General features: G+C 42.6%; 47 protein-coding genes and 1 riboswitch (1 of these 48 running past the window's edge). Of the genes, 18 read left to right on the top strand and 29 right to left on the bottom strand.

Annotated features, from left to right (window positions below; genetic code table 11):
* The 4 genes from BLT94_RS15770 to thpR form a co-directional block, all read left to right on the top strand.
* A partial coding sequence (locus tag BLT94_RS15770) for a 2Fe-2S iron-sulfur cluster-binding protein (protein ID WP_245743149.1) occupies positions 1-614 on the top strand: 614 nt, incomplete at its 5' end.
* A gap of 133 nt (positions 615-747) precedes the next feature.
* On the top strand, positions 748-1,917 hold the full coding sequence (locus tag BLT94_RS15775; protein WP_092236193.1) for a molybdopterin molybdotransferase MoeA: 1,170 nt from the start codon (positions 748-750) through the stop codon (positions 1,915-1,917).
* Between the two features lie 159 nt (positions 1,918-2,076).
* On the top strand, positions 2,077-2,364 hold the full coding sequence (locus tag BLT94_RS15780) for a MoaD/ThiS family protein (protein ID WP_014959681.1): 288 nt from the start codon (positions 2,077-2,079) through the stop codon (positions 2,362-2,364).
* Positions 2,361-2,945, top strand: a complete 585-nt coding sequence (gene thpR / locus BLT94_RS15785) for an RNA 2',3'-cyclic phosphodiesterase (RefSeq protein WP_014959680.1) — start codon at positions 2,361-2,363, stop codon at positions 2,943-2,945. The genes BLT94_RS15780 and thpR overlap by 4 nt, the downstream gene beginning before the upstream one ends.
* Here thpR and BLT94_RS15790 read toward each other — a convergent pair.
* From BLT94_RS15790 to BLT94_RS15890, 21 genes are all read right to left on the bottom strand, one after another.
* Positions 2,942-5,224: a FapA family protein gene (locus BLT94_RS15790; protein ID WP_092236196.1), complete on the bottom strand. Its 2,283-nt coding sequence runs from the start codon at positions 5,222-5,224 to the stop codon at positions 2,942-2,944. The two genes, thpR and BLT94_RS15790, sit on opposite strands and share 4 nt — an antisense overlap.
* 150 nt (positions 5,225-5,374) lie before the next feature.
* A complete protein-coding gene (locus BLT94_RS15795) occupies positions 5,375-6,838 on the bottom strand; it encodes a cobyric acid synthase (RefSeq protein WP_092236200.1) in 1,464 nt (487 codons plus the stop codon).
* Positions 6,835-7,347, bottom strand: a complete 513-nt coding sequence (locus BLT94_RS15800; RefSeq protein WP_014959677.1) for a cob(I)yrinic acid a,c-diamide adenosyltransferase — start codon at positions 7,345-7,347, stop codon at positions 6,835-6,837. Before BLT94_RS15800 ends, BLT94_RS15795 begins: the two co-directional genes overlap by 4 nt.
* A gap of 167 nt (positions 7,348-7,514) precedes the next feature.
* The gene (gene cobJ, locus BLT94_RS15805) at positions 7,515-8,303 is read right to left on the bottom strand and encodes a precorrin-3B C(17)-methyltransferase (RefSeq protein WP_014959676.1); all 789 of its coding nucleotides are present in this window, start codon (positions 8,301-8,303) and stop codon (positions 7,515-7,517) included.
* A complete protein-coding gene (locus tag BLT94_RS15810; protein WP_092236203.1) occupies positions 8,300-9,415 on the bottom strand; it encodes a cobalt-precorrin 5A hydrolase in 1,116 nt (371 codons plus the stop codon). The genes cobJ and BLT94_RS15810 overlap by 4 nt, the downstream gene beginning before the upstream one ends.
* On the bottom strand, positions 9,390-10,175 hold the full coding sequence (cobM, locus tag BLT94_RS15815; RefSeq protein ID WP_092236206.1) for a precorrin-4 C(11)-methyltransferase: 786 nt from the start codon (positions 10,173-10,175) through the stop codon (positions 9,390-9,392). The genes BLT94_RS15810 and cobM overlap by 26 nt, the downstream gene beginning before the upstream one ends.
* A 5-nt stretch (positions 10,176-10,180) precedes the next feature.
* Positions 10,181-11,419, bottom strand: a complete 1,239-nt coding sequence (gene cbiE / locus BLT94_RS15820) for a precorrin-6y C5,15-methyltransferase (decarboxylating) subunit CbiE (protein ID WP_092236209.1) — start codon at positions 11,417-11,419, stop codon at positions 10,181-10,183.
* 1 nt (position 11,420) lies between these two features.
* Positions 11,421-12,488: a nucleoside recognition protein gene (locus BLT94_RS15825; protein ID WP_092236212.1), complete on the bottom strand. Its 1,068-nt coding sequence runs from the start codon at positions 12,486-12,488 to the stop codon at positions 11,421-11,423.
* Positions 12,485-13,192: a precorrin-2 C(20)-methyltransferase gene (cobI, locus tag BLT94_RS15830; protein WP_245743150.1), complete on the bottom strand. Its 708-nt coding sequence runs from the start codon at positions 13,190-13,192 to the stop codon at positions 12,485-12,487. The genes BLT94_RS15825 and cobI overlap by 4 nt, the downstream gene beginning before the upstream one ends.
* Positions 13,189-14,178: an ABC transporter substrate-binding protein gene (locus BLT94_RS15835; RefSeq protein WP_245743151.1), complete on the bottom strand. Its 990-nt coding sequence runs from the start codon at positions 14,176-14,178 to the stop codon at positions 13,189-13,191. The genes cobI and BLT94_RS15835 overlap by 4 nt, the downstream gene beginning before the upstream one ends.
* Complete coding sequence (locus BLT94_RS15840; RefSeq protein WP_092236218.1) at positions 14,111-14,887, bottom strand: ABC transporter ATP-binding protein; 777 nt, start codon at positions 14,885-14,887, stop codon at positions 14,111-14,113. Before BLT94_RS15840 ends, BLT94_RS15835 begins: the two co-directional genes overlap by 68 nt.
* 7 nt (positions 14,888-14,894) lie before the next feature.
* Positions 14,895-15,938 (bottom strand): FecCD family ABC transporter permease, encoded by a 1,044-nt coding sequence (locus BLT94_RS15845; RefSeq protein WP_407641564.1) that lies wholly within the window; start codon positions 15,936-15,938, stop codon positions 14,895-14,897.
* 14 nt (positions 15,939-15,952) lie between these two features.
* The gene (locus BLT94_RS15850; protein ID WP_139169050.1) at positions 15,953-16,228 is read right to left on the bottom strand and encodes a hypothetical protein; all 276 of its coding nucleotides are present in this window, start codon (positions 16,226-16,228) and stop codon (positions 15,953-15,955) included.
* A gap of 135 nt (positions 16,229-16,363) precedes the next feature.
* Positions 16,364-16,556, bottom strand: a riboswitch (cobalamin riboswitch).
* A gap of 152 nt (positions 16,557-16,708) precedes the next feature.
* A complete protein-coding gene (gene ade / locus BLT94_RS15855; protein WP_092236227.1) occupies positions 16,709-18,430 on the bottom strand; it encodes an adenine deaminase in 1,722 nt (573 codons plus the stop codon).
* A 15-nt stretch (positions 18,431-18,445) separates the two neighbouring features.
* Positions 18,446-19,240, bottom strand: coding sequence for an ABC transporter permease (locus BLT94_RS15860; protein ID WP_092236230.1), 795 nt, complete (start codon positions 19,238-19,240; stop codon positions 18,446-18,448).
* A gap of 1 nt (position 19,241) precedes the next feature.
* Complete coding sequence (locus tag BLT94_RS15865) at positions 19,242-19,853, bottom strand: ABC transporter ATP-binding protein (RefSeq protein ID WP_092236233.1); 612 nt, start codon at positions 19,851-19,853, stop codon at positions 19,242-19,244.
* Positions 19,854-19,874: 21 nt separating this feature from the next.
* A complete protein-coding gene (locus tag BLT94_RS15870) occupies positions 19,875-20,714 on the bottom strand; it encodes a hypothetical protein (RefSeq protein WP_092236235.1) in 840 nt (279 codons plus the stop codon).
* A 3-nt stretch (positions 20,715-20,717) separates the two neighbouring features.
* The gene (locus tag BLT94_RS15875) at positions 20,718-21,491 is read right to left on the bottom strand and encodes a hypothetical protein (RefSeq protein ID WP_092236238.1); all 774 of its coding nucleotides are present in this window, start codon (positions 21,489-21,491) and stop codon (positions 20,718-20,720) included.
* Positions 21,479-22,231 carry an ABC transporter ATP-binding protein gene (locus tag BLT94_RS15880; protein WP_092236241.1) on the bottom strand — a complete coding sequence of 251 codons (753 nt, stop codon included), beginning with the start codon at positions 22,229-22,231 and terminating at the stop codon, positions 21,479-21,481. Before BLT94_RS15880 ends, BLT94_RS15875 begins: the two co-directional genes overlap by 13 nt.
* Before the next feature lie 81 nt (positions 22,232-22,312).
* Positions 22,313-24,424 carry an ExeA family protein gene (locus tag BLT94_RS15885; RefSeq protein WP_092236244.1) on the bottom strand — a complete coding sequence of 704 codons (2,112 nt, stop codon included), beginning with the start codon at positions 24,422-24,424 and terminating at the stop codon, positions 22,313-22,315.
* Between the two features lie 71 nt (positions 24,425-24,495).
* A complete protein-coding gene (locus BLT94_RS15890) occupies positions 24,496-25,416 on the bottom strand; it encodes a prepilin-type N-terminal cleavage/methylation domain-containing protein (protein WP_092236247.1) in 921 nt (306 codons plus the stop codon).
* A 350-nt stretch (positions 25,417-25,766) separates the two neighbouring features.
* Here BLT94_RS15890 and glnE point away from each other — a divergent pair, with 350 nt between their 5' ends.
* The 8 genes from glnE (at position 25,767) to BLT94_RS15930 (ending at position 35,584) form a co-directional block, all read left to right on the top strand.
* A complete protein-coding gene (gene glnE / locus BLT94_RS15895; RefSeq protein ID WP_092236250.1) occupies positions 25,767-28,667 on the top strand; it encodes a bifunctional [glutamate--ammonia ligase]-adenylyl-L-tyrosine phosphorylase/[glutamate--ammonia-ligase] adenylyltransferase in 2,901 nt (966 codons plus the stop codon).
* A 194-nt stretch (positions 28,668-28,861) separates the two neighbouring features.
* Positions 28,862-29,278 carry a hypothetical protein gene (locus BLT94_RS15900; protein ID WP_092236253.1) on the top strand — a complete coding sequence of 139 codons (417 nt, stop codon included), beginning with the start codon at positions 28,862-28,864 and terminating at the stop codon, positions 29,276-29,278.
* 159 nt (positions 29,279-29,437) lie between these two features.
* Positions 29,438-30,838, top strand: coding sequence for a putative metal-binding motif-containing protein (locus BLT94_RS15905; protein ID WP_092236256.1), 1,401 nt, complete (start codon positions 29,438-29,440; stop codon positions 30,836-30,838).
* Positions 30,839-31,378: 540 nt separating this feature from the next.
* Positions 31,379-31,864, top strand: a complete 486-nt coding sequence (locus BLT94_RS15910; RefSeq protein ID WP_092236259.1) for a pyridoxamine 5'-phosphate oxidase family protein — start codon at positions 31,379-31,381, stop codon at positions 31,862-31,864.
* 110 nt (positions 31,865-31,974) lie between these two features.
* A complete protein-coding gene (locus BLT94_RS15915; protein WP_092236262.1) occupies positions 31,975-33,435 on the top strand; it encodes an NfeD family protein in 1,461 nt (486 codons plus the stop codon).
* A gap of 16 nt (positions 33,436-33,451) precedes the next feature.
* Complete coding sequence (locus BLT94_RS15920; protein WP_092236265.1) at positions 33,452-33,928, top strand: NfeD family protein; 477 nt, start codon at positions 33,452-33,454, stop codon at positions 33,926-33,928.
* 15 nt (positions 33,929-33,943) lie between these two features.
* A complete protein-coding gene (gene floA / locus BLT94_RS15925; protein ID WP_092236268.1) occupies positions 33,944-34,918 on the top strand; it encodes a flotillin-like protein FloA in 975 nt (324 codons plus the stop codon).
* A 90-nt stretch (positions 34,919-35,008) separates the two neighbouring features.
* Positions 35,009-35,584, top strand: a complete 576-nt coding sequence (locus BLT94_RS15930) for a hypothetical protein (protein ID WP_092236272.1) — start codon at positions 35,009-35,011, stop codon at positions 35,582-35,584.
* 16 nt (positions 35,585-35,600) lie between these two features.
* Here the strand turns inward: BLT94_RS15930 and BLT94_RS15935 are convergent, their stop codons facing one another.
* Together BLT94_RS15935 and BLT94_RS15940 are read right to left on the bottom strand one after the other, a co-directional pair.
* Positions 35,601-38,915, bottom strand: coding sequence for an AAA family ATPase (locus tag BLT94_RS15935; RefSeq protein ID WP_092236275.1), 3,315 nt, complete (start codon positions 38,913-38,915; stop codon positions 35,601-35,603).
* 47 nt (positions 38,916-38,962) lie between these two features.
* Entirely contained in the window at positions 38,963-39,940 is a 978-nt protein-coding gene (locus tag BLT94_RS15940; RefSeq protein WP_092236595.1) for an SPFH domain-containing protein, read from the bottom strand.
* 921 nt (positions 39,941-40,861) lie between these two features.
* On the opposite strand from BLT94_RS15940, the gene BLT94_RS15945 reads away from it, so the two are divergent.
* Entirely contained in the window at positions 40,862-42,046 is a 1,185-nt protein-coding gene (locus BLT94_RS15945; RefSeq protein WP_092236278.1) for an AAA family ATPase, read from the top strand.
* A complete protein-coding gene (locus BLT94_RS15950) occupies positions 42,043-42,678 on the top strand; it encodes a DUF4276 family protein (RefSeq protein ID WP_092236281.1) in 636 nt (211 codons plus the stop codon). Before BLT94_RS15945 ends, BLT94_RS15950 begins: the two co-directional genes overlap by 4 nt.
* Positions 42,679-42,742: 64 nt before the next feature.
* Here the strand turns inward: BLT94_RS15950 and BLT94_RS15955 are convergent, their stop codons facing one another.
* On the bottom strand, positions 42,743-43,747 hold the full coding sequence (locus BLT94_RS15955; RefSeq protein ID WP_092236284.1) for a methyltransferase: 1,005 nt from the start codon (positions 43,745-43,747) through the stop codon (positions 42,743-42,745).
* A 259-nt stretch (positions 43,748-44,006) separates the two neighbouring features.
* On the opposite strand from BLT94_RS15955, the gene BLT94_RS15960 reads away from it, so the two are divergent.
* The 3 genes from BLT94_RS15960 to BLT94_RS15970 are packed head-to-tail and all read left to right on the top strand — an operon-like array spanning position 44,007 to position 48,872.
* Positions 44,007-46,559, top strand: coding sequence for an efflux RND transporter permease subunit (locus BLT94_RS15960; RefSeq protein WP_092236287.1), 2,553 nt, complete (start codon positions 44,007-44,009; stop codon positions 46,557-46,559).
* Positions 46,541-47,404, top strand: coding sequence for an outer membrane lipoprotein-sorting protein (locus tag BLT94_RS15965; RefSeq protein ID WP_092236289.1), 864 nt, complete (start codon positions 46,541-46,543; stop codon positions 47,402-47,404). Before BLT94_RS15960 ends, BLT94_RS15965 begins: the two co-directional genes overlap by 19 nt.
* A 16-nt stretch (positions 47,405-47,420) precedes the next feature.
* Entirely contained in the window at positions 47,421-48,872 is a 1,452-nt protein-coding gene (locus tag BLT94_RS15970; RefSeq protein ID WP_092236292.1) for a DUF1302 family protein, read from the top strand.
* Between the two features lie 14 nt (positions 48,873-48,886).
* Here the strand turns inward: BLT94_RS15970 and BLT94_RS15975 are convergent, their stop codons facing one another.
* From BLT94_RS15975 to htpG, 5 genes are read right to left on the bottom strand one after another with little or no spacing between them, the layout of a single operon-like run.
* Entirely contained in the window at positions 48,887-51,520 is a 2,634-nt protein-coding gene (locus BLT94_RS15975; RefSeq protein WP_092236295.1) for a LuxR C-terminal-related transcriptional regulator, read from the bottom strand.
* Between the two features lie 47 nt (positions 51,521-51,567).
* A complete protein-coding gene (locus tag BLT94_RS15980; RefSeq protein WP_092236297.1) occupies positions 51,568-52,848 on the bottom strand; it encodes a hypothetical protein in 1,281 nt (426 codons plus the stop codon).
* Positions 52,849-52,853: 5 nt separating this feature from the next.
* Complete coding sequence (locus BLT94_RS15985; RefSeq protein ID WP_092236300.1) at positions 52,854-53,837, bottom strand: polyprenyl synthetase family protein; 984 nt, start codon at positions 53,835-53,837, stop codon at positions 52,854-52,856.
* The gene (rimO, locus tag BLT94_RS15990) at positions 53,834-55,162 is read right to left on the bottom strand and encodes a 30S ribosomal protein S12 methylthiotransferase RimO (protein WP_092236303.1); all 1,329 of its coding nucleotides are present in this window, start codon (positions 55,160-55,162) and stop codon (positions 53,834-53,836) included. The genes BLT94_RS15985 and rimO overlap by 4 nt, the downstream gene beginning before the upstream one ends.
* Positions 55,159-57,081: a molecular chaperone HtpG gene (htpG, locus tag BLT94_RS15995; protein ID WP_092236306.1), complete on the bottom strand. Its 1,923-nt coding sequence runs from the start codon at positions 57,079-57,081 to the stop codon at positions 55,159-55,161. Before htpG ends, rimO begins: the two co-directional genes overlap by 4 nt.
* A gap of 226 nt (positions 57,082-57,307) precedes the next feature.
* On the opposite strand from htpG, the gene BLT94_RS16000 reads away from it, so the two are divergent.
* A protein-coding gene (locus BLT94_RS16000; protein WP_092236309.1) for a radical SAM protein crosses the window boundary here: on the top strand, positions 57,308-57,671 show its 5' end (the start). It continues 506 nt past the right edge of the window; the window shows 364 of its 870 coding nt (coding positions 1-364); its start codon is at positions 57,308-57,310; the stop codon falls past the right edge of the window.

A 57,671-nucleotide genomic window follows, 5' to 3' on the forward strand; every position in this document is an offset into this window, starting at 1 on the left:
AGCAAAGTAAAATGAGTGAAATCCAATTTGAAATTGATGGAAAACAAGTAAAGGCAACGGAAGGGATGACCGTTCTGGAGGCAGCTCAAAATGAAGGGATATATATCCCCACTCTCTGTCACCATGAAAAATTGGAACCATTCGGGGGATGCCGCGTCTGCATCGTGGAAGTAGAAGTTCGCGGCTGGACAAAGCTCGTTGTTTCCTGCGTTTATCCTGTGGAAGAAAATATAATTGTCAGGACCAGGTCTGAAAAGGTCGACAGAATCAGAAAAACCATCATAGAACTGCTGATGGCTCATGCTCCGGATTCTCCGGAACTGATGGAAATGGCAAAAGAGTATGGTGCTGTTGCAGACCGGTATGAAAAAGATCCTTCTTTTTGTGTTCACTGCGGTCTTTGTGTCAGATACTGTGCGGAAGTGGCACAAAAACATGCCCTTGGGTTTGTTGACAGGGGAATAAACAAAGAGATCAGCTTTATACCTGAAATAGCGGCTGTAGAGTGTAACGATTGCAAAGAATGCTTTCCTTTATGCCCGACTTCCTATCTCCAGGCTGCTTTTGTGCTGGCACAATCTCTTTCTTTTCCTGAAACTGAACCAAAAAAATAGGATACAAAAAAACAGGATTAATCTGCAAAAATTTTACAGGGAAGTAAAATTAAGGAACATTAATAATTGAGTGCAGGAATAAGTACAAGCTTTTACCAGGTGCTTCACTGTAATAATAAAGGAGGTTTTCAGCATGATTGATATTAAGAAGGTTCAAAAACAGATCTTGGAAGCAACTCCTGTTTTGGGACGCGAAAGTGTACCAATTCTTGATGCGGTCAGAAGAGTTCTTGTTCAGGATATCATTGTTGCAGAAGATCTTCCGGCATCGGATATTTCAGCAATGGACGGTTATGCTGTAAGTCATACTTCCCTCCGCAGTGTTTCAAAACAAAACCCGGCATATTTTAAAATAATCGGAGAATCACCAGCAGGAAAGCCTTGTGGTGCAATTGTAAAAGAAGGTGAAGCAGTTAGAATAATGACCGGAGGATTGGTTCCCGAAGGTGCGGATACCGTCGTAAAGGTGGAGGACACTATTGAAGAAGACGGCTATGTCATTTGCAGCATTGATCCGGGATGTGGTGAGGGCATTCGCTTTAAAGGAGAGTCCCTGCAAACAGGAGAGGTCGTTCTTCATGCAGGAGATGTTATCAGTCCGCTGGAGGTGGGGGCGCTTGCAAGCCTGCGGCGAGCCTATGTATATGTTCATCGCAAACCCCTTGTGGCTATTCTCTCAACAGGTGATGAACTCTCTGACTTCCATGAACCGCCCTCGCCTTCAAAAGCCATGTGTTCAAATCTTTATGCCCTGGCAGCACAAGTTGTTGAAGCCGGTGCAAAGCCCCTGTGTATAGGTATTGTTCAAGACGATTTAGAGGAGCTGCAAAGCCAGTTGTATGAAGCGCTCCATGCAGATGTTATTATCACATCCGGCGGCACCTCCAAAGGCAAGTATGACCTGGTTCATAAGGCTTTCTCTTCTTTGGATATGAAAATGAAATTCACCAATATCTTTGACAAACCGGGAAAACCAACCGTATTCGGGACAATAAGAAAAAAACTGGTTTTTGGATTACCCGGGAACCCTTCGGCTACAATGCTCTCATTTGAACAATTCATAAGACCAGCACTTCTTAAAATGATGGGCTTTCAAAACATATCAAATGCCTCACATAATACAAATGATCCATTTTCTCTTATTGACTCATTCAACTATGGACAAGGAGGTAACAAAGAACATCATCGGGCACCCCAGATTCCTTTGGGAAAGACTTTGTCAGGAAATGATAATAAATATTTGAAAAAAAAAAAACAGGTATGTAACACCATGCCGGGGTGCTTGAAGATAGTCGGTCGCTGAAATGCCGCTTTAAAAAATATCCAATTAAAAATTATTGTGAATCTGCAACATTCCTTATATTATAATCTCAACTTTCGGAATTGATAAAATTGTCCGAAAGTTGAGATTATAGTCTGTCTATACATGGTTAAACTAAAATAGAAAGATCATAAGGATATCATGCCGATTATCACATTTAATGCTTTTTCATTTTTGCAAAAAAAATTAAAACAAAAACAGATCGACTATTCCAATGTTATCATGAAAGTGGAACAGGGAACCACTGCAATGGATTTGATCCGGCAAGTTCAATTAACGCCTGAAGAGGTTGAGGCTGTGTTTGTTAATGGAAGGGTTGCCGCTTTTGATACAATCCTCCGGGAAAACGACCGTGTTGCCCTGATACCACCCGGGACTCCCGGGCCTTACAGGGTGATGCTGGGATTTAAAAATAAAAAGTTACAATGAACTCAGACAACAGACATATCCGCGCTTTTATTGCCATATCACTTCCTGACGAAATAAAAGGTTTTTTACATGATATTCAGAAACAATTGCGCAAATCAGGTATCAAGGCATCCTGGCCAAAACCTGCTGCCATGCATTTAACCCTGAAGTTTATTGGTGCCTTTCCTGTCAGCAAAATTGATACCCTCAAAACAATCATGATACGGGAGGCAGGCAGAATACCGGTTCATACTTTGTTTGCAGCAGGGATAGGTGTGTTTCCCTCGGTAAAAAATACCAGGGTCATCTGGTCCGGGACAAGAGGTCAGACAGATATTTTGGAAAACCTTGCCAACCAATTGGAAAACAGTCTTTTCAAAGAAATGAGAATAAAAAAAAACAACCAAAGATTTGCCCCTCACTTAACCTTGGCAAGAATCAAACAGCCGGTTTTTCCCAAAAAAATGGTCAGGCTGATAGAGGACTTTAAGGATGTTCAATCAGATGAGTTTCGGGTTTCCAAAGTCAAACTTTTCCAGAGCGAATTGACCGCTTGCGGTGCTGTTCATCAACTTGTTTTTTCCGCGCCATTAAAAAATTAATTTTTTTGAATCGCCATTTGATACCCTTTTGTTGAATGGGGTGTTTCAAAAGCCAAAAAACCATTCATCTCTTTTTCTATTTCCAATGATGAAAAAATTCCCTTTAACAGGGTTCCCGGAAATGCTTTATGGTTTATTTTTATCTGCGGATTGTTTTTTTGTTTTTTTGTCCATTCAAAAAATACAGCAAGGTCCATTTGACGTTCAAAAATTTTTCTTTTTATTTCCGGTTCAAGGTTTTTGATTTTTTTTTCAAGGATTGCACTTTGTTTTTCATATTCCTTTTTTGTCTTGTTTAATTCTTTTAGCAAAGAGATAGACGAAATCATTCTTTTTTCAAAATTATTTATCAAGACTGCAATGTTTTTTAAGTTTTCCTTTTTAAAGACATCATTTTTTCTTTTGAATTCAGCCGCAAGTTTTTGTTTTTTATTTTTTGCGCGATCATGAAAAATTTTTAGTTCAACCATTTTTTGAAACGTTTTTTTTGCAGAACGTTCCTGATCGTCTTTTTTCTCTTTTAATTCATCCACATGCCGGCTGATGTTTTTTATTTCAAGATTAATCTGCCCGGCTTTTTTAAGGATATGATGTTCGCTTCCAGCTCCGAGGATGCACGCTTTTGTTCTATTGTTTCCAGCACCGGCAAGCTCAATGCCTTTTTTAGCATACAAAATTGAAGAGATGACCCGGCATTGGCCTGAATTGATTTTACCACTGCAAAAAATATGGGAATCAATAATCTCATTGGCAATATAAACATTGCCAAAAGTTTCTATCCTGCAATTATGGAGATAAGCCGCATGAATATCGCCCTGGGCGCTGATGACGGCATCGGTTATCCCCACATGGGATTTGACATTTCCCGTGGCAACGATACGAGCCCCTCTGATTTCTCTTGCATTAACCTGTCCTGCGGTTATAGGATATGCACCGGTTAAAACACCTGAGATATTTAAATTCGCATAATTTTCAAGAGGTCCATATCTGAGGTCTGCATCTTCAAGAACATTAATGGTTGAATGAATGTATAATTTTCTTTCAACAGACAGGCACACAAAGCCTGTCTTGACTGCAAAAGCCTTTGCATGGGCATTTTTGTTGTCTTTTAAAAACCGGGTTCCGCTGGCACACCTGAAAAAAAGGTCATGAGCTTTGGGTTGCTCTATATTGTTTCCAAACACATTTTTTTTTAAATATGTTCCCTCTTCCAGACGCTGCTCTGCCAATAAAGCACCTTTTTTTGTAGGTTCAGTATCTGTTTTGCCGGTATCAAAATGGTACAAGACATTTTTGTTCGTTAATACATCTGAAGCAAGCCCCTGTTTTGCTGCGACAAACTCATTATTTTTCAAATCAAGATTGCATTGAAGAATGGCATCCGTATAAACTCCATATTTGACTCCCTTTGTCTCAAGAGCATCCTTGATATCTTGCAGACAGACATTCTCAGGTTCCTTGCTGATTTTAACCACAGCTTCCATTTGATCCTGGCCAATATGGACATGTACCCCGGAATCCGTGACAAAGCCACTGTTTTTTTTAATCTGCTCCTGTTCTTTTAAGATCAGGTTTCTTTGTTCTTTGGTTAAATAATTTAATTCAACCATGATATCGCCAAGAATTCGAATTTTCTTTTCTTTTTCAAATTCATCTGCCTGGACTTTTTGGGCGATCTTCACTTCCCGTTTTGAGCAAAAGCCCTTCTCAATAACACATGCGGCAAATTCCTGATCCAATACCTTTGTTTTTAAAAATTGTTTTTCATAGTCTGAAAGATCTATATCTTGATCAATGGGGCGGTCACCATCCTGATCCACTCTTTTTGAGGGATCAGTTGTAAAAGTTTTCCTTGCCCTGGTATCAAGAAAATCCTGTTCTTTGAGTATCTCATTTTTCTGTTTGAGTGTCAGAACCCTTGACTCAACCAGAATATCTCCGATCAGTTTTTTGATTTTAGACTGCCTGAATTCTTTTTTCTGCATTTCAAGGGCACGGTCTACATCGTCCTGGCTGACAAAGCCTTGTTCAACGGCAATTTGACCAAATGTTTCCCCTTGTTTTCTAACGACAAGATATTCTTGAATCAGTTTCAAAAGTCCGACCTGGTATCGGGTTATAAATTTCTGGCTTAAAAGCAGTTTTTCATAGCCGATTGGATTATCGTTATTGCGCTTAAGGGCGTACAGACGACGAACATGATTGAATTGTTCATCATTGATGGTACCGTATTTCAGGGCAAGTTCAGCCAGAGATGGAATTTGATTCGATTGTTCCAAAGTTTTTTATTTTTTGGGGACAGGTTTCAACTCTGTCCTCTTTCCTTTTGTGTTAAATTTCTTTATCAATATAGATAAAGAATTTACAAAAGAATGTAAACCATTTCAAAAGTATTAAATCACATTTAAAACAAAAGGCTTATTTCCTGTCTAAAAGATGTGGCTTAAGTCAATGTGGGCTTCAAAATGTTCCTTTAAAAGGGCATAATCGTATTCTTTTTGTGAAACCATGTCATCATATGGAGTTTTGAAGTCCAATCCTATGGTATTCAACCATTTTGATAAAATTTGCGGAGAATCAAAAAAACCGTGCATATATGTTCCGGCAACCCTGCTGTTTTCAGACAGGCATCCATCCGTGTCTGTGCAGGAAATTAAATTTCTTGAACTGACCTCCAGCAAAGCGGCTCCCGCGGTTAATGTGGTATATCCCATGTGGATTTCATATCCTTTGCCTTTGGCACCCTGCCATTGAAAATCACTTAAGGTGGTTGTTTTGGGTGCCTTTAACACGGTTTGAACCGGCAAAAGACACAGTGCGGTTGTTTTTCCCGGCCTGCCTTCCAGCCCGTCAGGGTCATCTACAAACTCGCCCAGCATTTGATATCCGCCGCAAATTCCCAAAATATGTCCATTTGAGCGGTTATACTCTTCAAGAGGGGTTTTAAAATTTTTGATCAACCATTGAAGATCTTCCCGGGTATTTTTTGATCCCGGAATAATGACCGCCTTAAATTTTGACAATTGGTCGGGCTTGTCAATAAAAATGGTTTGAATATCCTTTATTTTTGACAGGGCGTGAAAATCCGTAAAATTTGCAATATGTGGCAGCCGGATGATACCGATTGCCGGCATATCAGGTTTAAAGTCTTTAAAATCATTGCATTGCTCAATTTCCACAGAATCTTCCGCATCAATCTTAAAATGGGTGTACCAGGGCAAGACCCCCAAAACCTGTTTGCCTGTCTGTTTTTCAATCCACTCAACCCCGTCGTTGAACAGGGCAATATCCCCTCTGAACCGGTTGATTATAAATCCTTTGACCATTTGGCAATATTTTTCCGGCAGGCATGCAAGAGTGCCGACAAGTTGTGCAAACACCCCTCCCCTGTGGATATCAGCCACAAGAATAACATCTGCATCAGCATATTCCGCCATGGCAAAATTCACGATATCATTGGGCATCAGGTTAACTTCAGCACATGATCCGGCGCCTTCCAGGATGACCCGGTCATACTGTTGTGCAAGGCGGTCAAAAGCCTGGCACGCCTTTTCAAAATAAAATCCTTTGTTTCGATGATAATCCATTGCTGTCTGGTCACCATGAACTTTCCCATTGAGAATCACCTGGGATTGCTTCTCACCTGTGGGCTTTAAAAGAATGGGATTCATATTGACGTGAGGAGCAATTTTTGAGGCCTCTGCCTGAACAATCTGAGCCCTTCCCATTTCAAGGCCTTCCGGGGTGATGCCCGAATTATTGGACATATTCTGAGCCTTAAAGGGTGCAACCTTTATTCCTTGATCTGCAAGCGATCTGCAAAGTGCTGCGGCAACAATGCTTTTTCCGACATCAGAGCCGGTTCCAAGAATGGCGATATTTTTTTTCATCATTTTTCTATTCCAACCCTGGCTGCAACGCCTTGTTTATAATAATGCTTGATCTCTTTCATCTCCGTCACAAGATCTGCTCGTTCAATCACTTTTTGGGTGGCTCCCCGGCCTGTTATAACCAATTCAACATTATCTGGTTTCATGTCCATCAATTCAAGAAGCTGTTTTTCCGATATCAGATTGCAACTGACCGCAACATTGCCTTCTTCTGCAATCACCACGTCATGGTTGTTTTGTTTTAAAATATCGCATAATTTGAGATACCCTGCAGCACCGGCCACAATGTCATCATCAGAAGGTTTTCCCTTAACAAATTTTCCAAGGCCGTATTGTTCCACCGTGATATTCTCAAATTTGGACAGGGCTTTGATTTCAGAATAGTCCCCTTTTTTTAAAAACTGAACAATATAGACGGAAAGCCCGGCACCGGCTGCCCTGAGTGCAAGTCCCAGGCCGGCCGTTGTTTTGCCTTTACCATTGCCCGTGTACACTTGAATATATCCTTTCACAACATCTCTCCTATTGTTTATATGAAAGTCTTCAAAAATCCAAACAATGACTTTCATGTTTTGTTGTGGGCAAATCTGAGCGAAAGACCAGGTCTGCCCGTGGCAGTTTTTAAAAACAGCACAGATTCAATATCTATCTCCGTCAATATCTATATTTTCAATATTTTTTAAATATCGTATTTTTTTGCATACCCTCTGGGTGTAAACAAAAAATCCATATAGCGGACAGAAGCACTGGAGCCGATAAACACGACCGTCTGCATTCCGACATCCGCTCTATCCATTTCATCCAGAGTTGTAAAGGTAACATTCTGATTTTCTCTCATGGCTCCGGTGACAATTCCAACCGGTGTTGATCCGTCCCTGTGTTCCAATATCAGTTCCTGGGCCCTTTTTAACTGCCAGTCCCTTTTTTTGCTTTTCGGGTTATACAATACAATGACAAAGTCCGCCATGGCAGCACAAGTCAGGCGTTTTTCAATTTTTTCCCAGGGGGTGAGCAGATCGCTCAAAGAAATAGCAGCAAAATCATGGGTCAACGGTGCCCCTGCCAATGCCGCACCTGCTGCCAGAGCAGGAATTCCCGGAACAATTTCAAGAGCCAGCCCTTTGTCGCCATCAGGATTGTTTTCTTTATCCTGTGATCTGACAAGCTTGATGCCCCGCTGTTGACAGATTTCAAAAACAAGGCCCGCCATGGCGTAAATACCAGGATCTCCCCCTGAAACAAGGGCGCATGATTTACCGGCCAGGGCCTGTTCAATGGCTTTTTCAACCCTGTCCACCTCTTTCATCATACCTGTGGATATAATTTCCTTGTCTTTGACAAGATCATCAATCAACTCAATGTACGTCGTATATCCTGCTACACAATCGACCTGTTTGATAATATCAACTGCTCTTTGGGACATATAGTCAATATTCCCCGGGCCTGTGCCGATCACATAAAGGTTCATTGTTTTATTGCCACTGCAATGGTGACATCCTTGTTTTTCTTCTTTGGAACAATCAGTTGCCCGTTGCCGGCTGAAAGAATCGCTGCTGCTTCGCATACACTCTTAACTCCTAAATGTTTCTCAACCATCTTTGATGGGGTTTGAATTGTCTTGACTGAATTTAATTTGTTTTTATCATAAAAATCTATTTGAATCTTCATCTCTTGTGAAAGGGCCAGCAAACCGATTTCATCTTTTTTAATATCACTTGTTGCAAATCGAAAAATACTGTTAACGGACAGGCCTTGTTGCTTAAGAACTGAGATTAAAAACGCCTTAATATCTTCACAGCATGTCCCCCTGTTGCATCCAATGCCGACGGTTAAAACCCGCGGCCTTAAAACAAGTGTTTCACATGAAACATCTTTGGTTTCATATGAACAAAATACTGTTCCCGATTCACCTTCCGATACATTCCCTATATCATCTATTGCTTGATCATCTATTTTTTTATTCCAGTTGACTGCATCTATCCTGAAAGATTCAGGTAAATTATTTTTAACACACCCGAAAGGATCATACAGTCTCACCTTGGCACCCTTTAAAAATGCCATGTTGACATGCTTGATATTCTGGGGCGTTTCAATATAAAGGCCCTGCTCTTTTGCAATCATATCAATGGACGGCAGCCGGTTGGTGTCAGTGGCAGTCGTAATAACAGGGATTGCATTTATAATATCGGCGATTTGTTTTGCCAGATGATTTGCGCCCCCCATATGACCGGAAACAAGACTTATGGCATAATTTGCATTATCATCGACCACGACAACAGCCGGGTCAATCATTTTTGATTTCAACAACGGAGCAATCATTCTAACTGCAATTCCGGTTGAAAATATAAAGATGTGTCCCCCAAAGGCACTGAATTGAAGATGAATCTCTTTGGATAATTTTTTAAACGCAATGATATTTTTGTCATTGTCATTGTCTTGCACAATGCTGGCAGACACAAAAAGAGTGCTTCCCTGGACTGACTTCTGAATTTTTTGACCCAGAATTTTTCCATTGGGGGTAATGCTCCATATGGCTAAACCGCCAAAAAAAAATTTATTTTTCAGCGTTTCGATAGCCATGGGAAAATGTTGAATCGTATAATTTTGATTTTAAAATATCCCGGCCCAGGACGCAGGCTTCAACGGATTTTCCGACAATAATCAGGGCATGCCGTGTGATCTCATTGTCTTCGCAAGTTTTCACAAGCTTGCTGATCTTTGTGTAGACAATTTTCTCTTCAGGATGGCTCACTTTATAGGCCACTGCACACAAGGCGTCTTTCCCGTAATGTTTTTCCAGAATTTCTTGAACCTTTATAGCATGACCGATGCTCAGATAAATGGCCATTGATGACTGATGGGATGCCAGTTTCTCAAGGTTTTCCGAGTCCGGAACCGGTGTTCTTCCCGATATTCTGGTAAGAATCAAGGTCTGGGTGACCTCGGGAAGTGTATATTCCATGTTCATTTTTGCTGATGCGGCAAATGCGGCTGTTACACCCGGAATCACTTCATAAGGAATATTGAGTTTTTCAAGCTCCCGCATCTGTTCAAAAATAGCACCATAAAGGGACGGGTCACCTGTATGAAGACGAACCACTTTCTTTCCTCTGGCGTGATATTCGCTGATGGTATCAACAATTTTTTTTAAATCCATACCCGCGCTTGATTGGGTTTTTGTATCATTGCCCTTCCAGCACAGCACTGCTTCAGGCACCAATGATCCCGCATAAATGATCAGGTCTGCTGTTTTCAAAGCATTCATGGATTTAACCGTAATGAGATCAGGATCACCAGGTCCTGCACCGGCAAAAACAACCGTATTTTGATCTTTTTTCATATAAATTACCTTATTTCTGGTTTTGAGCCTGAAATAATCCAGACCGGATTTAATGCCTCGAGTCGATCTCCAAAAGGCATTATTTTTGATCTGGACACCTGGATTTGAACCACATCAGGATCAAAGTTCTTTTCTTTTAAAAGCCTTAACGCAATTTCCATATTTTGCAACAAAACCGTATTAACGACGATAATACCAAAAGCGGCAAGTTTGCCGGCAGATACTGTTATAATCTGCTCAAGGCCTTGCCCCCCGCCGCCAATAAAAATTCGATCCGGACGCGTCAACTCTTCCATCCCTTCAGGAAAGGCAGTATTCATTATCTGAACATTGGAACAATTAAATTTTTTGATATTATGAGCAATGTCACAAATACGGCCCGGATGTTTCTCAACAGCATATACACGGCCCAAAGGAATCTGTAAGGAGGCTTCAATACCAACAGAGCCTGAGCCTGCGCCAATATCCCACAGCACATGATCTTTTCTGGTTAATTTTAATTTGGACAAAGTAATGCTTCGAATTTCAGACTTTGTAATGAGTCCGTTGGAATGTTTAAACGCAAAATCAGTCATGCCGATATGTGTTTCATGTGAAACATGATTGGTTTCTTGTTCCTGTTTTTTAAGAATAACAATATTGGGCTGTAAAAATGTATGGTTTTTTACCTGGTCAATATTGTCAATCCATGTGATCTTTTCTTCATCTTTGTCACCAAGCTTTTCGATTACGCAAAACCTGAAATCATGCAAATTGTATTTCATCAGACCTGCTGCAATATATTGGGGATTCATCTGAGGATTGGTAAGAAAAGCAACCTTTTGTTCACAAGCCAAAGATCCAAAAGAAAAAAAAGCCTTTTGTTTGTCGTGAAGACTGATAATTTTTGCATCGTGCCAGGGTTCTTTTATGGCGGCAAATGCAGCCGCAATAGATGAAACATTTGAGTGAACCGTTAAATATTGTTTGTCAAAATGCCTGGTTAATGTGGAGCCAATTCCATAAAACAAAGGATCTCCTGAAGCCAGAACAGCAATTTTATGACGGTTCATTTTATCTTTAATAGCTTCAATAACGCTGTTCATGTCGGCTTTGACCGTGATCTTTTGTTTGTCAGGACAGTCAAACATCTCAAGATGACGTTTGCCGCCAACCAGCACATCACATGCCTTGATTATATCAAGATGTTTTTGGGTAAGATCTTCCCTGCCCTGTCCGATACCGATAATGTCTATTGGATACATATCATGCCACCATATAATAAAGGGTTCCCATCAACACAATACTCAACACCCTGAACACCTGACCCGACAACAACAATTGCAGGCCCATTTTGGGAGAAAAAATCCCCATATACCTGGGAAGCTGATGCCGAAGAGCCCTGATGGGAAATGCCAGGACATTACCAAGCAAAAGGGCAATAACCGTCTGTTTCACACTGATAACCCCGGCATCCATCAATGCCCCGGCAGCCGCAAACCCGGATGTGAATTCAGCGGCAAAACTTAAAATAACCACGGACAAAGACTCCACCGGCATGATGTTCACCGTGACAACACCTGCAAGGGCCTGGTTCAGGTAATCAAAAAAACCATTGATATTGAGTATAAACACAAGGGTATAAATCGGTAAAACCCATACGACAATATTAATGATACGCCCGGGCAGCTTTGTCCTGATGCTTTTCAGTATGGATCTGATCTCTTTTTTGTTTGTTTTATTATTTTGTTTTTCAAGGCTGCCTGAATGCATCTGTTCGCTTTGAAAATTTTTGTGGGGTTTAAGGTATAGCCTGCCGAACACAAGAAAACAAATGGTTCTTAAAAGCGTTGCCATAAAAGTAATTATAAAATAAAGCGCCCCGGCATAACCGGTTAAGGGAAGAACAATAAAAACAGTGGTTGGCAGGTGCAAAAAAAACGCCGGGAACTGGTTGATATAGTTTGACAAAAACAATTGAATTTTGCTGATTTTTTTGTCTTCATAAAAATCCAACAGCATGGCATTGGCAGTGGCACCGGAAATAAACGCGGTTGTAAAAGCTGCGCTGCACTGGTTCCCAAGATTTGAAAACCTGAAAAACGGCCTGGCAAGAACAGCCACATGCCTTGTCCAGCCAAGGCTTTCTATCAGTTGTCCCGCTAAAAGCCCGATAACAATAAAGGATAGAAGTCTGAATAAGGGTATACCCAGCTTTTTCAAACAGATCGAAAGACTGACAGTATCAAAATAGTTCAGGCTGAAAATAAGACAGACCAGCGTAAAACATACTGAAATGCCAAGTCTCTTATATTTTACATCACCTTGTTTCATTTAGAGGCCAGGATCAATGTCCAGTAATCAGGTGTTCGTTTTTCCAGGGCATCAATATTTTCAATGATCTGCTCATTTTCACGACCGCACTTTGAAACCGCCACGCACCTGTTGTCAAGACCGGTTTCCTTCAAGGCTTTATTGATATCTTCAATATTTTTATAGGCTTTTACAATGGCAACATTTTCAACACTTCCGGCATGCCTTATCCTGTCACCGCCAAATGCACCCGATGTCACAAGCAAAGACTCTTCTCCTTCAACCAGTATCCGGTTCAACCGTGCTGATGCTGCATGAAAAGATGTAATGCCGGGTATGGTTTCAATGTTTGCATCCGGCATTACGCATTTCATTTTCTTTAAAATATACCCAAAAGTGGAATATGTGGTGGGATCTCCCAATGTCAGAAAAACAGCTTTTTTTCCTTGTTTCAACACCTGTGCAATCTGACTTGCATTCTTGATCCATGCGCTTTCAACTTCCTTGACATCCTTGCTCATTGGAAAAAACAGTTTTTCAATCGAAGCATCAGATGAAATATAGGGAGATGCAATCTCAACCGCCAGGCTATAGGTGTTTTTTGTTGACGCTGCCGTAAAAATAATATCAGCTTCTTTGATAACCCTTACCGCTTTTACCGTTATAAGTTCGGGATCACCTGGCCCCACACCCACACCGAACAATTTTCCAACATTCTCCATCATTGTTCCTCTTTAAGCTTTTCTTGCGTGAAAATATTTGGATAAAGGCATTTTCCAATTTCTATGATCCCATTATAAAGCCTGGGAACAGGCCGGGAAACGATATTTTCATCTATCAAGAATATTTGATTGTTTTTTATAGCCTTAATAATATTAAACCCTGGTTCTTTTTTTATCTGTTCAATGTTCACAGCATTCATCACCCCTTTTTGGGCAAGGAACACATCAATTTGTGACCCTTTGGCAAGTATCTGTTCTTTTCCATAAACGGCAATATTGGTGTTTCTGGATGCTTTTGCATCAGAAGCTACATTGATTCCGCCGGCGGTTTCAAGAGCAAAAATGGGCATGGCTCCTTGTGTGAATGTTTTCATCCGTGTATGAATGGCCTGGAAATAGACCCTTTTTCTGGGATGAATTCCTTGGGTCAATGTTTGGATATATGCTGTTTTTTCCTTAAACTTTTGCACCATCTGTTCCGCCTGCAGCTTTCTTCCCGTCAACAGGCCCAATGCCAGCCAATAGTCATACATCTCCTTTATACCGGAAGGCTGAAGAGATACCACGGTAATACCTGATTTTTCAAGCCGCCGGATCAATTTTGGATAGCCATTGTCAATCATGGGCCGTATCAGAACAAGATCAGGCATATACGCTAAAAATTTTTCAGGATCATCATGATATGAAAACTTTATTTTTTTATCAACCTGTGGAGGAAACGTGTCATTAATGCAAACCCCCACAATCTGGTTTTCCAGGTTCAAATGATACAAATTTTCCGTATGAGCGCCATAAAGACTGACAATCCTGGTAAACGGGCTTGAAAAAACAATCCTGCGGCCTTTTTTATCTGTCAGGGTTACAGCCCGCACTTGAGCAGATAAGACCAGGACAATAAAAAGCAAAATTCCTGTTATGGTTTTAAATCGACGGATAATACACCTGCTTTGCTTGAACATGAATATTGAATTCAACAATGGATGCCACATCAAAGACCTCTTTAATGGTCTCTTGTGTCAGTACATCCTGGGAATTTCCAAATGCGCTTATCTTACCATTTTTGAGCATCAGCAACGAATCAGACCAAGTTGAGGCCAGGTTCAAATCGTGGAATACACTGATCACAATTTTGTTTTTTTCTTTTACAGACTGTTTGACCAGCTGCAGCATGTGCAGGGTATGGTTGATGTCCATATTGGAAAACGCTTCATCCAACAAAAGAATCGGCGTATCCTGGCACAGGGCACGGGCAAACACACACCTTTGTCTTTCCCCTCCTGACAATTCATTGATTTTCCTGTCATGCAAATGATGGATGCCACAAACCTGCATCATTTCCTCCACCTGTTTCACATCATTGTAAGAAGGATGTGAAAATCTTGGTATATAAGGATGTCGCCCCATCATTACCACGTCTTTTACACTGAATGGAAAATTTATTGTATGGTCCTGGGAAACAAGGGCAATCTTTTTTGAAATCTCTTTTTTTGAAAGAGACAAAACAGGTGCCTGATCAATATCAATATGTCCGGTATCAGGTTTTAAAAAACCTGATATCAAATCCAGAAGAGTGGTCTTTCCACTGCCGTTAGGGCCGAGAATAGAATAAAAACTTCCCGACACAAAAGAACAGCTTATGTTTTTGATGATCCGGTCACGGTCATAGGCAAAGCACAGGTCGTTTAGTGTTAACTTCATACGTTGCCTATTTAAACCTGTTCTTTTTAAAAATCCAGCAAAAAACAGGACCGCCTGTCAGGGCTGTCAAAACGCCAATGGGTATTTCATGGGGAAGGACTGCCCGGGTAATTGTATCGGCCAGTAACAATAAAAAGGCCCCTGCCAGCATGGATAAGGGAATAAGTTTCCGGTTGTCAGGCCCTGTGATAAACCTGACCGTATGCGGAACCAGCAAACCCACAAACCCTATAATACCTGAAACAGAAACACAGATGGCCGCCAGCATTGAACCGGTTATCAACAAGATTAAAGTCGTTTTTTTCAAATCAACACCAAGGCTTGTGGCGGATTTAGCCCCAAGTGCGACCAGGTTCAGATCACGGGCAAAAAATATTGAAACAAACAGACCAATCAACAGAAAAATTACAACAACAACAAAATCAAACCAGGTTTTGGAAGCAAAACTTCCCATAAGCCAGAAAATAATGACCGAGACCTGTTCATTGGCAATAAATTTTAAAAAACTGATACCGGCAGAAAGTATTGCAGCGACAATAATTCCGGATAAAATCAAATTGTTGGAGGATAGCCCGGCCATGGGGTTTTTTGATGAATAAGATAAAAAGATGACCACAAACAAAGTAACACAAGCACCTGTAAAGGCAAAAGCCGGAACGGAAACAAAGGCTGCACTTAAGTTTAATAATATGGCAATACTTGCACCAAATGCTGCTCCAGCTGATACGCCAAGGGTATAGGGATCGGCCAGGGGATTTAGCAATATGCCCTGAAACAAACTCCCGGATACGGCAAGTGCCGCCCCGACAGCGGTACAGGTTAATATTCTTGGAAGCCGCACATCAAACAGAACAGCCAGATAGGTTTCACTGGCATTTCCCATGATTTGATGACCGGTCAATTTTCCATAAAGAATGCTGATAATATCAACCATTGGAATCCTGATATATCCCATGGAAAGCGAAATAAGGATCATTAAAACAAGAAAAAGGGAGAAAAGGACCACCAGATATCCTATTCTCCCCTTTGATATGGCAACCGGTATACTCAAATTTTTGCCATAATCTACAGGCCTGCACCTGAAGCTTTTGCAGCATCTTTTATACAAGACACAAAAAGATTTGCGAACTGATTATTAAATTCGGCACTAAAGTTTTGTTCTACTTGGTTAAGGTCGTTCCGGTACTGTTCAAATTGTTCCATATGAAACAGATGGGCGGATTGAGCTGCTTCCGGCGAGGCTGTGATAAAATTTGCAACAATAGTAGATTTGGCTTGGAGGGTTGAACATAAAATCAGGCCCAGAAAGAGAATCAGTACAATAAATTTAAATTTTTTCATAACATTTCCTCGGTTATTATCAATATTAATAACACGAAACTGGGCATAAACAAAAAAACCCATATCAGAAACTGTCTGATATGGGAACCGTTTTTATCCTCATTTTCTTGATCTGCCCAAGTCCTCGCAAGCAACACGACCAAAGGTTTTCAGGCAGGCTTTCTGACTTCCGGATCAATTGAGTCGTCACCCCTTCCCGTTAACTCCAACTTATTGAACAGTGGCAATAGTGACGTTCATCCCCGATTACAGCGGCGGGTCCGCTCCTGATTTTCACAGGATTTCCTTTTGACTGCACCTAAGCAGCACCTGAAACCTTTGATAAAATAGATGGATTCTACAACGGTGTCAAGAAAAACTTCATATCTTTATCAATTTTTTCAAATACATATAAAAACTCCAGGGTTCTTTTTTTCCGTCAAGGTCAAAATAAAAAAACAACGGCGGGTTTGTATGATGGTTCAAATGACGTTATCATGCCTATTTGATGCAATCATCTGCAAACAAAGACGTGACGGCAAATTTTTCAACATCAACAAGTCCTAAGTCGGTTATTTTCAGCTTTGGAACCGGTGACAGACATAAAAATGATAAAATCATAAACAATGACGGGTGGTCACTTCCCAATATTTTCACCTTTTGTTTTAAGATTTTCAAATCAGCAGCTGTTTTCTCAAAACTATTATTGGACAGCAAACCTGCAACAGGCAAAGGCAAATCAGCGACCACCTGATTATTATCAACAACAACCAGTCCTCCCTGCATTTTTTTTATCCGTTGAAAAGCTGCAAACATATCCACATCATTGGTTCCGGCTATCACAATATTATGGGCGTCATGAGCAACCGTTGACCCGATTGCCCCTCGCTTGAGTCCAAGCCCCCTGACAAAGGCTTTTCCTATCCGGCCCGTAGCATTGTGTCTTTCTATGACAACGATTTTGAGAATATCACGGCTGATATCTGATTCAATATAATTGTTTTTAATCCTGGCAGTGGCAATAAATTTATCCGTTACAATCTGACCTTGCAGGATATCAATGACACGGATCTTGCTGCCTGCCGCAGGAATTTTGAAATCTGCCCGGCTCAGTTCGCCAGGATTCATTGTCCCCCTTAACTTGGGGATTTTATGAAGAGGGCGGCAAATCAATGACTGATTTTTCAAAACAGGCACACCTTTTTTATATACAGCCTCGATTTTCACCTGTTTATAATCAGAGAGCAAAACAAAATCCGCCCAAAAGCGGGGTTTTATTGCCCCTATATTCCTCAGCCCATAGTGATTTGCAGTGTTGATGGTGGCAATCTGATAAGCGGTTATGGGAGCCATTCCCAAAGAGATAGATTTTCTCAGTGAATGATCAATATGCCCTTCTTCCAGCAGGTCATCAGGATGTTTATCATCCGTGGCAAAGGAAAAGTGCCATGAATTTTCTTTTGTTACAATGCCGATCAAATCTTCCAGGTTTCTTTCCGAAGTACCTTCCCGGATTAAAATGTGCATGCCCTTTTGAAGTTTTTCCTTGGCTTCTTTAGCAGATGTTGATTCATGGTCGCTGTCAATTCTGGAAAATATATACGCATTCAAATCTTTTGCGCTGATACCCGGAGCATGCCCGTCTATTTTTTTCCATTTGGCCGCGGCAATGCGTTGATGGACTTCTTCATCACCATTAATGACCGCAGGATAATTCATCATTTCACCGATTCCGGCCACCCCTTGCTTGTGTATCAGGGCGCACAAGTCCTTGTGACCGATATTGGCACCTGAAGTTTCAAGCGGTGTGGCCGGTACGCATGACGGCAGCATGACAAACACATCCAAAGGAACCTGTTTGATACTGTCCAGGACATACCGAATTCCTTCCAGCCCCAGCACATTGGCAATTTCATGAGGATCTATTATTACCGCAGTGGTTCCCCGCTGCAGCACGGCCCGTGAAAATTCAGGAAGTGTCAGCATGGTGCTTTCAAAATGCATATGCCCGTCAATAAAACCGGGTGACATGTAAAGACCCTGGGCATCAATGATTTTTTTTGCATCATACTCGCCAAACCCGATAAAGCGGCCGTCACATACAGCAACATTCCCGGTATGAATCTCACCGGAAATAACATTGATAACCCGTACATTTTTTATCAGTAAATCCGCGGGCACCTCTCCTCTTGCCACAGCCAGATTGTGCAAAAAATTTTTCATCCTCCCCCCTCCCCTTTAAACTTTGGAAACAAAAATATCCTGATTCAACACATCAAGGGCATTAAAACCAACCTTTAAAGAAAACAAAACAGACAATATGACACAAAAATATCCTGTGTAGAAAATGGAAAACATAATGGCAATCTGGTATTTGATGGCCACAATGGGAATGGAGCCGCCAAGGATCTGCCCGGTCATCATGCCCGGCAACGAGACAAGGCCTATGGTTGCCATGGTCGCCATGGTCGGTGTAACGGCGGCTAAAAAACTTTGTCTGAAATAGGGTTTTAATGCCTGAATGCGGCTGCACAATAAAGACAAAGAATAAAGATAAACTTTTTCATCCCTCCTTATTCCAGAGTAAAAATTATTCAACACGATAATGATACTTCTCAGGCAATTGCCAAGCAGCATGCCCCCAATGGGAATCATATATTTTGCTTCAAACAGATTATCAATTCTCACCACTGCCGCATTAAAAAAAAACAGCATAATGGTAAACGGGAACAGCAGGGCAAAAAATACAGGGATAAAAAATTTTCTGAGTTTCAGGTTGCTGGACTTTAAAATTGACTGACAGGCAATTGCTATCATGATCAGCAGATAAGCCGTGTTTAAAACCGGTGAATTGAACTTGAATAAAAATTCAAGATAAACCCCGACAAAACTCAATTGTATACACATCCTGACAATAGAAGTGATCATGGTTTTGTTTATCTCAAGCCCCAGATGCCGATTGATATAAAAAACCGGAACAAGAAAAATCAAAAATGAGGCAAGAGAAAAAATACTAAGATCCAAAGCACCCAATTTACATCCACCTCACTGTTGTAACCCCAGGGTTATTCTTCCAGACATCATCATGGGAAACAATTATAATTGTTTTATTCTGATCAAGAATCCAATCGACCACTTTTTTTTTCATATTATCATCAAGAGCCGAGGTAGGCTCATCCAAAAGCCATACGGGACGATCCAGAAGAAAACAGATTAACAGGCCCATTCTTTGTCGCTCTCCGCCTGATAAATTTTTGACGTTCTGCTCAAGCAGCATATGATTCAATTCTAAAAATTCCATGAAAGACTCTAATTTTTTTTTGTTCAGGTCTTTTTTCCGGTTCCGGGTGAAAATCTCATCTATAATATTGCATACCTGATCATTTCTCAGATCAATGTCCTGGCTCAGATAAAAAATGAGTTCTCGGATCTGTTTAATATGAAATTTATCAATTGTTTGCCCGTTAATAGTCACCACACCCTGGTCAACCTGTTCAAATCCCAAAAGAATTTTAAACAGGGTTGTTTTGCCTGCACCTGATTTTCCCTGAATCAAAACTTTTTCATTTTTCATGACAGACAGGTTTAAACCGGAAAAAATATCATTACCATCCCGGTTCAAGTATACAAACTCAAGCTTGATCATTCTGTGTCACCTTGATATCCGTTACCGGGCAATTCCGGGCAGGTTTTTTTCTTTTTTCCACTGGTAGGACAGGCCGTCCGGGTCTTTGGGGATCTGGTTCAACAATCTCGCCCCGACAAGATCGTCAAGGCTGTCAGGGAAAGATCCTGTCTGTTCCTTGTACGCTGTTGCCGCTTTCATCATCACGGCCAGGTTTTTCATGCGGACCGCTTTTTTGGCATACAGGGTCTTGAGGTTGGGGTTGTCGGTATGGTCCATCATGGCTTTCATGGCCATTGCCGCCTGATGGAAATTGCCGCTTCTCTGCATTGCCGACACCATGAGGCCGAGAAACTGCCTGGGGGCATCCGGCTTGTTGTAAGCCTCCCACATGTATTTTGAGGCTGTTTCAAAATCCCCCTGCCGGTTATAATAACCGAATCCGGCCCAGAACGGCAGCTCCCAGGCATCCGGGAACACCTTCATTCCTTTTTTTAATATGGGTTCTGCAAGTTTTACATCATCATGGTAATGCACAAGACCCATGGCTGAAAACAGGTAGGCTGTAAAGAATTTAGGGTCCAGATCGGTTATCACATCCATGATCCTGTAGGCCCATTGGCTGTCAAAATCAATAAAATTCGGTTTCCACATCATGCTTCCCGAGTGGAGGTTGACCTGGATAAACAGCATGTCCGCAAGAAATCCAGGATGATCCAGGGCAATCAGGTGGCTCAGCCGGGAATCAACGATCAGTTTGACTTCCGGTTTTATGGCAAACGGATAAAGGTGCATCCGGGCATATCCAAGGCCAAAGGCCGCCAGGATAAGAAGAACTCCCACACCCTTCATGATTCGGTTTTTGGACTGTTTTGCCGGCATGGGTCAAATATCCTTTTGTTTCAGGAAAACGGAAGATAAAATCAGAATTCCGGCCAGGTAAAAGGCCCAATAGCCTGTGGAGATCAATATTTTTTCTACGGGAATGGGTTCATGGTGGATCAGGGCCAGGCGGAAATTAAAAAAATCAAAATCCGGCAGGATAATGCACAATGCCTTGACCAGGTAATAATGCAGTTCACTGCCCAATTTACCAAGACCGATGAAGCTGAGCATGGCCTCACGGGTGGAATGACCCACAATATAGGTGCCGATAACCAGCATGGCATTTAAAGGAAAACCCGTCTCCATGCTGTAGAAAAAAATTCCCACAGCCATGAGAAGGCTGAATTCCAGCATGGTCCAATAAGCTGCACCAAAGATGCCGTATGCAATGGTGTTGCCGAAATACCATGTCAGACCAAAAATCCCAATGGCGGTCACCATGGAAAACAAAGCCTGGATCAGGACGGTGCCTGCAAATTTGCCCATCAGATAGGCACCTCTCGGAATGCGGTTCAGCAGCACATAGCGCTCATAACGGTTTTTTTCTTCATACATGGCATATAAGCCGAACAGGATGGTAACGGCCAGGCCTACCAGGGAGAGTCCCACCATGCCGGCGTTAAGGATAAACCTGGCAGGGGTGTCCAGGGACAGAAAACTGATATACACGGAAAAAACGAAAAACAGGGCCAGAAAAAGCAGCATTCCCCATATAATCCTGCTGCGAAGGGATTCTTTGAGCATGGACCGGGCAATATAAATCATTGGGCGCATGACAAAACCTCCTTTTTAAACACTTCATCAAGATTTTGGCTGTGGGTTTGTTCCAGGAGAGCCTCACGCGTATCCATGAGTTTGAGTTCCCCCTGGACAAGGATGCCGATCCTGTCGCAGACCCTTTCCACTTCGGAAAGAATGTGAGAGCAGAAAAAAATGGTTTTCCCGGCCTGCTTCTGGGTGATCAGAAAATCGATCACCTCGGAACGGCCGACTGGATCAAGGCCCGAGGTGGGTTCATCCAGGATGAGCAGGTCGGGGTCGCCCACAAAGGCCTGGGCAAGGCCTACACGCTGGCCCATGCCTTTGGACAGATCGTGGATTTTACGATGGGCAAAGGTGTCCATGCCCACATGGCACAGCAGAGTCCGGGTATCTTTTTTCGCACGCTTGGCAGGTATCCCGGCAAGGCCGCAATGGAACAAAAGGTATTCTTCGACTGTCAGGTGTGGATTGGGCTTAAAGCTTTCCGGCAGGTATCCGGTATTTTTCCGGGGTTCTGCAAATTTCTGGGCTTTGCCGTGGAAGAAAATATCTCCGGTATCGGGCATGACAAATCCCATGAGCATTTTTACGGTTGTTGTTTTTCCGGCACCATTGGGTCCGAGCAGGCCGACGATCTCACCGGGTGCCACTGAAAAACAAAGGTCTTTCAGGGCCGGAACACGGTTTTTTTCTTTTGATCGGTATGTTTTACCAAGGTGGCAAAGTTCCACCGCAGGAGAAGTATGGCTCATCTTGCAAGCATGTCCTTTTTATCGGTTTTTATTTGACTTTTGTATTGGTTTTTATCTGGATTTGTATGGTTTCATATGATTCTATCTGTTTTCAACATGTTCGGGGGGTAACACAACAGCGGTACGGCTGACAGTCTCCAATGCCCATAATTTTCCGACTATTTTCCATTCAGGTGTGTCAGCATGCGGACTGAACTTGCGCAGATACAACACCTTGGTTCCCTTGTCCCCGTAAATTTTTGACCGGTAATCCTGGTAAAATACGGCATAGGCCTCATAAGGGTCCAGGGGATTGATCAGGCAGACGGGATCAGATAGTTTCAGCCGGATAAACCCGCTTCCCTGAAAGATATTCTCTTTGATTTTCCGCATCCGGGTTTTGGAAAAAACCAGGGGCTGGTCATTTTCCACATCATGGATCGAGATCACGTTGCCAAGATAGGTCATGATTTTGTCAAGATCCATTGACTGCCAGGTTGCAGCCCATTCAAGAACGGTTTGCCGCACTGTTTTTGCACCCTGCTCCGGCCCTTTTTGGGGCAGAGTTTCTGGGTTCACGGCAATGATCGGGGTGATGCCGCTTTTGCTGTTTGTACGGATCAACTGCCAGAATGCCGGATTGTCCACCTGTATTTTTTTCAGGTAAGCAATTTCAGGATGAAAAATAAAAGGGGTTTCCCGGTTGGCATATCCGGCCATATACACCCCCTGGGGGTATGGCCAGTCAACATTGATCCGGCTGGATTCAACCAGGCGGTTTTCCCGGTTTTTCATCATCATAAGTGTATGGGTGGCCATATTGATCACACCTATCTGTTCCATTCCCCGGGGAATGGTAACCCATTTTTTGGCAATGCTAAACGGGTCTGCGGCATTGGGCTGAATGGGATAAATTGCGTCTTTTTTTTTGGGGATGGTGTTTTGTGTACTGATTTCTTCGGTTTTGATTTTTTCAGTCTGGAGAATTGTTTCCGATGCTGCGCTGACCTGTTGGTTATTGGTTAGGGTTTGCTCTGCAGGTGTTGTACCCGTATCGGCAATGGTCCGGGGGGGGTGTTTCACGGTGTCCGTGATTGGGGCCTTTGTGATTGGGGCCTTTGTCGCCGGGGCCTTTATTATCGGGGCGGTAGCGGTTTGAGAGGAATCAATGGTGTGAACGGATTCACTGTCAAGGGGATCCCCTTTTAAAGCCGGTGATACAGGTGAAGATGCCGCAAACGGGGCACGGATAAGCGTACAGGCCCTGGAAAAAAACGGCAGGTCGGGATGGACCCTTAAATAGCCGCCCGCACATGCCGCCAACAGGAACACAGCAAACACAGCATAGGTCATGGGCCGGAACAACGGCCTTTTTTTTGACTCATCAGGTTCACCGTCAATGCTCAGGATGGCTTTTTCCAGGTGGGTGCTGCTCACCCGGCTGGTGCCCTGGACATAGGCGGCCATGAGGCATCGTTCACACACAATGTTGATCAGCCGGGGAATCCCTTTGCTGTACTTGTGAATCCGGGCTATTACCCTTGACTGGAATGAAACGGGAATCTCTTCCGGATTAATGGCGGCAATTTCCAGGCGGTGAAAAATATAGGCACGGGTCTCTTCTTTGGTAAAGGGTTTTAATCGGTATCTGATGGTAATGCGCTGGGCCAGCTGGCTGAGCCGGGTGGCCGTGATTTTTTCTTCCAGTTCCAATTGTCCCACCAGGATAATCTGGAGCAGTTTGGCTTTTTCCGTTTCCAGGTTGGAGAGCATCCGAAGCTCTTCCAGGGTTTCATCGGGCAGATTTTGCGCTTCGTCCACGATGATGATGACCTGTTTTTCCTCTTGGGCCCGGGCCAGCAGAAAATCCCTGAACAGGGCGATCAGGGATTCCCTGGAAGTGTTTTTGATATGGGACATGTCAATTTTCAGATCCTGCATCAATATAAACAGCAGGTCGTCCGCCTTGATATTGGAGTGCAGGATCAGCCCCACCACCACCGAGTTCCCGATGTCCTTGAGAATTTTGCGCAGCAGCATGGATTTGCCCATGCCCGGCTGCCCCGTGATCTGGACAAAACCCTCTCCTCCCCGGATGGCATAGACCAGGGTTTCCAATGCATTTTTATGTGTCTCGCTGGGAAAGAAAAAATCAGGGTCAGGGGAAAGCCTGAAAGGGGCTTCCTTTAATCCATAAAGCTTTTTATAGTCCACTTAGTACATCCTCCGCCTCGGGCAAAATTCAATGACAACGGGTCAGGGTTTAACTTATTTATCCGGGTGGTTTATGGGATTATGTCGTCCGTATTACCGGACACACCATCAGGGCCGGCTGAGAAAAATTTGTGTTCCCGGGCATTACCTGTGTATGACGTAGCATCCCCCCAGTCATAATCATTCCCCCATGGATCTTGCTTATAGGCATCCGCCATTCCATACCATCTTATTATAAAATCAAGAACATTTGCATCCGGGCAACCATAAGTCGCTACTACCCCTTTATCTATTTCATCCATAGTTAGTAAGCCGCTGTTCGGGTCATTAGTCGTAGTAGTTGGCGGACAAGCAACAACAGCAACAGTAGCAGCCACGCCGCTTGTATCAACTGTTGCTGCATTATTATCATTATCAACACCGGCATAAAGCTTATCAAAAGCACTGACCCTTGCCTGTAGTTCTTTTAATTCCGTCAGGGCAATTTCCGTTGCTTCGGCAGATACATTGATGGGGATGACAATATCATCAATATTAATAGTGACGAAATCGGTTACACCACTTGTGGTTGTAGAGGTCACATCAATTGCTTGATTCGGCCCGCCACTGATGATCACACCGCCCACGGGCTTGCCGCCATCAATCGTAAAAGACACGATGCTTGTGGGCGTATTCGGATAATATTGAAAATACCGCCCCCATGCATCCAGCCGGAATTTTTGTTCAAGGTCCAAATTGGCTGAATCTGTCGGAACGCTCTGGGCAGGAGATGCTGATGCCAAAGGCAAATTCCCATGCCCCCGGTAATAATCTTTTGCCTTCTGGGCGACAATTTCCATTCGCTGCCGGGTGTCTTTGGTTTTGCTTATTCCCTGCAAAGAACTGATAATGCCGATGGCAAATGCGCTGACCACTCCGAGAAGCGCCATGACAAGAAATATTTCAAGAAGGGAGAATCCGCCCTGGCCGCTTATATTTTTTTTTTTTTTCATGGAACTCCTTATAATAAAATATTATTTGATTGTTAATTACTCAACTTCCGGCGTTGGCAGAAGTTATGGAGTCTGCTGCGCTTTAGTTCTGAGAGCTGAGTTAATTACTGACAGATTTACTTACAGGAATTTGATAAAAAGTCAAGGGGTTGGCCCGGTAATATCATGGTATTTTGCTTCTATAAAATTTCAGCCGGGTCATGGGCTGGGTAGATTCGCTGCTTCTGACCTTATCTGCCGCGTCTGCCAAACTTAAGTTCGAAAATTGAGTTCATTTCTTGATAAAATGCGTTGACAATATTATGGTGATATTCAGTATTTGAATGAAAATCTGAAATAACAGGATAAAAATGGACCATAGCCTTATTGATAACGTATTCCCCGATCTGGATAAAGATCTGTTAAAAATTGAAAAAAACAGGGAGGCCGCTTTCAGGGAAAGCCTTGAAAAATCCGGGCATAAGATTGATATGGATGCGGATGTAACATGCGATCTTATACGCATGTTGCTTTTCAGCGAATATTTTGCATCTGCCATTACCAGAAATCCTGGTATATTCAAAGATCTGATCGAATCAGAAGACCTGTTCAAATCCTATTCAAGAAAGACCTATGCCATAAAGCTTGAGAAAAAAATTTCCATCGGCATGGATGAGTCAATGGCCAAGCAAATCCTTTTACAGACCAAGCTGTATGAAAGCATAAGAATCGCCTGGCGTGATTTGACAGGCAACGCCCTGCTCGAAGAGACGCTTTGCGATCTTTCAAATCTTGCCGATGCCATTGTTGCTACGACCATGAGCGTTATCTATGATTCGCTTTGTGAAAGTTACGGAATGCCGGTGGACAGCCAGGGAAATTTCCAGAGAATCATTGTGCTGGGAATGGGCAAGCTGGGTGCCGGGGAGTTGAATTTTTCTTCGGACATTGATCTTATTTTTGTTTATCCCGAACAAGGATATACAAACGGGGAAAATATCATTTCCAATGAAGAGTTTTTCACAAAATTATGCCGCAGATTTTTAAAATTTTTTTCAGCCGGGTCTCATGAAATTAATTTTTACAGGCTTGATACCCGGTTAAGGCCTTATGGAGACAGCGGTCCCTTGGTGATGAGTGCCGCAGCGTTTGAAGAGTATTACCAAGCTCAGGGCAGAGAATGGGAAAGATATGCCATGATAAAAGCAAGGCCCGTTGCCGGTGATATTGAGGCGGGCTTCAAGCTTTTAAAAATGCTGAATTCCTTTATTTACAGGCGGTACTTTGATTACGGGTCTTTTGATTCTTTCCGGGACATGAAACACAGGATTATGCTGCAGGTAAAAAACAAAAAATTAAAACACAATATCAAGCTGGGTGCCGGAGGAATAAGGGAAATAGAATTTTTCGGGCAGTTATTTCAGCTTATCAGGGGCGGGGTGGAACCAAAACTTCAGGAGCGAAAAATTTTAAAGGTTCTGGATCTGCTGCAAATCCATCATTGCATTGACGAAACAACAAAAAACGACCTGAAAAATGCCTACCTGTTTTTACGAATCGTGGAAAACAGGCTTCAGGCCTATGGGGATCTTCAAACTCATGATATCCCACAAAAGCCTGACCAGCAAAAAATCCTGGCGCTTTCCACGGGGTATGATTCATGGGATGATTTTGCCGGGGTACTCAATGACCACATGCAAAAGGTTCATGCCCATTTCAACCTGTTGCTGGTTACCGAAGAGCAGGACAAACCAGACAAAGAAACACAGAATCTCAAAGAAATATGGAGCAATATCAACGACCCCCAGTTTGCTGCAGATGCCGTAACCATTAGCGGATTTAAAGAACCTAAAAGGATGCTGGGCCTTTTAAGATCCCTTGAAGAACACCCCAACACCAAACGCTTAACGCCCAATGGAAGGAAAAAACTGGCAAGGCTGATGCCTGTACTGCTCAAGAAAATCAGCGAGCAAAATGACCCTGACACCATTTTAAGCAAATTGATTGACCTGATCATCACCATTGAAAGAAGAACCTGCTACCTGTCGCTGCTAATTGAAAACAAAAAAGCGCTTAAATCATTGATAAACCTTGCCAAAAAAAGCCCCTGGATCATCTCTTTTTTCTCAAAGCACCCTGCCCTGATGGACGAACTCATGCATCCTGCCACACTCTATTTTCCTCCCGGCAAAAAGGCCCTGGAAAAAGAAATGCAGATCCGTATGGCAAGTATTCCGCCGGGCGATATTGAATTTTTACTTGAACAATTGTGTATTTTCCGGCAGATCAATATGCTGCGGGTTTCTGCGGCAGACGTAAGCGGAAGTTACCCGTTGATGAAAGTCAGTGACCACTTGACATATATTGCAGAAACCGTTCTTGCCCAGGTTCTTCAAATCTCATGGAATATTGTGACACAAAAATACGGAATTCCCGAAGGCATTTCAGGAGAAAGCCTGGATCATTGCGGATTTGCAATTGTTGCCTATGGAAAAGTGGGCGGGCTTGAAATGGGATACAAATCAGACATTGATATTGTCTTTTTGCATACTGACGTGTCAGGCACTACACATGGAGGAGAAAAAAGCATTGACACCATCCGGTTTTATTCAAACCTGGGCCAGAGAATCATCAATGCATTGACCATGCATACGCCTGCAGGAACCTTGTACGGTGCTGACATGAGGCTGAGACCAGGAGGTGCTTCGGGAATGATTGTCTCCCACATTGACGCTTTTGAAGAGTATATGGAAACCCAGGCCTGGACATGGGAACATCAGGCATTGATCAGGGCCAGACCCGTGGCCGGAGACAAACTGCTCTGTTCAAGGTTCAATGATATCAGGAACGCTGTTCTGACAAAGAAAAGGGATGCTTCCACCCTTAAAAAAGAGGTGGGAGATATGCGAGAACGGATGCGGGATGAACGATTGACATACAAGAAAGATTGTTTTGATTTAAAACAGTCCAGGGGCGGTATTGTGGATATTGAATTCCTGGTTCAACATCAGATTTTAAAACATGCCCATGACTGTCCTGATCTGATCATCTGGACGGATAATATCCGGCTTCTGGAAAGCCTTGACGGTGAAGGCATTATTACCGGCTGTGAGAGTGAACGGCTTCAAAATGCCTATCTTGTCATGCGAAAAGCCATACACCGGCTCAATCTCCAGGAAAAAAGCCTTGAAATCCCCCAGACCTGTTTTTCCGAAGCCAGAGGCCATGTCATTGAGATATATGACCGATATTTAACCGATCACCAGGAGTGAATGCTTTTTCTCATAAAGCGAACCGCTTTTGCCATGAACTTACGTCGTTCACTGCCTTAGGGTATGAGTCCCATAATTGCCTTTATGGTTGATATGATACCCCTTTTTAGATAGAGTTCCATTTTATCTAATCTTTTAGAAATTGTTTACCGGACTGAGACACAGCCGTAATAATAACAAGGAGAATGTTGTACATGTCAGACACTTGGCAAAAAGACCCGGATAGTGGGGGCGTTAAAATTAATGATAAAGTAAAACATCAGACACAAAAACGTATTTTAAAATATGCGGATGCTAATCTGTCTGGTCGATATAAAAAGCTTGATATTCGGTTCCGTGATAAATTTTGTTATGTCGACGCTTATACCGAACCAGATGTTACTGAAAAATGGCCTACAGATTTTCCAGAAACAAGGGAAGAGCATATCGAACGTATGAGAAACACGCCAATTCATCTTTTCAGGCTTCGGTATTATGGTGATGAAGATGAATGGGGATTGGCCTTTTACAGTTATGCCCATAACAACTATGAAACGTCCGTATTTCCAAATAGAGCATTTTTTGGCACACCGGAATTAGCCCTTGAGACATATGCTGGCTTTCATCTTTAATCCGGGGAGGGTTTTTAACTATTTACAGGCTTAGAATTGGTTGGTATGAGGTATATTAAGCTTTTCCAGTTGATATCGTGGTGGGACATCTCAAATGTAATCAAAGGAGGAAAGAGATGAAATCAAGTTTACTTTTATTAAAAATAAAGAGAAAATATCATGAAAATTGTTAAACGAACTTTAGGTGTAATAATTATATTTACATCATTATTTTGTAATTTCAGCTATGCTTTTGCTGAGGAAGGCTATCATTATCACATTAATCCAGCCTATATTCATCTGGCTAAACAAAGAAGTTCTATTTCATCTAAGAATACAATAAAATTAGCTGTCGCTATACAATGTTATTCATATGATGATCTAAAAAATGCATTGTCTGTGCAATTGAAAAATCATACTCAAAATTTTCAGATTCACATGGAATATGATTTTCAATTTTCTGAAGTTGGTGATATTTTAATGCAGGTTCAAAATGAAGTATTTTCAGATGATGATTATCTTGCAAATTCCTATGTGAGTTATTCTTACTCATGGAGTGGCTACAATGGAAATGTTGATATTGATTTACAAATTGATTTTTTAACCACTTATGAAGAGGAACAGGCGATTACGCAAAGAGTTCAAGAAATTCTTTATGGAGAGAACGGTATTATAGATTTAGAAATGAATGCTGAAGAAAAAGAGAAAGAAATTCATGATTGGATTGTGTTGAACGTTGAATATGATACCAGTTTAGTTGAGCATAGTGCATATGCTGCACTATTTCATGGAAAAACCGTTTGCCAGGGCTATAGTCTGCTTATGTATAGAATGCTTGACATAGTTGATATTGAGTCAAGGATTGTTGTAAGTGATTCCATGAACCATGCCTGGAATATGGTTTATTTGTGTGGTAACTGGTATCATCTTGATGTTACATGGGATGATCCGATTCCTGACACCCCAGGACGTGTACTGTATAACTATTATAATTTATCTGATTCGGAAATAAATGATGACCATATACTTACTGTAGGATACCCGACGGCATCACTTGCCTATATTGAAGGCGTTTGTGGTAGTGACCCGCCAAGTTTAAATATTTATTATCGAGACTATGACAATGACGGTTATGGAGATCCAGACAGCCCATATGAAACCTCTTCTCAACCTTCAGGATATGTGAAGGATAACACTGATTGTAATGATTATGACTCAAGCATTCACCCAGGAGCCACCGAAATCAGAGGCGACGGAATTGACCAGGATTGTGACGGCAGCGACTATCTTGAATTTGCAACTTTTTATCTACAATCAAAAATACTTGAAATTCCTTCTGTGACAATAGACGACAGGAACATGCAATGGATTATGAGAGCGACAGAACGTAATGTGTTTCGGTTAATCAAGCAGATACCGGTAACGGAAACCGTTAGTGAATCTGCAATTTTTAATCTACAAACCCATATTCTTGAAATTCCTTCCGTAACCATAGGTGACAGGGATATGAAATGGATTATGAGAGCGACAGAACGTAATATGTTTCAGCTGATTAGGCAAATACCGGTGACGAGTTTCTAATCTCAAATCATATATTACAGCTTTTTTAATCAAAAATAAAAAAACATAGATTAAACGGCAATCTCAAAAACAGTGATTTTAACAAAATTTTTGTTTTTGAGATTGTTTCATCTATCCGTTGACCGTTTATAGGATAGCACCCCCGATTCATGCTCTTATGTATGCTAAGAGATATCAACCGGCATGGAACCGAATCTTAACTTTTTTATAAAAGTTAAGGAGTTTAAAGTCCGTCAAGAACACTGTTTATAAAGCCTTTTGGCCTGTTTAGTAAATTTGGTTTTGCTTTTCTCAAAAAAAAACCGTTAAGTTTAGCCCGCATTTTAATAAAACTTAATGAGATGATAAAAAAACACAAAGAATACAAACCTCCCAGAAAAAGAAAGCGGTACAACCGTTGAACCGATCCGAAAAAAAAAGATATTCGTTTTTCAACCTTTGCAGAACAGCATAGACTGACACACAATCCCCGGCAGTCTTACAAATTTTTCAGGAAAAATCTGGCCCAAACACTTAAAATATGACATAAGTATTCAACATATGGACAAAGAAATTCAAAACAAAACAAGTCGGCTGATCAACGAAACAAGGGTCATGACTCTTGCGGTTTCAGATAAGGATATCCCGTGGTCATCCCCTGTGTATTTTGTGTTTAATGACAACGGGTTTTATTTTTTTTCCAATGAAAATTCCCGGCACATACAATACGCAAAAGATCAAAAAAATATTTCTGCGTCTATTTTCCAGGATGCAGACCGGATGGATGAAATTTTTGGATTCCAGATGTCTGGAAAACTTGAAAAAGTATCAAAAAAGACCAGATATCTTGTAATTGTTAAAAAATATGTGGCCAAGTTTAATTTCCTGGAAAAAATATTCGGCCCTCAAATTGTTAAAAACAAACGCTTTTTTTTAGAAAAATTCAAATCACAGCTCTATTGTTTTCATCCGGATAAAATCTTTTTATCTGACAATTCCAAAGCAACCGGCAAAAGATCCCAAATCAATTTAAACAACATCACCTGACTCTTTTTGCAGGTCTGGCCGTGGCAGTTACTCAAAAGCGCCTTGACCTTAAAGAGAAAATTATCTATCGTGTAATTAAGATAATCCATCATTCAATGAGAAACGTTTAAATGAAGCAAAAAAAATATCTGATATATATCCTGGTTTGTTTTTGTATGTTTTTTTGTACAAACACATTGTATGCTTCCTCAAAAAAGCAAAAAGTATATGTCATTCCTGTTTTCGGCACAGTGGAACCCGGCATGGCCGCCTATGTCAAAAGAGCTTTGGAAGAGATCAAGGACGAAACAGACGCTGTTTTTGTGTTTAAACTGGATACATTCGGCGGCAGGGTGGATGCAGCCCTTGAGATTGTGGACACAATTTCCAATGTGCCCAAGGGAAAAACCATTGCATTTGTGGAAAAAAGAGCTATTTCCGCAGGGGCCCTGATTGCCCTGTCTTCAAATCTTTTGTTCATGAAAAATCACACCATCATCGGGGATTGCGCCCCCATCATCCAGACCCAGGAAGGTCAGAAAATGGCCGGGGAAAAAATTCAGACCGTTCTGCGGGCAAGATTTCGTGCCCTTGCAAAGAAAAACAATTACCCCGTGGTACTGGCAGAGTCCATGGTCACAATTGATATGGAAGTCTACCAGGTGGAGATTGACGGTCAAAAAAAATTCATGGATAAAAAAGCATATGACGACCTGACCGAAAAACAGAAAAAAAAGATCACGTCTAAAAAGACCATTGTTGCCAAGGGAGAACTGCTGACCATGGATGACGTTGAAGCCCTTGACCTTGGGTTTTCCCAAAAAAGTGTAAAAAGTATCGAACAAGCCCTGTCTTTTGCCGGGTATGATTCAATTGATGTTATCACCATTGAGGAATCCTGGTCCGAAAGCCTGGTCAGATTTTTGCAGCCGTTTTTACCCGTATTGATGCTCATAGGAATCGGGGCCATATATACGGAAATAAAAGCTCCTGGATTCGGTATCCCCGGTTTTATCGGCATCACATGCCTTGGGCTGGTATTTTTTAATCAATACCTGGTCGGCCTTGCAGACTATACGGAATTGTTACTCCTGCTCATCGGGGTTCTGCTGCTTGGCGTGGAGGTGTTTGTTCTTCCGGGATTCGGTATTGCGGGAATTTCAGGACTGGCGGTTATTGCGGTTGGCCTTGTTCTTTCGTTTCAGCAATTTGTGGTTCCCGACCCTTCATTTCCCTGGGAAGGCAGGCTGCTGATGAAAAATCTGGCACTGGTTCTGGGTTCGTTTATGTTTGCCTTTTTCATCTCTTTGTTCATGATCCGGTTTGTTTTGCCATTGTTTTCAAAATTAGTCAAAGGCCCCTATCTTGAAGAGACTTTATCGCATTCCCATGTGGATGCAACAACCGACTTGAACATAAAACCCGGAGATACGGGAACAGCCCATAGCTTTCTTCGCCCTTCAGGCAAGGTGTTGATCCACAACAAAAAAATCGATGCCATAACCCGGGGTGAATTCATTGACCAGGGCACTCCGGTTATAATTGACAAAATAGATCAAAATCGTGTTATCGTTAAACCCAAAATTTCCTGAAACATAAAGGCGCGGAATGAAACCCTATATTTTACCTGTTCTTCTTCAAATACTTGGAATTTTAGTCATCATTGCTGAAATTTTCATCCCTTCATTAGGGCTGTTAACCGTTATCGCACTGGGTCTGTTTTGTTATTCCCTGTACATGGTATTTACCACCATATCCACAACAGCCGGGATGGTCATCACTGGCCTGGATGTCACCATGATTCCTGTTTTAATTGTTGTGGGGATGAAAATACTGGCAAAATCACCACTGGCGCTCAAGCAGGAGTTATCAAAACAAAACGGTGTGGTGTCACAAAATCAGGAATTTGAAACCTATCTGCATATGAAAGGAAAATCCGTCACCGACCTTCGTCCGGCAGGAATAGCTGAGATCAATTCTCAACGGGTGGATGTGGTGACTGATGGAGAATATATTGAAGCAGATACACCTATTATTGTCACGGGTGTCACAGGAAACCGTATTATTGTTGAAAAAAACAACTAAGAGGAGATGATTTAAATGGATTTTATGTACATTCTGTTAATTTTTGCAGGCATTATCGGCCTGGTACTGTTTTATTTTATTTTTTCATATCTGACCTTGTGGCTCCAGGCATTAGTATCCGGTGCAAAGGTCGGGTTAATCAATATCATTTTCATGCGGTTCAGGAAAGTTCCGCCAAAGCTGATTGTTGAATCCAAAATTATGGCCGTCAAAGCCGGCATTGAAATACCCACGGACAGTCTTGAGTCCCACTTTCTTGCCGGCGGTAATGTCAGCCGGGTGGTCCAGGCACTGATTGCCGCAGACAAGGCCAATATCGAACTGACCTTTAACCGATCCGTTGCCATTGATCTGGCAGGCAGGGATGTTCTGGAAGCCGTACAGATGTCCGTCAACCCGAAAGTCATTGAGACCCCTCTTGTGGCTGCCATGGCAAAGGACGGCATTCAATTGAAAGCCATTTCAAGAGTCACTGTGCGGGCCAATATTGACCGCCTTGTGGGCGGGGCCGGGGAAGAAACCATTCTGGCAAGGGTGGGCGAAGGCATTGTCACCACCATAGGCTCTGCCATCACCCACAAGGAAGTGCTTGAAAACCCGGATTCAATATCAAAAACCGTGTTGAAAAAAGGGCTGGATGCCGGAACCGCTTATGAAATTTTATCCATTGATATTGCGGATGTGGATGTGGGCAAAAACATCGGGGCTGAGCTGGAAACCGACCGGGCAGAGGCAGACAAGAAAATCGCCCAGGCAAAAGCCGAGGAAAAGCGTGCCATGGCATTTGCCCAGGAACAGGAGATGAAAGCCAGGGTCCAGGAAATGCGGGCCAAGGTTGTGGAAGCGGAAGCTCAGGTGCCCCTGGCAATGGCGGAAGCCTTCAGAAGCGGCAACCTGGGGATTATGGATTATTATAGAATGAAAAATATTTCCGCAGATACCAAAATGAGGGACCAGATCGCAACACCCGAATCAGGCCCTGAAAAATAACCCGAACATACCGGTCTTTTATCCCCTGCCCTAAAATTTGAAATTTGGAGCAGGGGGTTTAAGACCTTCTTTTTAGCAAGGATAAGCGCCATGGATTTTGATTCCATTATCACCGTTATTTTTCTCATTATTTTTTTTATTATGCCGTCTATTTTAAAACAGCTTCAAGCCAGGAAAAAAAAGAAACTTGCATCGAAAATAATAACACCAAAAGGAAAAAAGACAAAACCATCCATAATTGGCCGGATCGGCGATCAGATCCGGGAGTTTGTTGAGGAACTTGAAAAACAGGCTCAGCAGCAGGAAAAAGCAGCCGAGAAACCGGATACCCTGTGGGATGTGCTTGAAGAAGAGCAAACGTCACATCCCGGCCTGGAGGTTACCGGAGAAGATGTGGATAAATATGTGACACCTGGAAAAACAGACTATCCCGGCACAAGAATTCGGTGTCAAAAGGATGTACCGCCTGAAAAAACAGACCGGTCTGCCGAAAGAATCCGCTATCAAAGAGAAGAGTCTTGTAACGGGAACCGGAAAGAAGAGCCGTGTTCCGGGAAACCAATGCGCCATTTTCGCAACAGGTATTGTTTTAAATCCGATCCATTGCAAAATGCCGTTATCTGGTCTGAAGTTTTGTCCAAACCCATCGCATTAAAGGATGAGTAGAAAATTTTAAAAAGCCTTATTCCTCCATGTAATTTTTAAAAATCTGGTCATGGGATATATATTTTTCCCTGTCAGGATCTGTAAGATATTTGCGAATGGCATCGACCCGCTTTAATATTTCATTTTCCGCCCGTTTCCTCATCTCCTGTTTTGTTTGGATAATATTTTCTTTGAGATTCGGTGTTCTTTTAGTGGCATAGTATTTTTCACTTTTCAACTTGATCCGCATCTCAATCAAATCTTCCAGCTGCCGGTTGTGTTCATCATCCAGGAAAAACACTTCAGGCATGAGATCGGCAAAATGGGTTACGGCAATGATATCTTTTTTGCTTTGCCAGTATCCCATTAAAAATTCAGGTTCAAGATCCTTATAGTTTTGTAACGGCATATACATTCTTCGAAGATATAACAAAACCTTTTCCGTCTTTTTCCTGTGGCCGCCGATAATGACGGACCCGCCGACTTCATCTTTTCTGACCCCTTTGGTCCAGGGCGCTCCGGTAATACCGAAATCAATGCACAAAGGAATCCGCAAAAGCGCGGAAAGCGTATTCAAGGCAAGGGCATACCCGGCAGAAGGTCCACCCACATTATAAGATGCGGAAAGCAATTGATGGTGAATGGAATATCGCTGTAAAAAATCACCAAAAACCCATGGAATGCTGTGTTTGGGGGACAGCTCCTGGATGTAGTTTTTCACCATGGTCAAGGCTTCCTGGGCAGACTGTTTGGTCATTTGAACCGCCATGTCAAGTTCTGCCGAATTTGCTGAAGAAGACGAAACCGCACCCGTGACAATAATTTGAGAGCCGTCCACCCTGCCGGTCAGGCTGGTGGCAATGGGCAGCAGCATTCCGGTGAGATCGTTTGCCCCAACCCCAATGATGAATCCAACCTGGGGCTCTTTGCTCAATTCCGTTTCCAAAAATTCATTGAGCTGAATAGACCCTTTTCTTACAGGACTCTGGGATATTTCCCTTCTGGCGGATTCAAGATGAGCTTCCACCAGCGGATAATCTTTTTCCGACCTGATGTGATCCACATTGGCAAGAATCTGGTCATAGTGGGCCACAAAGTTTTTGATATCATGCTTGATTTTTGACTTTATCAAGGGCGGAGCTTTGACCGCATCAAGAATACCAATAATGGTTTTAAAATTAAGCTTGATAAAATTATATTTTTCCTCCCGGGTGGACTCTTTAAGCCGCCGGAGCTTTAACAGCACCTTATATTCCGTGCTGCAAAGGGCAATGGCTTTTTCCGTGAACGAAGTGTAATCAGCCGGCGTGTTACAGATTCCCTGGGCCGTCTCAATGATTTTTTCAATTTCAAACTCACGGGTGTGGGAAGCTGATTCAAATTGTTTTTTTATGATGTCAAAGATATCTTTTTGCCGCATATGACCTGATATTTCAAGGGTTTTAAGTCTTTTTGAACGGATCAGGGCAGGATCAAGAATATCCAGGCGGTTGGTGGTCAAAACCGTAAAAACTTTGTTCAGCGGGATTTCCCCATCAATAATATTTAAAAATTTATTGGTCAATGCATCCGAAGGCTGACCGCCCGTGGCACTTCTTCGGGGTGCCAGGGCATCTCCTTCGTCAAAGAAAATGATCGTCGGCGCGACCATTTTTGCAATATCATACACCTTTTCAAGATTTGATACGGCCCCGTGAACCGGGCTTGAAGGGTCCTGAAGGGCTGAAGGGCTTGTGGCGATATCATGAACCTTGAGATTGGAGGAAAGCCAGGTCCGAACAAGAAAGGTTTTCCCACTGCCCGGCGGTCCGGTCAAAACAACCCCTTTGTCCTCGCTGATACCATAGCTGAAGCAATTGTTGGCCATTTCTGAAAACTTGTCCTTGATATCCCCCACATACTCATCCCATTTAACGGTCCTGTCCATACGGTCAACCACCTTGCTGTACAATTCGCCATAGACATTTTTAGCAACCAGCTGAAACGCATTCCTGACCAGGATGCTGTTGTCCAGAAAATCAAGAATAAAATCCCCCCGGATATTGATGATGGATTCAATAAGTTTTCTCACATATGCAGGACTGATTTTAAGGCTTCTTTCCTTAAACACGGCATATATTTTTTTTGCGGCAGCATCAAGGCTTTCAGAATCCTGGTGATACAGGGTGGGGATCTGGTGCCGCTTGATTTCAAGAAAGATGATTTTTTTGAGATTCTCCGCATTCATCCAGTATTTGGAGATGTCAATGATACAACCTTTTTCCACAAAACGTCTGTATATGGCGGAATCAAACCGATGGGTCTGGTCGCTTGTGGCAATGACAAAACAGTCGCGCCTGCCCTCGATAATTTCATCCAGTACAATATTGGAGGTATCAATCAGGGTCCGCTGCTGTTTTTCCGCCCCTCCGCTGCCGGGGCCGCTCTCTGACTTCCCAAATGCAGAGTGCGCTTCTTCAATGTGACGAATGGAGGTGGTTTTGGGGTGACCCATGGCCCGTTTAAAATAATTGCCCGGTTCTCCTGATAATGCGGTCTGATAATCGTTTGGGGTAATAATGGATGAATCAACCGTCATTCCCCGTTCTTCAAAATAGGTCAGGTTGCTCATGATTCGTTTTTTAAAAATGCGTCTTAAAATCGGAATCTGTGCAAGGCGGCTGTAAAAAACCTGTTTTCTTTTTCTTGCAATTTTCATGGCAAATTCAGGGTCAACATCTTCCAGGCTTGTAAACAGGCTGTGCGTTGCAAGAATTTCTTCTTTTTTCTTTTTCCAGTCAACCATGGGGATCACTTCGTTCCTGAACACCACCTTTTCCAGGGTTTCCCTGACCGTTGCGCTCTTGCCGCTGCCGGAAGTGCCTTCGATGAGAACAATGGGGGCTTTGGGCACATCCTGGTCTTCAATATGTTCTTTGCGGATATGGGCCCGGTATATCTTGTCAAAAGTTTTCTCAAGTTCAAAGGGAACGTGGAGATCTGTCAGTTCCTTGTCCAGTACGGCAATCAGATAATGATATTCCGGTTTTGTCAGTTCTTTTTCAATAATGGTATTCCAGGATGCGCCCGGATTGGTCTCGCCTGAATATAAAAACCGTTTTTTCCAGTCCCTGAGAATTTCAGGATTGTTCAGCACATTCATTTTTCTTTTTTTCCGTTTCATAAGAAAAACAAGGAAAAAATATTCTTTCAAAAATGAAATCAAGGGATGGGTGGGCTTATACTGGTTCAGACGGGACCGGACAAAGGCTTTGGTATCATAATTCCATGACGCCACAAGGTTTTCTATTTTTTTGATGGAATCTTCCGGAAGCCTGATCAATGTTTTTTCTTTTGTCGTTCTTTTTGCCATGGCCTTCTCCCTGGATAAAATACAATCCGACTTTGGTTAAGATTTTTTTATTCTGTCGGTGCCGGCATATTCTTTTTGCTGTCTTTTATGGGGACATTGCCTCTTTTTTCAAACATGGAAGGCAGTGTTAGAGAAGGTGCTTGCCCCTGGCCATGGAGAACAAAAGTTTTTTGCTCTGATTGATTTTTTTCATAGGCAGTGGCCCATTTCTGCTGGGAAAGAAATTCAAACAATGCCGGATTCACGCTTTGTTTGTCAGATCCTCCCAAAGCCGCATGAAGGGATCGAATGCCCTCAAGATAAGCTTTGTACAATTTTTTTATTCTGTCGGCTTCCTGGTCTGCCGCATAATTATCGGCTTCCGCGATCAGCTGTCGCCGCTTTTTTTCTTCTGTTGCCTCAACCAGTTTGTCACCGAACCTTGTTTCATTGATCACAAAACTTACCACTTCAATTCCGTATTTGCCTTCAATGGTCGGGCCGTTTTTGTTGATGGGACGATTTTTCAATGCCTGAAAAATAATTTCTTTTATTTTTTCCCGTTCACTGATCAGTTTATTGACCTCCTGGGCTTGCAGGGTGTCTTTGGCAATACCGTCAAAATCCCCCTGGAGAAGAATTTCAGGAAAAAGGTTCTCAATTCCCCAAACCTTTAAATCTTTTATTTTAAATGTCATCAACGCAGAAGTCCAAAGGGCAACGTTTTCCCGGGAAATGATTTTAATGGGGGCGGAACTTCCTCCAAGATACAGATTCTGATTCATTAACGGAACATCCTTTTCAAGTCTGGTAAAAAAAGGAAGCCTGTAATGCCAGCCAAGATCTGTTACAGCCTTACGTTTTCCCCCAAACTGCTCAAGGATAACCGCATAATTGAGTTTGACCTTGTAAATGACCTTGGTTGAATAAACAACAGCAGCCAGAGAATAAAAAAGGGCGATAATAAAACAGACAAATGCCATTATTCTGATTAAATTCATCACCCGTGCCCGCTGAAGAAATACCTGCGAAGACTGATCCTTCATAGCTGTTCCTTTCTTTTTAATAACTGCCACGGGCAGATTTGATCTTTTATCCTGATTTGCCCACAACAAATAATGAAAATAACTATTGGAATTACCAAAACTTTCAGACAAACGCCAAGTGCTGTCAAAAAATTTAAGCTTATAAAGCCCTGGATTATGAGAGTTATTAGCTGGAGCAGCGATCAAATGAAATGAATACCTGGATGAGGTTCAATATATGACGAAAGTATACATCAAGATATAATACGAGTCAAAAAATATTTATTGCCGCCTGTTCAGCATCTTTTCATGAGGTGATACCGATTAAAATCCCCGATTGAGTCGGCCTCTACCGCAAAAATGTGTTCGTGTTACCCCATTTTGTTTAAAAGCATGGATTTTTATCAAAATAATTTTGCTCTCCATATTTTTAAACATCGTGTATAAGAATTATATCCGGCACACGGGATTTGAATAAAAAGGTATGGGGTTGCACACAAGTTGAATTTGAATATCTCTTTACAGTCATTTTAAATATTGCTACGTATAATTTTCAATTATTATGCTCTTTGAACTCGGATATCATTCAATTTTACAGGGTATCCGGATATTTTATATTTACTTGTGAAATGAAAAACATGAAATTTGATAACAAGCTAATCAGGAATAAAAAAAATCGTTGGCAAATTTGGTTATCGGATTTTTTATCTTCGTTTTATATGTTCACACCTAAAGCTTTACACTATAAGTCACAACGAAAATTATGTTAGACGAATTCATTGAAAACGATGTTTCAGTTATCGGGATAGATCTGACGGTGCGGTCGCAACCTGTTAGATTGGCAACTTGAGATAATCAAATTAATTACAACAAGAAAAATACACCGGATAAAATCGGTGATTTTCAAAATTTAACCATCGAAGAACAATAGGAAAACAACGAATGAAAATTAACAAATTAGATATCGAAGGGTTTCGTTCCCTCCGGAAAGTAAGTTGGTCACCTGGTGACCTCAACGTAATTATCGGCCCTAACGGCACAGGCAAGTCTAATTTGCTGCGTTTCATGGAATTAATTTCCGTATCAGCACAGGGCAGACTCGGCAAATACATACAATCTTTAGGTGGAATGGATCCAATAGTTTGGGATGGAACTGCCTCTTCCATAAAGTTTGTAATGGAAACAACGCCTGAGGGCGGAGATATGGGGCCTGAAAATTACGAGCTTGAGCTGGTACGCCTTGGATCGGGGAGTTCATATAAGATTGAAAAAGAACGCTTGGTAAACTCTCATAAATTAAGAAAAGGTATTGAAAAAAATCCGTTTAAATTTTTAGAACGAATTGCAAAGTCTGCTGTTATTTTTGATGAAAAAGAACATACCTTTACCACACCTGAAGAATTTGTATCAGATGAAGAAAGTCTGCTTTCCATAGCATCCGGACCATTTATTAATAACCATTATATTCCACCGTTCCAAAGAAAGTTGTCTTCTATAGCTGTTTATCATGATTTGCATACCAATAAGGATGCGCCTGTTCGTCAATCGGCTATTTCCCGTATGGAAAAGCGGGTAGACCCTGACGGACAAAATCTTATATCTGTCATGCACACCCTTTACACAGGAGATCGTGATTTTAAAACCGACATTAATTCCGCCATGCAGGCTGCATTTGGCGATGATTTTGAAGAACTGGTTTTCCCGCCTGCGTCTGATCAGAGAATACAAATGCGCATCCGCTGGAAATCACTGAAACGGGAACAATCGGCTGCCGAACTCTCAGATGGGACCCTCCGTTTTCTGTTCCTGTTAACCGTCATGGCGAGCCCATCACCAGCCCCCGTTATCGCTATTGATGAGCCGGAAACCGGTCTTCATCCATCAATGCTTCCTGTGGTTGCGGAATATGCTGTTGAGGCATCCAGGAGATCACAGGTCATTTTGACTACCCATTCTCCACAATTTCTGGATGCTTTTGCCGGAACGATTCCCACAACCACAGTCGCAAAATGGGAAAATGGTGAAACAATTCTACAGACCTTGAAAGGAGAAGACCTGGCATACTGGTTGAAGGAATATTCGTTGGGGTCTCTTTTTAAATCAGGAGAGCTGGAGCAAATGAAATGAGATTTATTCTTTTTGTTGAAGGTTATACGGAAGACAAGACATTGCCGCAATTTTTAAAAAAATGGCTTGATCCAAGATTAACTGATCCTGTCGGAATTAGAACCGTTCGTTTTGAAGGATGGCCACAACTGTTAAAAGACGCCCCTTTAAAAGCCCGAATGCATCTGAACGGTCCGGCTAAACACGATATTATTGCAGTAATTTCTTTATTGGATCTTTACGGCCCGACCTTTTATCCCAAGCGCTTAACTAAATATACAGAACGTTACAATTGGGCCAAGAAACATATGGAAAAGGCGGTTGGCCAACCAAAATTTTTTCAGTTTTTTGCAGTTCATGAAGTAGAGGCATGGCTTTTAAGCCAACCGGATATTTTCCCATTGAAAATTAAAAAAGCATTCCCGCCAAAGATTCACAATCCGGAAACTGTTAACTTTAATGAACCGCCGGCAAAATTGCTGGAGCGTCTTTATTCTTCGCATATGCCTCGGTCATACAAAAAGGTTGTGAACGGTAAAGAATTTTTCAGCAAACTTGATCCAAACATCGCATATCAAAAATGCCCTAAACTCAAAGAACTTTTGGATAAAATGTTGAATTTGGCTAAAAAATCCCAATCAACAGCAACATAAATAAGGATAGTTGACAGCAGCAAAGGTCATGCAAAATTTCAACTTGGGCCGATGCAGCATCTTTTCATGAGGTGATACCGATTAAAATCCCCGATTGAGTCGGCCCTTCAAAAGAAAGCCGCTTGATATTTTTTACCCCGTGTGCCGTAAGCATGTTTGAAATCTCGGTTTCGCTGTAAGATTTGCCGTTGGGTGTTCCTAAGTACATGTTAAGAGAAAAAAGAGCCGGGAATAAAGGGCTGTCCTTGGAATCGTTCAAAATAAAATCATGGATAAAAATTTTACTTCCAGGTTTTAGTGCTGAAACCGCTTTTCCAATTATCTCACCGGCCTGCTCAGGCCCCTCGCCATGAAGTATATGGGAAAGCCAGGCAGCATCAAACCTGTCAGGACAAGTAAATTCCTCTTCAGTATAATTTCCTGAAATAAAATCGACCCGGTCTGAAACATTAAATTGCCGGATTGTTTTTTCGGCAAAGGGGCGGGTGGCCTCAAGGTCATAGACAGACGCTGTTAATCCTGGATTGGCAAGGCAAAAATGAATGGCATAGGTTCCGGGCCCTCCGCCAAAATCAAGGAGACGTTTACACTCTGACAGGTCAAGCTTTTTTGACAGATCCGGGGCAATGGCCATGCCGATGTTGAACATGCCCATAAGAAAACTTTCCCGACGTTCTTCATCGGAAAAAGAAGACCTCATCCGGGTGGGTTTGCCTTCAATGATCGCTTTGTCCATTTTATGCCACGATTCCATGAGATGGTGGTGGTGCAGGATCATAAACCCGACATACTGTTTGGACTCTTTTGAAAGAAAAGTTAAGGCCGGAGAAGTATTGGAATAGCTTTCATCCTTTTTCACAAGAAGCTCCATTGCCGCCAGAGCATTTAACAGCATGGAAAGCCCACGTTCATCCACTTTGAGCTTTTTATTGATGACATCACAAGAAACAGTATCTGATCCGATAACCGTGAAAATATCAAGTTTTACTCCGGTGTGAAGCGCACATGTTTTCCAGTAATATCCCGACACGTCCAGAAGTGTTCCAGGATTCCAGTTCTCCTTGTTCATTTTGCCTCCTTTTACAATTTTTTTCCAAGATACGAATTTTTACAACGATCTGATTTAATTGCCTTGCTCACATTACTCATATCATATACAAAAAAACAAATAAATTTCAATTCTTATGCAAACCTATGCATAGTTGCATAAGAATATAGCCTGTTTTTTTTGTTTATCTGCTTTTCCATCCTTTTGGATGGTGACTTTTGTTGTGCCCCGGCCTAAAAAAGCTGGAAACATGGAAATTTAACACAAACAGGAGTTGGATATGGGACAAATCTTATCTGGAATAAATAATTTTTTTGAAGCCCTGCCGGACAGGCTCCGGCAAAAAAAATGGCGGGTACTGCTTTTTTTCGTTATTGCCACAGGTTTTATGAGTCTTGGCGTTAAAAATGTTGTTATAGATGAATCATTGACCTCTTATTTTCAAGACGATGACCCGGTAAAAAAGGCCTATGATAATTTCAGAAGCATTTTCGGCGGGGATGAGTATGTCTATATTGTTTACCGGGCAAAGGACAAGGATATCTTTTCCAGTGCATCCCTGGCTGCACTGAAAAAACTCCACCATGACCTGGCCGATTACCGGTTGAATCTTGAGTCTACAATCCCTTCAGCCCTGGATCATATTGAGGAGGTGAAAAGCCTTATCAATGTCAAATATATGGAAGCTTGGAATCAAACACTTTATTCCAGAAGTTTTATTGGTGACCGTCTGCCACAAAATCATACGCAGCAAGAACAATTGAGAAAGAAAGCATTGAATCATCCGGATTATCCCCGGATCTACCTTTCCGAAAACAGCGAATACGGTGGCATTGTTGTCCGTACGGATTTTAATGCCCGCCTGGAACCGCTTGTTGGGCAAAAAGATACCGGCAAAAAAATTTCAACCGGGTTTGATGATGAAGACATTGTTTTTGATACCATGGATGCAAAAAAAAACATTTCCAAAGATGCGGGTGATCTAACCCTTTGCAAAGAAGATATCAGGGAATATCCCCTGTTTATGAAAAAGATCAGGGCCATCCTTGCCAAACCTGAATATACGGCAGCTTTTGAATTCTATCCCGTGGGCAACCCGGCATTGATGGATTTTTTTGCAACAGCGGTAATAAATGATATGGGCCGGTTGATGTCCCTGGTGCTGTTATTGATCATTATCATGCTGTGGATTCTTTTCAGGTCTTTTTCCGCAGTTCTCTGGCCGGTTGTGATTGTGATCCTGACCATAATATGGGTTCTGGGACTTGTGGGCTGGCTTAAGATTCCCATGACAGCCATGCTGCAGGTGATTATTTTCCTGGCCCTTTCCGTGGGCATCGCGGATACGGTACATATTCTTTCGGGATATCTTTATTTCAGGAATAAAAATCTTGATCACAAACACGCCATTTGCAGTGTCATGAAAAAATCCGGGTTGGCCTGTATGTTGACAAGCCTGACAACGGCTGTCGGACTTTTTTCCCTGGTTCTGGTTCCCATGAAGCCGATTTCTAATTTTGGTGTGTTTGCCGCTGTTGCGGTTTTGTTTGCATTTGTTTTCACGGTTCTTCTCCTGCCTTTGATGCTGGACATCTGGAGTCCGGTTTCCAAAACAAAAGCATGTGAAACAGATCATTTTATACTCAAACTGCTGAAAAAAATAGAACAGGTCAGTGTTTCCCATTCCTGGAAAATGATCCTGATTTTTTTCGGAGCAGGGATTTTCATGGTTTTCGGCATACTCCAGCTGAAAGTGGATTCCAACTTTGTGGAAATTATAAAAAAAGGCATGCCCTTGAGAGAGGCCTATGGCATTGTTGATGAACACCTGGGCGGCACCGGCAATATGGAGGTAATGCTTGATTTTAAACAAGAAGACGCGTTAAAAGACCCACGGGTTTTGTTTGCCATGGAATCTTTGCAAAACTTTATGGAAGAAGATGAGTCATGCCGGGTGGTCAAAACCCTTTCACTGGTGAATGTGGTAAAAGAATCCCATAAAGCACTTCATGACAATGCCCCTGAAAAATATCTCATACCGTCAGATCCAGCGATTTTACAACAGGTATTATTCTTGTTTGAGAATGCAAATCCAAAAGACCGGACCCGGCTGGTGTCTGATGATTATTCCCAGGCAAGGATCGGGCTAAATTCCCTTAACGTGGGGTCCATAGAGGCTTTGAAGATCATGAAAAAAGTTCAGGCCTTTATTGATCACAGGTTTGCCGGACTCAAACAGACCTACCCGGATCTGGACGTTACGTTGACCGGGAACATGGCGCTGTTGTCCATTATGCTGGACTATATTGCCTGGGCCCAGATCAAGAGTTTCGGCCTGGCGCTGCTGGTGATTTCCGTCATTCTTTTCCTGGTTCTCGGGTCGTCCAAATCCGGGCTTGTGGCACTGGCCCCCAATCTGTTTCCCATCCTGACAACTTTTGGGCTGATGGGGTATTTTAACATTCCCCTGGATGCGGACACGCTGCTGGTTGCACCGATCATCATCGGGCTTGCAGTGGATGACACCATCCATTTTATGACCCATTTCAGACTTGAAATGGAAAAATCAAAAGACATTGCCGCCGCCGCCATCCAATCGATCCGGGAAGCCGGTCAGGCTATTGCGTTCACCTCATTGATTCTATCTGTGGGGTTTCTGGTGTTTTTACTGTCCTTTCACAACGGACTGAGTCATTTTGGCATATTTGCCGCGATTGCCGTTCTGACGGCGTTACTATCGGATCTTTTTTTACTGCCGGCATTGTGCCGGGTATGTAATGTTAATTTTAACCGAACTTTAAAAGAGGTGGACAGATGCGAATCCTTGGCTTGATCTTTATTCTTTCAGTGCTTTTTATTTCAGACGGTCTGGCCGGCGAGGCCAGGCAAATTGTTCAAAACGTCCTGGACCGGGATGACGGAACCACAGAGATCGGGCGGGTCAGGCTGTCCACCTGCGGTGTTGTAAAAAAACAAAAAACAATTGTCTGCAAATCAAATCCCAGGGTAAAAATCATGGATATGGTCAGAAAAGACTACGGCCCCAGGGAAAAGGACCATAAAACCGTCACCATTATCATTGAACCTGCCGGAGAAAAGGGGATCGGATTTTTGCAATACGATTATGAGCAAAAAGGCAAAGAGACTGACCAGTGGCTTTACCTGTCCGCCCTGGGAAAGGTCAAACGAATTGTATCCGGCAATGAGCAAGAACCGAAAACCGGCAGTTTTTTCGGCTCTGAACTCAGTTATGAGGATATGGAAAAAAGGCATATTGATGATTATACCTATCGGCTCCTGGGTGAAGAAACCTATGCAAACAGAGCCTGTTATGTGATTGAATCCGTGCCGGTAAAAGAGAGGGCGATCAAAAGCAATTATTCAAAAGCCCTGGATTGGGTGGATAAGGACCGGAATCTGATTTTAAAATCCATCCTCTATAACCGCCAGGGTAAAAAATTCAAACGGTTCTATTTTGGCAAGATTACAAAGATCAACAATATCCTGGTGCCAATGCAGATTATGGTTCTCAATCTTGAGACCCACCGCAGAACCGTGATGAGCTATGAAAAGATCGCCCTGAATCTGCCGGTGGACGATGACTTTTTAACGGTTAGAACTCTTATCGACGGTGCGTTCCGGGAAAGCAACCTGAAAAAATACCAGGCTGCTTATTGATAGATCGGAGGCTGTAATGAAGCTTGCAAGGGACAAGATTTTTCCCCCTGTACCCTGTTTATTTCTGTTTGTCTGCCTGATCTGCTTTTTTATTGCCGGTCTTATTGCCGATTTTATCCCGGGACTTGCCGGCAGAGCTTACGGCCAAAGTCAGTTTGACACCGATGATGAACAGATCATCTTTCAGGAAGAGGGTTGGCCGGACATGGAAGACAAAACTCACTTGACCCAGGATGATCCCCTGCACCCGGAACCAACCTGGACGGATCAATTTTTTGAAGAATCCACCGTCACGTTGGGATATAGGTTTGCCCACGGGGTGGAAGCAGGTCCGAAAATCATTGATAATAACGTTTTTGTCCGCCTTGAATACGACACCCTGTTCCGGGATTATCTTTTTTTAAAATTTGACGGCAAGTGCAGTGTTCATCCGAAAACCGATCACAGGGCAGATGCCGAAGATAGGGATGTGCTGGTTGATGCTTGGGTCAGACAAGCTTTTGTCCAGGCAGGATATGACAATTTCAGCCTGAAAATCGGTCACCAGATCAATGTCTGGGGAAAAGCGGATACAGTGGCCATAACCGATGTGGTATCTGCACGGGATCTTTCGGAATTCATCTTTATCCGGCTTGAAGATGCCAGGCTCGGCCAGTTCATGATTTCGGGAAATTTTTATTCCCGTTATTTTAATACCTTTTTGTTTTACAGCCCCCTGCCGGAAACAGACCGGGAGCCGGCCACAAATTCCAGGTATGACAGAGCGCCTGAAAGCCAAGGCACGATTGTCGTCCTGGAAAAGTCTCCCCAATTCGGCGACTCTGAGTTCGGGGTGAAAATCGATAAAATTATTTCAAAGACCGATGTCTCCCTTATGGCCGGCCGCTTTTTTTCCAATTCAGCCCGGTATGCGTATCAGGGATATGATTTGGATGCAAAACCGGTGGCAACCAAGACATACCCCGCCTACACCATGGCGGGAGCGGCATTGAGCCATGCATGGCAGCAGTTTTTGTTCAAGATGGAACTGGCATATAAGTTTGGATTTGCCTTGCAGGGAAATGATGCAGACGGGCTTTTTCGGGTTGAAAAAAAAGACGTGATTGATGCTGCAATCGGTGTTGAATACAATGCAAATGATCGATACCAAATGAGTGTGGAGCTGTCCAACCGGCATATCCGTTCAGGGGGATCAGGCCTGACACAAGATTGTGATGAAAAAGATTCGGCTTTTTACTATATGTTTCAAAAAGATTTTTTAAATCAGACCTTGGATTTTGAGTATAACTTTTATTGCCATGTCCAAAAAAAAGACAGGTTCCATCGGTTTCAACTCACCTATGACCTGACTGACAGCCTTGAAATAATAGCTGATTATACCGTTTTCAATGCCAGGGATAAAGACAGCCTGATGTGGCAATATCAAAAGGAAGACCGCATCAGCCTTGAAATTAAAAGCTTTTTTTAACGACCGCCGACTTGTCAGATCAGCTCATACTTTTCAGCAAAGGCAACTGCTTCTCCCCGTCTTTTCACATTGAGTTTTGCAAAAATACGACCTGCATACCACCTCACGGTATTGACCGAAAGAAAAAGAGTGTCGGCTATATCCTGGTTTGAGCCTCCTTTTTTCATCAATTTGAGAACTTCGATTTCACGGTCATTAAACGTCTCTTTAAATTCATTGATCATCACAGATCTAAGTTCACAACTGCCTTTGGGACGGTCAATATATTTTTTCAGATACTCCGGCAATATCCCCCGCTTCAAAGCTTGTTTGAACAAGGTCAGAATAGCTTCCCCTTCGTCAATATAAACCCTTACCTGACCTTGTTTTTCAGAAAGCACAAATGCTTTTTTTAAAATTTTAAGGGCATTATCCATATCATTTTCCACATGATATGCAATCGCCTTAAGGACGTAACATTCAATCAACCGCCCGTTTCCCTTGACCGGCAGATCCTCCCGGATCATGGCGTCAGTGATCCCATGTACATGTCTGGTCTGCTTTTTGCAAAGCCAATACCTGCAAAGGCTGAGATACAGATGATATTTATGATAGGGAATTGCCAGATCCTGATCCAATTCCAGGTTCTGATCTAATTGCAGGTACTGCAGGTTTATCTTCCTGATAAGCTCTTGGGCATCATCCATATTCCCCCGGGCGATCTGCATTCGAATTTCGTATGCCCTTGACATGAACTCTCCCCATGTAGAACTCACCCTGGCAGCCTCAATGGAAACCGCCATTGCTTTTTCTGATTCCTCATGGTTTTCGTCCGCCGCAAGAATCCTGGCATATTCCAGGTTGCCCAAAAAAATGATTTCAACATACTCATTGTTTCTGGCAAGGTATAATCCTTTTTTGCATGCTTTCAATGCCTCTCCGATTTCATTTTGTTCCCGCAGGATATCGGCCTTGAGGATATAAAGAAACCCGTATTCCGGCACAAGCGTTTCCCCGTATCGCTTCTTTCCTTTTTCAATGGTTGTGTCGATAAAAGAAAATGCCATATCCAGCTTCCCCATGACACAGAGAATATCGGCATAGCTGATGGCCCTTAAAACAGGGATATCATCTCCTTGTGATATTTTTTTGATATATTCATATGCAGATCCGATATCACCGCTATACCTCATGGAAAGCCCCAGGACCAGCTCCCCCATTTCACGGACCAGGCCCTCTTTTTCCGGCAGGGCCTGAAGACACTTTTTCATCTCTTTGATGCTTTTTTCAAATTCCCCGGTCTGGTAGAAATAGCGATATCCTTTTATCAGGGAAATAAATCCTGACACGGTTTTATCTTTTTTGAAAATCTCCCGGCCAAGGAGACCAACGGATTCAAAATCACCGGCAAGGACATTCAGCCACACCGAATAACTGCACAACTCGGGATTATTGCTGACGATGGTTTCAGGCAGACGCTCAATAAGAGTTTTCAAAACAAATCCGCCGGACCGGCTGAACAGCTCAGGAGCATTTTGCCCAAGCAGGTCTGCTGCAGCCCTGTAATTTTTTGCCAGCACCCCATGATGAAACGCTTCGCTCACTACCCCCTGATCCTTCAGCCAGACAAAAGCATTTGCATGGAGATGCTTTACCTTGCCGGGATCTTTTTCCATGAGATGCTTCAAGAGAAACTCTCTGAACAGATGGTGATAACGGAACCACTCCCTGTTGTTATCCAATGGAATCAGAAAAAGGTTATTCTGCTCCATGGCCATCAGAATTCTGCGGCTGTCGGGATTTTTTGTCACAGCCCGGCACAATTCGGAGCAGAATCTTTCCAGGATCGCGATCTTCAGCATGAAATTTTTGATCTCATCCCCAAGGCCGGACAAAACCTCCTCAACCAGATAATCAATTATATACCTGTGACTTCCGGTAAAATCATCTATAAATGACCGCTTATTCTTCTGTTCCTTCATCGACAGAATCGCAAGCACAAGTCCTGCAATCCAACCTTCGGTTTTCTTTGTGAGAGAAACAACATCTTTTTGGGTCAGGTCAAGACCGTGGATTTTGTTCAGCAGATCTTCGGTTTCATGAGTATTAAAACGAAATTGCAGGGCATTTATTTCAACCAGTTTTCCCGACAACCGGAATTTTGAAATTGAAAGCCGGGGAGCTTCCCTGCCTGCAATGATCATCCGCATATTGGACGGCAGATGATCCATTAAAAATTCCATCCCTTCATGGATTTTTCCATCTGAGATAACATGAAAATCATCCAGAACAAGGGTGAATTTTGTTCCCTCTGCGGCAATCTCATTGATCATTTCGATTAGAATGTTTTCAATTAAAGATGTTCCGGAAGATTTGATCTGTTCCAGTGAATTTTGACCGCAACGGTTCAAAACAGATGCAACCGCCGTGATCAGATACCTCCAGAAAACATTGGGAATATTTTCACTTTGTTCAAGGGAAACCCATGCCACAAGGGTTTTGCAATGTTCCACCCATTCACTGAGCAATGTGGTTTTCCCGAATCCCGCAGGAGCGGAGAGGATCACAATAGAACTTTTTTCATCAATAAGACGGCAAATTCTTTGACGGGATACAACGGCATCAGCCTTAAATCCGGGAATATGAAATTTTGTTGTAAGCAGTTGCATATTATCAATTCAGGGAATCGTCCTTTATATGCATTCTTTTATACCGCTTATTCTCCTGTAATCTGATTTTCCTCAACCTGATTTATGTCAATCGGATTTTCCAGGCCTTGGGAATCATCCGACAAAAGAGACTGCTCTTTTTCAATAAACTTGATATTCACATGATCCTCAGTCACATCTGAAATTTCCAACCCAAACGAATCAAAGGTTTTCAGCATGACGGCATCGGCAAACTGAGAAGATCGCCCCTTATAAAAGACCTCCATTATCGCATAACTTGATCCATTCTCTTTGGGCTGCATGTTTTCAATCCCAGGTATTTGTTTCAATCGTTGCTTTAATGCGATAAACCGCGGCAGAAACTGAGCCCCTTCCATCCTGACATCAAAGGTCTGCTCTTTTCTCAAATTCCGGGTCCAGTATTCATTGATTTTGTCACCCAGATCCCTGGCTGACAAACGGGCGGCCTTAACAAGCGCCTGAACATTTCCTTGCTGTGCCATATTGTTTTTAACCACGGCCTGTAATTGTGAGTTAATAACTTTTTGTCCGGTTTCAAGGTTATATCCTTCAAGATTTATTTCGGCATGAAAGGTTTTTTCATCACCCATTCGGTTAATGGCTTCTGATGCAACGGCTTTGCCGAAAACAATCATGTCGGCTTTCATTTCTTTGCCAAGCTTTCTGGCTGCTGCCGTGTCGTAAATGGAATCAAACCTGATATTATACAAAGAAGGGTCGGGACGGTCCGTGCCATTGCCAATAATAATAAATCTGTCTTGCTCCCCCGTCATTTCGGTTATAATCGTTTGTTCTGCAACAGACTGATAAGGAATGGGATTTTTCCCCCACCAATATTTTGGCAGAAGATCAGACGGGGTTTTTTCCGCAATAAAAAACAGGATCACGGGTTTATCCTGACTTGCATTGAGTATCCCGGCATTGGTCAATGTTTTTTCAAGTCGTGCAAGATCGACTTTGGACTCAACCCCCACCAGATAATAGTCATTGCTCTCAATGCCGCCAAGCACCCGATATGTAACAATATAGTCCGATGTATGGGAAAGCACCCGGTCGTAAAAAAAATCAAGATTGGCAGCAAAAATCTGTCTTGATACAAGTTCGGCAAAGGCATTTTGCAGAGCAACTTCCAGGGCATCTGACACTGCTTTCTGCCTGGCCTGCTGAAGATTATGATTGACCACCATGCTTCTGGCTGTGGTCACACCCGTTAAAACCCCGGAATCTTTGGCAGCAAAGCATATTGACATACTGATGCTGCTGATGAATAAAACCATGAAACCGACAGCTGCTGTTTTTTTAAACATCCTTTTCAAACCTTTCTTTCAATGGCATAGTCTGCAACCACACATAAGAATTCTTTGGATGGACACTCTTCAAAATAATCAAGGCAGGCTTTTGCTTTTTTTACATGATCTTGTGCCCGATTTTCAGTATATTCTATTCCCTTATACGCAACCAGTTTTTGTTTGAGTTTTTCAAACTGATCCAAATCAAATTTTGTTGTTGCTATGGCATCCTTTATCCACACCTTATCCTCTGGAGAAGCGTTGGCAAGAGTGTGGATCAGCGGCAGGGTCAGCTTTCCCTCCCGCATGTCCGCCCCTGGATTTTTTCCCAGTTGCTTGGCGCTTGCCGTGTAATCCAAAAGATCATCTGCCATCTGAAAAGCCATTCCCAAATGAAACCCGTATTGGTTCAATGCCTCTTGTTTTTCTTTTGGTGCCTTGGCAAGGATGGCACCGCTTTGGCAGGCGCCCTGGATCAGAACGGCTGTTTTTCTTTCAATAATCTCAAGATATTCATGTTCTGAAAGATCTGATTTCCCTTTTTTTTCCAGCTGGTCGATTTCCCCCTGGGACATGTCCCTGGTAATTTTTGCAATGATACTGATGATATCCGGTTCTCGTGTCTTTGCCGCAATTTCAAGAGCCCTGGCCAAAAGAAAATCTCCTGTCAGCACCACTTTGGCAGCAGACCATTTGGTGTGGGCGGCTTTTTTGCCACGCCGGATATCAGCCTCATCCACCACATCATCGTGTAACAGGGTGGCGGCATGAAGATATTCAAAAATTGTGGAAAATGTGATCTCAAAATCATCATGATAACCGCAAAGCCTGGCACTGTGAATCATCAACAGCGGCCTTAACCGTTTTCCGCCGCTGAACAGAAGGTGGGATGCAATCTGTCTGACCAGTTCCAGGTTTGGATTCAAATGATGTTCAAGCTCGATTTCAATTTTTTCAAGATCAGTTGCCACCATTTCAACAAGTCTTTGCTTTATCCCTTTTGTCATGCAATCTCCCCGGCAATATCATATTCAAAAGCATCTGTAATTCTTACCTTAACAAAGGTGCCGATTTCAAGCTTGTCTGCATAAATAAATGTCATCCCGTCAACCTCCGGGGCCTGGAACATTGTCCTGCCGATGTAAACGCCTTGTTCAGGGCTTTCTTCCACAAGAACTTCAAAGGTCTTGCCCACATAGCGTTCATTAACTGATTCTGAAATTTTGGCCTGTTCCGCCATGATCAGGTCATGTCTTTTTTCTGCAATTTCAGCACAAACATGATCTTTTAACAGATGAGACTTTAAGTCCTGGGAATCAGAATAGGTGAACACACCCAAGTGATCAAACCGGATATCCTTGATAAACGTCATCAGCGTCTCAAAATCCTCTTGTGTTTCACCCGGAAACCCAACGATAATAGTGGTTCTTAAGGCAGCATCAGGATCAATTGCCCGGATGGTTTTAAACAGGGCATACAGATCTTCAAGCGTATAGGGGCGGCCCATTTTTTTCAATATGCCTGACGAGGCATGCTGGACTGGAACATCATAATAAGAACAGATGTTTTTATGCTGTTTTACCGCCTGTATAATGGGTTGTGTAATTGTTTCAGGATGGGTATACAAAAAACGTATCCAGGCATGGTCTTTTTCAACAGTGTCGGCCAAAGCCTTGAGAACCTGTTCAAATCCTGTATCATCCTGAAAATCCCGACCGTAATCCGTTGTGTTTTCAGCGGTCAGGATAATCTCTTTAACGCCTCTTAAAACAAGATCCTTAGCTTCTCTACAGATATCATCCAATGGCCTTGAGCGCTGGATACCGCGAAGCTTGGGGATAATACAATAGGTACACGTCCGGTTGCACCCTTCCGACACCTTGATATAGGCATAATCTTTGGTGATCAGTTCTCTTGGTTCAAAACCGTCCTGGAACGCTCTTGTGCTTGGATCTGGAAAAAGGGTCAAAGGCTTTGTTTGTTTGTTTTCAACCACATCCACAATTTGGTCACACGCGGCAGTCCCTATAAACGCATCCACTTCAGGCAGGGTGGACAACAGATCTTTGTCATCCTTATACCGCTGGGCAAGGCATCCGGTTGCAATGAGCCGCTCACACTTTCCGGTTTGCTTGAATGCTGCCATTTCCAAAAGAACATCAACAGCCTCTTGAGAGGCTGTTGATATAAATCCGCAGGTGTTGACAATGATCACCCGGGCGCAGGACGGGTCATCAGTTACACTGTGACCCGCCGCCACAAGTTTTCCCAGCATTATTTCACTGTCAACCTGGTTCCTTGAGCATCCAAGATTTTCAAGAAAAACAATCATATTGATTTGGCCATCAGGTCTCCGAGTTGTTTGGAAAATCTTGCAGGATTGTCCAGCTTGCCGCCTTCGCTGATAACGGCAATATCAAACAGAAGATCACTATAGTCTTTTAATACCGGGTTGGTGGTGTCTGTCTCAAAAATTTCTTTCATCTTGCCCATGACCGGATGATTCACATTGACTTCCATCACCCGTTTCTGGTCAGGAGTTTTCTGGCCCGAGGCTTTCATGATTTTTTCCATGTATGCGCTCATGCCGTAATCATCGCCGGACAGGCAGGAAACCGAATCTTTAAGACGGTTGGAAACCACAACATCTTTGACCTTTGCTTCAAGCTTTCCTTTGAGAAAGGACATCAGAGCGGAATATTCATTTTTCTTTTCATCATCCACTTTATCCAGATCAAGATCCCCTTTTTCCGCACTCTTGAGTTTTTTCTCCTTGTAATCGGGCAGGGACTGAGTGACCCACTCATCAATTGGGTCCACCATTAAAAGAACTTCATAATCCTTTGCTTTCAAGGACTCGAGCAAAGGAGAATTCATAAGTGATGTCAGGCTTTCACCGGTCAGATAATAAATTTCTTTCTGGTCTTCCTGCATATTTTCAATATATTCATCCAGGGTGATATATTTGCCGTCCGACTTGGTGGTTTTGTATCGTAAAAGAGATGCCAGTTTTTCCTTGTTTTGAAAATCCGTTGGAATTCCGGCTTTCAGGGCCTGGCCAAACTCAACATAAAATTCTTCATATTTTTCTTTTTCCATGCCTTCCAGAACGGAAAAAATCTGTTTCACAAGGTTTTTGCGGATGTTTCGAACCAGGCGGTCTTCCTGAAGAATCTCACGGCTCACATTCAGGTTCAAATCCGGGGCATCCACAACTCCCTGGACAAATCCCAGGTATTCGGGCAACAGTTCCTTGCAGTCATCCATGATAAAAACCCGTTTGCAATACAGCTGCATTCCATTCTTTCTTTCCGGACGGAACATATCCATGGGCGCTTTGGACGGCAGATACATCAAAACATCGTATTCGGTTACGCCCTCAAATTTTTTATGGATGATCTCCATGGGCTTGTCCCAGTTGTGGCTGATGTGCCGATAGAACTCTTCATGCTCTTCATCGGTCACATCCTCTTTGGATTTTGACCAGATGGCTTTCATGGAGTTCAGGGTCTCGTCTTTTTTAACCTTTTTAAAGGTATCCCCAATGGGTTTGCCGTCTGAATCTTTAATGATTTCATTCTCAGGAAGGGGTTCGCTTTTTTCAACTTCCATGATCACAGGATAGGTCACAAAATCAGAATGTTTTTTCACAATATGCTGGATGGTATAGCTTTCCGTGAAATCCTGGTCCCCGTCTTCAGTTGCTTTTAAATGAAGGGTAATGGTGGTGCCGCGATTTTCTTTTTCTATCTCCTGAACCGTGTAAGATCCCTTGCCATCCGATTCCCATCTGACACCCATGTCCTGGCCGGGAGCCTTTGTATCCAGTGTGACCGTGTCAGCTACAATAAATGCTGAATAAAATCCAACACCGAACTGACCGATCAGTTCAGGAGAGAGAGTGTTTTCTTTTTTGGAATTTTCAAGCGCCTTCATAAACGCGGCCGTTCCTGACTGGGCAATGGTTCCGATATTGTCATTGACCTCATCCAGGGTCATTCCAATCCCGTTATCGGAAATCTGGAACGTCTTGTTTTCAGAATCCAGGGAGATCCGGATATGATAATCATTATCATCGGCAAACAGGTCCGGGTCTGTCTGTTCTTTGAATCTTGCCTTGTCAATGGCATCAGACGCATTTGAAATCAGCTCCCGAACAAATATTTCCCTGTTGGAATACAAAGAATTGATAATCAGGTGCAAAAGCTGCTGCACCTCGGTTTTAAATTGATGTGTCTCTTTTGTTCCCATGTTTACTCCTGTTTCTTAATTATCATTTAGGTATAAATTATTTTTTAATAATAATTGGTGCAAAAAGTAAAATGTCAAGGCGGGTCAGGGGTATTTTCACCTGTGCAAACAAACCCTGGGGCTGCCTCCAAAGTTTTGCCACGGCAGATCCAAAACAAATCAACATATTGAATTTTTTGCAGATACCTGTTATTAAAAAACTTTAAATTTTAAGGGATATAGCAACATGCATTATGAAGGTATGATGATACGGCCGCCAAGTGAGGCCAACAGTATTTTATTACAGGTCACCTTGGGCTGTTCCCATAATAAATGTACATTTTGCGGTACATTCAGGGAAAAACGATTTAATATCAAAAAAGACGATATTATTTTTGAAGATATCGAGTTTGCAAGAAAATACTGCCAGAGACAAAACAGATTGTTTATATGCGACGGGGATGCCATGATCGTTCCCCAGAAAAGACTGGTCAAAATTCTCAAACAGATAAAAGACCGGCTGCCCTGGGTGGAAAGAGTGGGGCTGTATGCCAACACCAAAGGGATTGGCATGAAAACCGACGAACAATTAAAACAGCTGCATGATCTTG

Origin of the sequence: Desulfobacula phenolica (assembly GCF_900105645.1) — a bacterium.
Classification (GTDB): Bacteria; Desulfobacterota; Desulfobacteria; order Desulfobacterales; family Desulfobacteraceae; genus Desulfobacula; species Desulfobacula toluolica.

What these genes read in the sequence shown, in the direction of transcription:
- BLT94_RS15880 (WP_092236241.1), bottom strand. Translation starts at nt 22,231, where the DNA reads ATGAGCCATACTTCTCCTGCGGTGGAACTTTGCCACCTTGGTAAAACA.
- cobJ (WP_014959676.1), bottom strand. Translation starts at nt 8,303, where the DNA reads ATGAACCTTTATGTGATCGGCACAGGCCCGGGGAATATTGACTATATG.
- cobI (WP_245743150.1), bottom strand. Translation starts at nt 13,192, where the DNA reads ATGATGGAGAATGTTGGAAAATTGTTCGGTGTGGGTGTGGGGCCAGGT.
- BLT94_RS15850 (WP_139169050.1), bottom strand. Translation starts at nt 16,228, where the DNA reads ATGAAAAAATTTAAATTTATTGTACTGATTCTCTTTCTGGGCCTGATT.
- BLT94_RS15875 (WP_092236238.1), bottom strand. Translation starts at nt 21,491, where the DNA reads ATGCGCCCAATGATTTATATTGCCCGGTCCATGCTCAAAGAATCCCTT.
- BLT94_RS15870 (WP_092236235.1), bottom strand. Translation starts at nt 20,714, where the DNA reads ATGCCGGCAAAACAGTCCAAAAACCGAATCATGAAGGGTGTGGGAGTT.
- BLT94_RS15810 (WP_092236203.1), bottom strand. Translation starts at nt 9,415, where the DNA reads ATGGCTATCGAAACGCTGAAAAATAAATTTTTTTTTGGCGGTTTAGCC.
- BLT94_RS15935 (WP_092236275.1), bottom strand. Translation starts at nt 38,915, where the DNA reads ATGGCAAAAAGAACGACAAAAGAAAAAACATTGATCAGGCTTCCGGAA.
- BLT94_RS15950 (WP_092236281.1), top strand. Translation starts at nt 42,043, where the DNA reads ATGAGATTTATTCTTTTTGTTGAAGGTTATACGGAAGACAAGACATTG.
- BLT94_RS15890 (WP_092236247.1), bottom strand. Translation starts at nt 25,416, where the DNA reads ATGAAAAAAAAAAAAAATATAAGCGGCCAGGGCGGATTCTCCCTTCTT.
- htpG (WP_092236306.1), bottom strand. Translation starts at nt 57,081, where the DNA reads ATGGGAACAAAAGAGACACATCAATTTAAAACCGAGGTGCAGCAGCTT.
- BLT94_RS15905 (WP_092236256.1), top strand. Translation starts at nt 29,438, where the DNA reads ATGAAAATTGTTAAACGAACTTTAGGTGTAATAATTATATTTACATCA.
- rimO (WP_092236303.1), bottom strand. Translation starts at nt 55,162, where the DNA reads ATGATTGTTTTTCTTGAAAATCTTGGATGCTCAAGGAACCAGGTTGAC.
- BLT94_RS15960 (WP_092236287.1), top strand. Translation starts at nt 44,007, where the DNA reads ATGGGACAAATCTTATCTGGAATAAATAATTTTTTTGAAGCCCTGCCG.
- BLT94_RS15825 (WP_092236212.1), bottom strand. Translation starts at nt 12,488, where the DNA reads ATGAAACAAGGTGATGTAAAATATAAGAGACTTGGCATTTCAGTATGT.
- glnE (WP_092236250.1), top strand. Translation starts at nt 25,767, where the DNA reads ATGGACCATAGCCTTATTGATAACGTATTCCCCGATCTGGATAAAGAT.
- BLT94_RS15975 (WP_092236295.1), bottom strand. Translation starts at nt 51,520, where the DNA reads ATGCAACTGCTTACAACAAAATTTCATATTCCCGGATTTAAGGCTGAT.
- floA (WP_092236268.1), top strand. Translation starts at nt 33,944, where the DNA reads ATGGATTTTATGTACATTCTGTTAATTTTTGCAGGCATTATCGGCCTG.
- BLT94_RS15985 (WP_092236300.1), bottom strand. Translation starts at nt 53,837, where the DNA reads ATGACAAAAGGGATAAAGCAAAGACTTGTTGAAATGGTGGCAACTGAT.
- BLT94_RS15945 (WP_092236278.1), top strand. Translation starts at nt 40,862, where the DNA reads ATGAAAATTAACAAATTAGATATCGAAGGGTTTCGTTCCCTCCGGAAA.
- BLT94_RS15930 (WP_092236272.1), top strand. Translation starts at nt 35,009, where the DNA reads ATGGATTTTGATTCCATTATCACCGTTATTTTTCTCATTATTTTTTTT.
- BLT94_RS15920 (WP_092236265.1), top strand. Translation starts at nt 33,452, where the DNA reads ATGAAACCCTATATTTTACCTGTTCTTCTTCAAATACTTGGAATTTTA.
- BLT94_RS15775 (WP_092236193.1), top strand. Translation starts at nt 748, where the DNA reads ATGATTGATATTAAGAAGGTTCAAAAACAGATCTTGGAAGCAACTCCT.
- BLT94_RS15835 (WP_245743151.1), bottom strand. Translation starts at nt 14,178, where the DNA reads ATGTGGCATCCATTGTTGAATTCAATATTCATGTTCAAGCAAAGCAGG.
- BLT94_RS15780 (WP_014959681.1), top strand. Translation starts at nt 2,077, where the DNA reads ATGCCGATTATCACATTTAATGCTTTTTCATTTTTGCAAAAAAAATTA.
- BLT94_RS15795 (WP_092236200.1), bottom strand. Translation starts at nt 6,838, where the DNA reads ATGATGAAAAAAAATATCGCCATTCTTGGAACCGGCTCTGATGTCGGA.
- ade (WP_092236227.1), bottom strand. Translation starts at nt 18,430, where the DNA reads ATGAAAAATTTTTTGCACAATCTGGCTGTGGCAAGAGGAGAGGTGCCC.
- BLT94_RS15965 (WP_092236289.1), top strand. Translation starts at nt 46,541, where the DNA reads ATGCGAATCCTTGGCTTGATCTTTATTCTTTCAGTGCTTTTTATTTCA.
- cbiE (WP_092236209.1), bottom strand. Translation starts at nt 11,419, where the DNA reads ATGTATCCAATAGACATTATCGGTATCGGACAGGGCAGGGAAGATCTT.
- BLT94_RS15970 (WP_092236292.1), top strand. Translation starts at nt 47,421, where the DNA reads ATGAAGCTTGCAAGGGACAAGATTTTTCCCCCTGTACCCTGTTTATTT.
- BLT94_RS15900 (WP_092236253.1), top strand. Translation starts at nt 28,862, where the DNA reads ATGTCAGACACTTGGCAAAAAGACCCGGATAGTGGGGGCGTTAAAATT.
- BLT94_RS15840 (WP_092236218.1), bottom strand. Translation starts at nt 14,887, where the DNA reads ATGAAGTTAACACTAAACGACCTGTGCTTTGCCTATGACCGTGACCGG.
- cobM (WP_092236206.1), bottom strand. Translation starts at nt 10,175, where the DNA reads ATGAAAAAAGATCAAAATACGGTTGTTTTTGCCGGTGCAGGACCTGGT.
- BLT94_RS15940 (WP_092236595.1), bottom strand. Translation starts at nt 39,940, where the DNA reads ATGAAGGATCAGTCTTCGCAGGTATTTCTTCAGCGGGCACGGGTGATG.
- BLT94_RS15915 (WP_092236262.1), top strand. Translation starts at nt 31,975, where the DNA reads ATGAAGCAAAAAAAATATCTGATATATATCCTGGTTTGTTTTTGTATG.
- BLT94_RS15865 (WP_092236233.1), bottom strand. Translation starts at nt 19,853, where the DNA reads ATGATCAAGCTTGAGTTTGTATACTTGAACCGGGATGGTAATGATATT.
- BLT94_RS15910 (WP_092236259.1), top strand. Translation starts at nt 31,379, where the DNA reads ATGGACAAAGAAATTCAAAACAAAACAAGTCGGCTGATCAACGAAACA.
- BLT94_RS15980 (WP_092236297.1), bottom strand. Translation starts at nt 52,848, where the DNA reads ATGTTTAAAAAAACAGCAGCTGTCGGTTTCATGGTTTTATTCATCAGC.
- BLT94_RS15955 (WP_092236284.1), bottom strand. Translation starts at nt 43,747, where the DNA reads ATGAACAAGGAGAACTGGAATCCTGGAACACTTCTGGACGTGTCGGGA.
- thpR (WP_014959680.1), top strand. Translation starts at nt 2,361, where the DNA reads ATGAACTCAGACAACAGACATATCCGCGCTTTTATTGCCATATCACTT.